The sequence below is a fragment of the Streptomyces oceani genome (assembly GCF_001751245.1).
In the GTDB taxonomy this organism is placed as follows: domain Bacteria; phylum Actinomycetota; class Actinomycetes; order Streptomycetales; family Streptomycetaceae; genus Streptomyces; species Streptomyces oceani.
The window spans coordinates 1-57671 of record NZ_LJGU01000152.1; the positions used below are offsets into that span (position 1 = coordinate 1).

Annotated in this window: 40 protein-coding genes, 1 tRNA gene and 1 pseudogene (1 of these 42 running past the window's edge); 21 read left to right on the top strand and 21 right to left on the bottom strand. The window is 70.7% G+C overall.

Annotated features, from left to right (window positions below):
* Window positions 1-401: pseudogene (locus AN216_RS23725) on the top strand (hypothetical protein); the annotation flags it as partial.
* A 175-nt stretch (window positions 402-576) separates the two neighbouring features.
* On the opposite strand, the gene AN216_RS23730 reads toward AN216_RS23725, so the two are convergent.
* The 3 genes from AN216_RS23730 to AN216_RS23740 all read right to left on the bottom strand — a co-directional run bounded on the left by AN216_RS23730 (window position 577) and on the right by AN216_RS23740 (window position 4675).
* Window positions 577-650, bottom strand: a tRNA-Met gene (locus AN216_RS23730).
* 117 nt (window positions 651-767) lie between these two features.
* Window positions 768-1775 (bottom strand): 2,3-diaminopropionate biosynthesis protein SbnB, encoded by a 1008-nt coding sequence (sbnB, locus tag AN216_RS23735; RefSeq protein WP_070198763.1) that lies wholly within the window; start codon window positions 1773-1775, stop codon window positions 768-770.
* 53 nt (window positions 1776-1828) lie between these two features.
* Window positions 1829-4675 carry an MMPL family transporter gene (locus AN216_RS23740; protein WP_079166922.1) on the bottom strand — a complete coding sequence of 949 codons (2847 nt, stop codon included), beginning with the start codon at window positions 4673-4675 and terminating at the stop codon, window positions 1829-1831.
* 313 nt (window positions 4676-4988) lie between these two features.
* Between AN216_RS23740 and AN216_RS23745 the strand changes: the two genes are divergently transcribed.
* A complete protein-coding gene (locus AN216_RS23745) occupies window positions 4989-5954 on the top strand; it encodes an ATP-binding cassette domain-containing protein (protein WP_070198764.1) in 966 nt (321 codons plus the stop codon).
* On the top strand, window positions 5951-6754 hold the full coding sequence (locus AN216_RS23750) for an ABC transporter permease (protein WP_070198765.1): 804 nt from the start codon (window positions 5951-5953) through the stop codon (window positions 6752-6754). The genes AN216_RS23745 and AN216_RS23750 overlap by 4 nt, the downstream gene beginning before the upstream one ends.
* 101 nt (window positions 6755-6855) lie before the next feature.
* Here AN216_RS23750 and AN216_RS23755 read toward each other — a convergent pair whose 3' ends face one another.
* Complete coding sequence (locus tag AN216_RS23755; RefSeq protein ID WP_244502629.1) at window positions 6856-7857, bottom strand: helix-turn-helix domain-containing protein; 1002 nt, start codon at window positions 7855-7857, stop codon at window positions 6856-6858.
* Window positions 7858-8007: 150 nt separating this feature from the next.
* On the opposite strand from AN216_RS23755, the gene AN216_RS23760 reads away from it, so the two are divergent.
* The 11 genes from AN216_RS23760 to AN216_RS23810 all read left to right on the top strand — a co-directional run bounded on the left by AN216_RS23760 (window position 8008) and on the right by AN216_RS23810 (window position 30833).
* Window positions 8008-8259 (top strand): hypothetical protein, encoded by a 252-nt coding sequence (locus AN216_RS23760; RefSeq protein ID WP_139140983.1) that lies wholly within the window; start codon window positions 8008-8010, stop codon window positions 8257-8259.
* A 493-nt stretch (window positions 8260-8752) separates the two neighbouring features.
* Complete coding sequence (gene sbnA, locus AN216_RS23765) at window positions 8753-9757, top strand: 2,3-diaminopropionate biosynthesis protein SbnA (RefSeq protein WP_070198767.1); 1005 nt, start codon at window positions 8753-8755, stop codon at window positions 9755-9757.
* Complete coding sequence (locus AN216_RS23770; RefSeq protein WP_070198768.1) at window positions 9754-17685, top strand: non-ribosomal peptide synthetase; 7932 nt, start codon at window positions 9754-9756, stop codon at window positions 17683-17685. The genes sbnA and AN216_RS23770 overlap by 4 nt, the downstream gene beginning before the upstream one ends.
* On the top strand, window positions 17682-24887 hold the full coding sequence (locus tag AN216_RS23775) for an amino acid adenylation domain-containing protein (protein ID WP_170843209.1): 7206 nt from the start codon (window positions 17682-17684) through the stop codon (window positions 24885-24887). The genes AN216_RS23770 and AN216_RS23775 overlap by 4 nt, the downstream gene beginning before the upstream one ends.
* A 96-nt stretch (window positions 24888-24983) precedes the next feature.
* The gene (locus tag AN216_RS23780) at window positions 24984-25190 is read left to right on the top strand and encodes an MbtH family protein (RefSeq protein WP_070198769.1); all 207 of its coding nucleotides are present in this window, start codon (window positions 24984-24986) and stop codon (window positions 25188-25190) included.
* Window positions 25191-25334: 144 nt separating this feature from the next.
* The gene (locus tag AN216_RS23785) at window positions 25335-25589 is read left to right on the top strand and encodes an acyl carrier protein (protein ID WP_070198770.1); all 255 of its coding nucleotides are present in this window, start codon (window positions 25335-25337) and stop codon (window positions 25587-25589) included.
* Entirely contained in the window at window positions 25586-26809 is a 1224-nt protein-coding gene (locus tag AN216_RS23790) for a beta-ketoacyl-[acyl-carrier-protein] synthase family protein (protein ID WP_070198771.1), read from the top strand. The genes AN216_RS23785 and AN216_RS23790 overlap by 4 nt, the downstream gene beginning before the upstream one ends.
* Window positions 26806-27972 (top strand): beta-ketoacyl synthase N-terminal-like domain-containing protein, encoded by a 1167-nt coding sequence (locus AN216_RS23795; RefSeq protein WP_070198772.1) that lies wholly within the window; start codon window positions 26806-26808, stop codon window positions 27970-27972. The genes AN216_RS23790 and AN216_RS23795 overlap by 4 nt, the downstream gene beginning before the upstream one ends.
* Window positions 27973-27975: 3 nt before the next feature.
* Window positions 27976-28725, top strand: a complete 750-nt coding sequence (fabG, locus tag AN216_RS23800; RefSeq protein ID WP_070198773.1) for a 3-oxoacyl-[acyl-carrier-protein] reductase — start codon at window positions 27976-27978, stop codon at window positions 28723-28725.
* 94 nt (window positions 28726-28819) lie between these two features.
* Window positions 28820-29929: a class I SAM-dependent methyltransferase gene (locus AN216_RS23805; RefSeq protein ID WP_070198774.1), complete on the top strand. Its 1110-nt coding sequence runs from the start codon at window positions 28820-28822 to the stop codon at window positions 29927-29929.
* Window positions 29930-29990: 61 nt separating this feature from the next.
* Complete coding sequence (locus AN216_RS23810) at window positions 29991-30833, top strand: 4'-phosphopantetheinyl transferase family protein (RefSeq protein WP_079166924.1); 843 nt, start codon at window positions 29991-29993, stop codon at window positions 30831-30833.
* Between the two features lie 65 nt (window positions 30834-30898).
* Here the strand turns inward: AN216_RS23810 and AN216_RS23815 are convergent, their stop codons facing one another.
* Entirely contained in the window at window positions 30899-32848 is a 1950-nt protein-coding gene (locus AN216_RS23815; protein ID WP_079166925.1) for a serine hydrolase domain-containing protein, read from the bottom strand.
* A 217-nt stretch (window positions 32849-33065) separates the two neighbouring features.
* On the opposite strand from AN216_RS23815, the gene AN216_RS23820 reads away from it, so the two are divergent.
* Together AN216_RS23820 and AN216_RS23825 are read left to right on the top strand one after the other, a co-directional pair.
* Complete coding sequence (locus AN216_RS23820; RefSeq protein WP_079166926.1) at window positions 33066-34385, top strand: sensor histidine kinase; 1320 nt, start codon at window positions 33066-33068, stop codon at window positions 34383-34385.
* Complete coding sequence (locus AN216_RS23825) at window positions 34349-35017, top strand: LuxR C-terminal-related transcriptional regulator (RefSeq protein ID WP_070198776.1); 669 nt, start codon at window positions 34349-34351, stop codon at window positions 35015-35017. Before AN216_RS23820 ends, AN216_RS23825 begins: the two co-directional genes overlap by 37 nt.
* Before the next feature lie 60 nt (window positions 35018-35077).
* Here AN216_RS23825 and AN216_RS23830 read toward each other — a convergent pair whose 3' ends face one another.
* Entirely contained in the window at window positions 35078-35650 is a 573-nt protein-coding gene (locus tag AN216_RS23830; RefSeq protein ID WP_070198777.1) for a PepSY domain-containing protein, read from the bottom strand.
* A gap of 161 nt (window positions 35651-35811) precedes the next feature.
* Window positions 35812-37284, bottom strand: coding sequence for an alpha-lytic protease prodomain-containing protein (locus AN216_RS23835; RefSeq protein WP_070198778.1), 1473 nt, complete (start codon window positions 37282-37284; stop codon window positions 35812-35814).
* A gap of 319 nt (window positions 37285-37603) precedes the next feature.
* Between AN216_RS23835 and AN216_RS23840 the strand changes: the two genes are divergently transcribed.
* Complete coding sequence (locus tag AN216_RS23840) at window positions 37604-38149, top strand: universal stress protein (protein ID WP_070198779.1); 546 nt, start codon at window positions 37604-37606, stop codon at window positions 38147-38149.
* A gap of 70 nt (window positions 38150-38219) precedes the next feature.
* On the opposite strand, the gene AN216_RS23845 is transcribed toward AN216_RS23840, so the two are convergent.
* The 6 genes from AN216_RS23845 to AN216_RS23870 all read right to left on the bottom strand — a co-directional run bounded on the left by AN216_RS23845 (window position 38220) and on the right by AN216_RS23870 (window position 44033).
* Window positions 38220-40163, bottom strand: a complete 1944-nt coding sequence (locus AN216_RS23845) for an ABC transporter permease (protein WP_070198825.1) — start codon at window positions 40161-40163, stop codon at window positions 38220-38222.
* 182 nt (window positions 40164-40345) lie between these two features.
* Window positions 40346-41164 carry a molybdate ABC transporter substrate-binding protein gene (gene modA, locus AN216_RS23850; RefSeq protein WP_070198780.1) on the bottom strand — a complete coding sequence of 273 codons (819 nt, stop codon included), beginning with the start codon at window positions 41162-41164 and terminating at the stop codon, window positions 40346-40348.
* Between the two features lie 3 nt (window positions 41165-41167).
* A complete protein-coding gene (locus AN216_RS23855) occupies window positions 41168-41563 on the bottom strand; it encodes a TOBE domain-containing protein (protein WP_070198781.1) in 396 nt (131 codons plus the stop codon).
* Window positions 41564-41737: 174 nt separating this feature from the next.
* The gene (locus AN216_RS23860) at window positions 41738-41968 is read right to left on the bottom strand and encodes a hypothetical protein (protein ID WP_070198782.1); all 231 of its coding nucleotides are present in this window, start codon (window positions 41966-41968) and stop codon (window positions 41738-41740) included.
* 400 nt (window positions 41969-42368) lie between these two features.
* Window positions 42369-42839 (bottom strand): SPW repeat protein, encoded by a 471-nt coding sequence (locus AN216_RS23865; protein WP_070198783.1) that lies wholly within the window; start codon window positions 42837-42839, stop codon window positions 42369-42371.
* A 273-nt stretch (window positions 42840-43112) separates the two neighbouring features.
* Window positions 43113-44033: a D-alanyl-D-alanine carboxypeptidase family protein gene (locus tag AN216_RS23870; protein ID WP_107402084.1), complete on the bottom strand. Its 921-nt coding sequence runs from the start codon at window positions 44031-44033 to the stop codon at window positions 43113-43115.
* 804 nt (window positions 44034-44837) lie between these two features.
* Between AN216_RS23870 and AN216_RS23875 the strand changes: the two genes are divergently transcribed.
* Together AN216_RS23875 and AN216_RS23880 are read left to right on the top strand one after the other, a co-directional pair.
* The gene (locus AN216_RS23875; protein ID WP_070198784.1) at window positions 44838-45311 is read left to right on the top strand and encodes a GNAT family N-acetyltransferase; all 474 of its coding nucleotides are present in this window, start codon (window positions 44838-44840) and stop codon (window positions 45309-45311) included.
* Between the two features lie 169 nt (window positions 45312-45480).
* Window positions 45481-46134 (top strand): phosphoribosyltransferase, encoded by a 654-nt coding sequence (locus AN216_RS23880; protein ID WP_070198785.1) that lies wholly within the window; start codon window positions 45481-45483, stop codon window positions 46132-46134.
* 37 nt (window positions 46135-46171) lie between these two features.
* On the opposite strand, the gene AN216_RS23885 is transcribed toward AN216_RS23880, so the two are convergent.
* From AN216_RS23885 to AN216_RS30485, 4 genes are all read right to left on the bottom strand, one after another.
* Window positions 46172-47026 carry a M48 family metallopeptidase gene (locus AN216_RS23885; protein ID WP_244502631.1) on the bottom strand — a complete coding sequence of 285 codons (855 nt, stop codon included), beginning with the start codon at window positions 47024-47026 and terminating at the stop codon, window positions 46172-46174.
* A gap of 4 nt (window positions 47027-47030) precedes the next feature.
* Window positions 47031-50570: a type I restriction endonuclease subunit R gene (locus tag AN216_RS23890; protein ID WP_079166928.1), complete on the bottom strand. Its 3540-nt coding sequence runs from the start codon at window positions 50568-50570 to the stop codon at window positions 47031-47033.
* A 126-nt stretch (window positions 50571-50696) separates the two neighbouring features.
* Window positions 50697-51101 (bottom strand): hypothetical protein, encoded by a 405-nt coding sequence (locus AN216_RS23895; protein ID WP_079166929.1) that lies wholly within the window; start codon window positions 51099-51101, stop codon window positions 50697-50699.
* Window positions 51101-51427, bottom strand: a complete 327-nt coding sequence (locus tag AN216_RS30485; protein WP_070198786.1) for a hypothetical protein — start codon at window positions 51425-51427, stop codon at window positions 51101-51103. Before AN216_RS30485 ends, AN216_RS23895 begins: the two co-directional genes overlap by 1 nt.
* A gap of 211 nt (window positions 51428-51638) precedes the next feature.
* Between AN216_RS30485 and AN216_RS23905 the strand changes: the two genes are divergently transcribed.
* Window positions 51639-52433 (top strand): helix-turn-helix domain-containing protein, encoded by a 795-nt coding sequence (locus tag AN216_RS23905; RefSeq protein WP_070198787.1) that lies wholly within the window; start codon window positions 51639-51641, stop codon window positions 52431-52433.
* A complete protein-coding gene (locus tag AN216_RS27695) occupies window positions 52426-52644 on the top strand; it encodes a DUF397 domain-containing protein (protein WP_079166930.1) in 219 nt (72 codons plus the stop codon). Before AN216_RS23905 ends, AN216_RS27695 begins: the two co-directional genes overlap by 8 nt.
* A gap of 34 nt (window positions 52645-52678) precedes the next feature.
* Here AN216_RS27695 and AN216_RS27700 read toward each other — a convergent pair whose 3' ends face one another.
* The 4 genes from AN216_RS27700 to AN216_RS23920 all read right to left on the bottom strand — a co-directional run.
* The gene (locus tag AN216_RS27700; protein WP_079166931.1) at window positions 52679-53884 is read right to left on the bottom strand and encodes a restriction endonuclease subunit S; all 1206 of its coding nucleotides are present in this window, start codon (window positions 53882-53884) and stop codon (window positions 52679-52681) included.
* Window positions 53877-56465 carry an N-6 DNA methylase gene (locus AN216_RS23910; protein WP_070198788.1) on the bottom strand — a complete coding sequence of 863 codons (2589 nt, stop codon included), beginning with the start codon at window positions 56463-56465 and terminating at the stop codon, window positions 53877-53879. Before AN216_RS23910 ends, AN216_RS27700 begins: the two co-directional genes overlap by 8 nt.
* A 102-nt stretch (window positions 56466-56567) precedes the next feature.
* The gene (locus AN216_RS23915; RefSeq protein ID WP_070198789.1) at window positions 56568-57230 is read right to left on the bottom strand and encodes an RloB family protein; all 663 of its coding nucleotides are present in this window, start codon (window positions 57228-57230) and stop codon (window positions 56568-56570) included.
* A protein-coding gene (locus AN216_RS23920) for an AAA family ATPase (RefSeq protein WP_070198790.1) crosses the window boundary here: on the bottom strand, window positions 57230-57671 show its end. The gene runs 839 nt beyond the window's last position; only the last 442 of its 1281 coding nucleotides appear in the window; its start codon lies off the right edge, out of view; the stop codon is at window positions 57230-57232. Before AN216_RS23920 ends, AN216_RS23915 begins: the two co-directional genes overlap by 1 nt.

Consider the following 57671-nt stretch of genomic DNA (forward strand, 5'->3'; position numbering starts at 1 on the left):
TGTGGCAACTGGAGCGGTGCGTGCCGCCCGCACCCGTCGCGGAAGCCACGCCCGCCATGCCCGTCTCGCCCGCCCCTGCCGCCGTGCCCGCCTCGGCCGCCTCCGGTGCCGGCACCGCCTCGACCGACCTGCGCCGCATGCGCCTCCACGCCGAACTGACCCGCGCGGGAGTCCCCCCGCGCCCGGGCGACCTACACGCCATCGGGCGGCTCGCGGAGCTGGACGAGGACACCGTGGAGAGCGTCGCGCGCTGGATCGGGCACGCCGCGCGCGTACGGGAGCAGGCCACCGTTCCGGAGCGCGCGACGGAACCGGCGCGGTGGGCGGCCGTGTCAGAACCAGCCGTGCCGGAACCGGTCCATCCGCGCACGCCGCCCGACCCGCGACTGACCGCCTGGTGAGCCGGCGTCAGCGATCCTGCGGCTCCCTCCCCATCCGAGAGCGCATCCGGGCAGACTGGGCCCTATCGTTCAACCCACTCACCAACTGTCCGACAGCATGACGTCCCGGCGCACGAGAAAGCTCCCGGACTCACTGGTGAGTCCGGGAGCTTTCGATGTCCGAGGACATCCGCAGTAGCGGGGACAGGATTTGAACCTGCGACCTCTGGGTTATGAGCCCAGCGAGCTACCGAGCTGCTCCACCCCGCGGCGATGTGCATGACTCTACGCCACCGGAGGCACGGATGGGAAATCGGCCGTGCCCCACACGCCACGGGCGGGGCGGTGCGGGGCACGAGCGGTCAACATCGGGCTACCGGCGGGGGCCTACCACCGGGTCGTCTCCCCGAAGAAGTCCCGGATCTCCACCGCGTCGCCGGTGGCGCGCGCCGCGGAGTACACGTGCGCGCCCACCGCGAGGTCCAGCACGCCCAGCCCGAACGGCGAGAAGATCACCGGCCTGTCCGAGTCCGTGCCCACCTCGCCGCGGATGTGCTGGGCGAGCGTGCCGGTCATGAAGTCCCGGTTGCCGTACTTCTGTTCCGCCAGGTGCGGCGAGGTGTTGGCCTTCAGGCAGTGCTCGACATCGTCCACGATGTTGTACGCCCCGTGCACGATCTCCGCGCCGATGTCCCGTAGCGAGACGTTGAGCACGACCTGCCCCGGGACGAACGCGTCACGCTCCACGACGTACGGCTCGCCTGCGGTGGTGGCGAAGAGCACCACGTCCGCGCCCGTGATCGCCTTGTCCCGGTCGGCCTCCACCGACGCGGACTCGCCCAGCGCCGTACGCGCGTGGTCGGCCAGCGCCTCGGCGTACTCGGCCGACTGATCGTGCACGACGAGTTCGCCGATCGACCACTCCTGCGCGTGGAAGAACTCCAGGATGTTGCGCGCGATGATGCCGGCCCCGACGACGGTCAGTCTGGCGGTCGTACGGCCGCCGGTCAGCTGCTCGGCGGCGAGTACCGCGGAGGCCGCCGTACGCGCCGCGCTGATCTGGGACGCCTCCAGCAGCGCGAACGGGTAGCCGGTGGCGTAGTCGTTCAGCAGCAGCGCCGCGGACGCCCGCGGGATGCCGTCCTGGATGTTCCCGGGGAAGCTGCTGATCCACTTGATACCCGCCACGTCGTGCTCGCCCCCGAGGTAGGCGGGCAGGGCGATGATCCGGGAGTCGGGCTTGTCCGGGAAACGCAGGAAGTAGCTGTCCGGATTGACGGAGTCGCCCGCGTCATGGGTGAGGTAGGTCTCCCGGACCGTACGGACGATGTCGGAGCGGCTGCCCGCGATGATCTCGCGGGCGGTCTTGCCGCCGATGACGCTGAACTCGAACACGGTGGTCGCTGTTCCTCTCTGGTGTGCGTGCCGCCCTGGCTCTGCCGGGCGCGTCAGCGGGTGAACAGATCGTCGTTCCGGCTGGGGTCGGCGATGGTCATGGTGGTGTCGTTGCCGGACGGGGCCGGTGGCCGCTGCTGGTCCGCGGACCGTTCACCGGACTCGTCCTGTTCGGCGGCCTGTTGTGGCTCCGGCTGCGGCTGCTGGCCGGCCGGCGGCTGGTGCTGGGGCTGCTGGGGCTGCTGGACGGACTGTTGCGGCCGCTGGTCGGCCTGCTGCCCCTGTCCCTGCAACTGCACCGTCGCGTGCGACGGCGGCGGCCCCGCGTACGGCTGCCCGGCGGGGGCCTGCCCCGTCGGCGCCTGCCCCGCGGGCTGCTGCCCCGGCGCGGGCAGCTGCATGGTGGCGTCCGCCGGCGGTACGGGGGCTGTCGGCCCCTGGCCCTGTCCCGATCCCTGGCCCTGCAACTGGACCGTGGCGTCCCCCTGTTTCGGTAGCGGAGCCGTCTGGTCCGGTCGGGGCGTCTCCGGGGGCAACTGCCCCGCGTGCATCGGGGGTGCCTGCCCCATGACACCCGGAGCCGGCTGGTACGCGTGGGTCCCGGATGCCGGCTGCGCTGGCGCCGGCTGACCGTACGCCGGCTGCTGGCCGTACGTCGCAGCATGCGCGTACGTCCCCGCCTGCGCGTACGCCCCAGGTTGCCCGTTGGCCGCCCGCGGATCGCCTGGTACGGCGGCCGGCGGCTCCTCGGCGGTGGCCTGGAACCGCCGGGGCTTCCAGTTCGCCTCGCCCAACAGCGCCATGACCGAGGGCAGCAGCACGGCCCGTACGACCGTGCAGTCCAGCAGGACCGCGACCGCGAGACCGACGCCCAGCTGCTTGAAGTCCTGCATGGCCAGCGTGCCGAACACGGCGAACACCGCGACCATGATCAAGCCCGCGCTGGTGACCACCCCGGCCGTGGACCGGATGCCGTGCTCGATGGCCTCCCGGGTGGCCGCGCCCTGGTCGCGCGCCTCCCGGATTCTCGACACCACGAAGACGTGGTAGTCCATCGACAGCCCGAAGAGCACCACGAAGACGAACAGCGGCATCCAGGACTCGACGGCTCCCGGCGCCTCCGTGGCCACCAGCGCGTCGCCCCAGCCGTGTTGGAACACGGCGGACATCACGCCGTACGCCGCTCCCACGGACATCAGGTTCAGCACGATCGTGGTCAGCGCGATCACCGGGGAGCGGAAGGTGAACAGCATCAGCAGGAAGGTGACGCTCATGACGAACGCGAAGACCGGCACGATGCTGTCGCTCAGCGCGTCGCTGTAGTCCTCGGAGAAGGCCAGCTCGCCACGCACGAGCACGGTGTCGCCGGTCTCGTCGAAGGCGCCCGGGATGATATCGCCGCGCAGTGCCTCCAGCGCGTCCTTGGACTTGTCGTCGCTGCCGCTGCCGACCAGTGGCACGCTGATCTCCGCGACGTCCTCCGCGGCGTGCACCTTGGTCTGGATCGGCTTCTTGGCGTGTCCGGAGGCGACGGCCTCCCGCTTGAAGTCCGCTATCGCCCGGGTGACCTCAGGGGACTTGATGTCGTCCGACTCGATGACCACTCCGGCCGGCGAGGGCGTGCCGGGGAACTTCTCGCTGATCTGCTCGGCCACCGAGACCATCGGGTCGTCCGGCGGCAGCAGTTCGTCCGTGCCGAGCTTCTCCGTCTTCATGCCGATGGCCGGCGCGGCGAGCGCGAGCAGCAGCACCGCGCCGGCCATCGCGAACAGGGCGGGGCGGGCGAGGACCGCGCGCAGCAGCTTGTTGCTCTGCTGGCGCGGGCCCGTCGCCTCGGCGGCCTCCCGGCGCCGGCTGACGAACGGTATGCGGCCCTTCTGCACCTTGTCGCCGAGCATCGCCATGGCGGCGGGCAGCACGGTCATGGAGCCGAGCACGGCGATCAGCACGACCTCGATGGTGGCCATGGCGAAGCCCTCGAAGACCGTCAGCCCGGAGAGGAACATGCCGGCCATCGCGACCACCACGGTGATACCGGAGACGAGTACCGAGTGGCCGGAGGTCGCCGCGGCGATCCGCAGCGCGGTCTCCTTGTCCCGGCCGGCCGTACGCTCCTCACGCTCGCGACGCAGGTAGAAGAGGCAGTAGTCGACCCCGACGGCGAGGCCCATCAGGAACATCACCGAGGTGGTCATGCCGTCCACGGGGACGAACTGGCTGCTGACCGCGAGCAGTCCCATCGCGGCGACACAGGCGGTGACCGCCAGCAGCAGCGGGAGCAACGCGGCCACCAGGGCACCGAAGACCACCAGCAGGATGCCGAGGGAGACCGGCAGTGCCGTCAACTCGGCCCGCAGCAGGTCCTCGCCGAGGCTCTCGTTGATGGCCTTGAGGCCGGTCGCCGCGCCGTACTGGCCGAGGGTCACGCCCTGGGCGGACTCCTCGGCCTCGGCGACGGCGTCCTCCACCGGCTGGATGCGCTCCGACGCGGTCTCCGGGTCCCCCTTGACCTCGTACTGGATCAGCGCGGAGCGCCCGTCCTCGGAGACCACTCCGGTGGTGTTCGGATTCTGCACTCCCTTGACCAGGTCGGTCTTCTTGATCGCGGCGACGGCCTCGTCTACGGTCGTGCGGAACTCCGGGTCGGTGGCCTTGTGTTCGTCGCTCTGCACGAGGATCAGTTCCTCGGCGGGCGGTGCGAGGCCGTGTTCCTGGAGGATGCGTTCCGCCTTGCCGGAGTCACCCGTGCCGTAGTCCGCCTCGGTCATGGTCTGCTGTCCGGCCGCCCCGCCGAGCACGGTGACCAACACGACCATGATCAGCCAACCGAAGACGGCCGTCTTGCGATGGCTGGCGCTCCAGTCACCGAGCGCGGCGGCGAAGTTGCGTTTGCTTGCCATTACCTCTCCTGCGGTCAACGGTGATGCCCCGTGGCGGGTCCCGCGCCCTGGAGTGGGATTCGGACCGTTCGGGTCGTAGTCCGCGGCGGCCGGTGGGGGGTCGCTTCCGACGCTAGAGGCCACCCCCCGTGCGCTCGGAGGAACAACGGGTGCAGCAACATGCCCCCGCATACTGCTGCCATCACATACCACGCATAGCGGGCATGACCCGCGGGGTTCCGCTGTTACATTCCGAAACATCGTCATACGAACTCCGGCTCTGCGTGCGGGGATCTGGAATTTCTCAGGCTCAGGAATCTAGGGAGGGGGAACCGTGGAGATCGCCATACAGGCGGAAGGGCTGGGAAAGCGGTACGGAGATCACCAGGCGCTGTCCGGTGTGAACCTCGAGGTCCGCAGCGGCACCGTGCTGGGCCTTCTCGGACCCAATGGCGCGGGCAAGACCACCACGGTCCGGATCCTCGCCACGTTGCTCGACCACGACCAGGGACACGCCCGGGTGGCGGGCTTCGACGTGGCGCGTGACCAGCTCGAGGTACGCCGTCGTATCGGTCTCGCGGGTCAGTACGCCGCCGTGGACGAGCTGTTGACCGGCCGTGAGAACCTCACCATGCTCGGCAAGCTGCTGAAGCTCGGCAAGCGCGGCGCCGTGGCGCGCACGGAGGAACTGCTCGCCGCCTTCGAGCTGGAGTCCGCCGCCGACCGTCCGGCCGGCACCTACTCCGGCGGTATGCGGCGCCGGTTGGACCTTGCCGCTTCGTTGATCTCCTCACCCACCGTGCTCTTCCTGGACGAGCCCACCACCGGCCTCGACCCGAGCAGTCGGATGGTGCTGTGGCAGATGGTGCGTCAGCAGGTGGCGCAGGGCGTGACGGTGCTGCTCACCACGCAGTATCTGGAGGAGGCCGACTTCCTGGCCAACCGTATCGTGGTGTTCGGCTCCGGGCAGGCCCTGGCCGAGGGCACCCCCGACGAGTTGAAGTACAAGGTCGGTGGCGAGTGGCTGGAGATCCTGCTCGCCAATCCGCAGGCCGTACCGCACGCGCTCTCCGCCCTGGCGCGGGTGGCCATGGCGGCTCCCGTCGTGGACGACACGGGCCGGCGCATCCACGTACAGCTGAACAACCGGATGAACGCCATCGCGGCGTCGGCCGCCGCCCTGGAGGCGATCGGCGTCGAGGTCGTCGAGTTCGCCATGCGCAGGCCGACCCTCGATGACGTGTTCTTCCAGCTGACCGGCGCGAAGACGGGCGGCTCGACCGCCGAGGAGGAGCGATGAGCGGCACCAGCCCGAACGCCGGGTCCCCGGGGCTCACGGACGTACTGACGCTGACCGGCCGGCACCTGCGCCACCTGCGGCGGACCCCGGAGAAGATCATCTCCACCGCGATGACGCCGGTGGCCATGGTGGTCATCCTCGGCTACATGTTCTCCAGCGTGATGACCATCGAGGGCGGGGTGGACTTCGAGGACTACGTGATGGCCGGGGTCTACGCCCAGGTCGGCCTCACCTGTGTGGGCATCACCGCGCTGGGCGTGGCCACGGACCTGAGCAAGGGCCTGATCGACCGGTTCCGTTCGCTGCCGATGGGACGCCCGGCCGTGCTGGTGAGCCACACCGCGGCGGACATGGTGCCGGCGATGATCAGCATGGGCGCGGTCACCGTCGTCGGGCTGCTGGTGGGCTGGCGTACGGACAGCGACCCGCTGTCCATCCTGCTCGGCTTCGTGCTGCTGCTCTCCTTCGCCTACGCGATGCTGTGGCTCGGCGCGCTGCTGGGCATGGTGCTGCGCAACATGGAGGCGATCAACGGCATATCGGCGCTCGTGATGGTGCTCTTCTCCTTCCTCTCCAGCTCCTTCATGCCGCTCAACGGGCTGCCCGACTGGCTGCGTACGATCGTCGAGTGGAACCCCGCCAGCTCGCTCTCCGCCGCTGTCCGGGACCTCTGGGGCAACGAACCGGCCATCGAGGAGAGTTTCGCCGTGCAGAACGCCCTGCCCATCGCGGCCGGTTCCATCGCACTGCTGATCCTGGTGCTGGTGCCGACCTGTCTGCGGATGTTCCGGACGCGATGACTGACGGCCCGTTGAGCACCGAGCAACGGACCAGGCGGCGGATGTACGTGCCAGGCGAGCGCCGCCAGAGCGATCCCCGCAGCCGATCCGACCGACGCGGCCTAGGTGCCGTGCAGCCAGCCGCGCTCACCGGCGATGACCCCGGCCTGGAAGCGGCTGCGGGCGCCCAGCGCGGTCATCAGCTCGGCGGTGATCCGGCGCGAGGTGCGCACCGAGATGCCCAGCTTCCGGGCCACCACCTCGTCCGTGTGTCCGCCCGCCAACAGGCTCAGGACCGCCCGCATCTGCGGGGTCAGACCGGTGCTGCTGTGCCGCTGCGGCGTGCTGCCGAAGGGCGACGCCTCCTGCCAGGTCTGCTCGAAAAGCGCGCACAGCGCGGTGACGAACGCGCCGCCGTGCAGCAACAGGGCACCGCTCGCGGTGTTCTCCGGGTCGGTCGGTATGATCGCCGCCTCACGATCGAAGACGATCATCCGCAGCGGCAGCGCGGGGGCGAGCCGTACGCACGCGCCCAGGTCGTTCAGCCACTCCAGATACGACACCGTCCGCGGGTGGTTGACCACACTTTCGAGGTAGACGGAACGCATGCTCACACCACGCTCGAGGAGCCTCTCGTCCAGCGGCCGACTGGCCTCTCGGTTGGCCTCCGACTGCCCGCCTCCGGTGATGAACTCCAACACCTCGGACGTGCAGTTGTGAGCGAGCTCCTCGAGCTTGACGCGCACGACGTCGACGCCGTCGAGCTGCTCCACGTCCAGCCGACGTCCGACCTGGACGGTGTCGCTGTACTCCGCGACCAGCTCTCGGATCGCGACCTTGCTGGAGGTGATCTCGTGCTGCCGCTGAGCCAGCTCGGACTGTCGCCGCGCGAGCAACTGCTCCAGGCCCACCTCCGGGTCGACGAGCAGCAGGCCGCTGGGCCGCTGGTCAGACCTGCGGGTCAGAGACAGTCGAGCTAACTCGTCAAGCGCGTCCCGGACCCTCTCCGGCGCCCAGTGAAGGTCGTCGGCGAGTTCCGCCACACCCCGATCCGGAGCACCCAACATGGCTCTATAGACGCTCTCCCCGTCCGCACTGACACCAAGAATCCCCAGCAATGCCATCCCCCCTCGATGAACACGTCGGTGCCTAACCCCCCGCGCTGGCCAAGCGCGCCACACCATACGACACCAACCGCAACCGACCATGGGGCTTGTGGATAACGCTGCTCACCCTGCGCACCGGGTCCCTCGTGTGAGGTAACGATGTACATCGTGGCGGGCCGCTTACTGCGCGGCCAGACCGTGGTGGATGCCACCCAGGTCCGTGAGTTCCTGCATGCCGCCGCGGGCCCGGAGGACGGGCTCGAACACGCCTACGCGGAAACGGACATGGACAGCGCCGAAACCGTGCTCTACCTGCGGGCTCGCACAGCCGAGCACGCGAAGGAGGCCGCCCGGCGCATCATGATCCGGATGCTGGCCCAGGAGGAACTGCTGGGCTGGCACTGGGAGGGCCATTCCTGAGACCTTTCCCTTTCTACTGACGGGTAGTCAATTCTTCGGCGACAGCGGTCACTCAGCGAGTTCTGGAGAAAGCCCTAGATTCCCAAACCGACGGGCACTGGCAATGTCTTGCCACCGCAGGACCCTGACAACGCGAACCCGTGACATCGAATCCGGGATCGGGTGAGTATTTGCCCCAGGGGGCGCAGGAAGCGTGCACGGCAACCGCCAGCTTCCTGCCAACACATGAGTAACTGGGGGTACATACTTATGCGTTCTACTCAATACCGCGCCGTTTCCCACGTGTCCCTGGGCTTCTGGGGGAAGCCTTCGGCCGCCGGCACCGCCCGCCGGGTCCACGCACCGACGACCACCGCCACGGAGGCGGCGGTCGGTTGGGAGTAGGGAAGAGCCGGCGTGCCGCCGTACGGCAGCACCGAAGGCCGCGGGCGCGCCGCCGCGAGCCTCGGCCCTGATCCAGCACGGACACAACACCGAGTGGGGGAATCGGCTCGTGCCTGTCATCACGACGCCGCAGGAGTTCAACGAGGAAGACCTCTTCGTCGACCTGCGGGAGCTGTACGGATATCCGCTCTACCTCAAGTGCGAGGGCTTCAACTTCGCCGGCTCGGTGAAGCTCAAGGCCGCCGCCTCCATGGTGGCGGCGGCCGAGCTGAGCGGGCAGTTGCGACCGGGCTCGACCATCGTCGAGTCGTCCTCCGGAAACCTCGGCATGGCGCTGGGCCTGATCGCCGCCAACAAGGGCTACCGCTTCGTGTGCGTGGTCGACTCGCGTACGAACCCGTCCACCCGGCAGGTGATCGAGTCCCTCGGCAGCGAGGTGCACGTCATCACCGAGCCCTCGCCGACCAGCGGCTTCCTGGGCGCCCGGCTGGACTACGTCCGTGCGCTGTGCGACGGCGACCCGAGCTACGTATGGCTCAACCAGCACGCCAATCCGGACAACTGGCGGGCGCACTACCGCACCACCGCACCCGCCATAGAGAAGCAGTTCCCGGCGCTCGAGTACCTCTTCGTCGGAGCCGGCACCACCGGGACTCTCATGGGTTGTGCCCGCTACTTCAAGGACCAGCCCGGCTCCGGGGTGACCGTGGTGGGCATCGACAGCGAGGGGTCGGTGACCTTCGGCTCCGAACCGGGCCCGCGGTCGATCCCGGGCCTCGGCGCCGGGGTGCGCCCCGCGCTGTTCGACGAGTCCTACCTGGACGATCTCGTGCTGGTCTCCGAGCCGGACACCATCCGCACCTGCCACGCCCTGGCCCGCGGGGGGTTCCTGTTCGGGGGCTCCACCGGCACCGTCGTACGGGGTGCGCTCGAGTGGTTGGACCGACACCGCCCCGGTGAGGACGTCACCGCCGTCGCGATCTCGCCCGACCTCGGGGACCGCTACCTGGACACTGTCTACCGACCCGAATGGGTGCGGGAGGTCTACGGGCTCGACGAGCCCGAGTTGGGCCTGCCACCGGACACTGTCACCTCTGGAGTGCGTGAACCATGAGTGAGACTTCCCCGATCGAGCTGCCGCTCTCGAGTGCCCAGCGGGAGATGTGGTTCGCGCAGCAACTCGACCCGGGAAACCCGGCCTTCACCATGGCCGACCACATCGACCTGACCGGGTCGGTGGACCAGGTCCGCCTCGAGTGGGCCTGGCACTGCGTGCTCGCGGAGACCCAGTGCCTGCGCGCGCGCTTCACGGAGCGCGCGGGAGAGCCCGTACAGACCATCCATCCCGGCACCGGACAGCGGCTTCGGGTGTGGGACTTCAGCGGCTACCAGGACCCGGCGGCGGCCTCCGCCGAGAGCATGCGTGCGGACCTGCGGCGTCCCTCCTCGCTGGACGAGGAGGCGTACGCCGCGGAACTGCACCTGCTCGACGCCACGCACGGCCGGTTGTTCATCCGGGCGAACCACATCCTGATGGACGGCTTCAGCCGCTCGCTCTTCTACTCCCGGCTGGCCGACCTGTACGCCGGCCGGGACAGCGAGCCGCTGCCCGAACTCCGCTCCCTGATCGAGGAGGAGGCGGAGTACGCCGCCTCCGACCGCTGCCGGAAGGACGCCCGCTTCTGGTCGGAACGCTTCCCGGAGACCCCGCAGCCGACCCGGCTGTCCCAGCGGCTCCCCGGACCCGCGCGGCACACCCTGCGGTTCAGCGCGCCGCTCGCGGCGGGCACGGCGGAGCGGCTGCGTGCCATGGCCTGGGAGGCGCGGGTCACCTGGCCGACGCTGCTGATCGCGGCCACCGCCGGCTGCCTCCGCCAACTGACCGGCGAGAGCGACGTGCTACTCACCATGCCCGTGCCGGCCCGGCGTACGGCCGCCGCCAAGAAGGTACCGGGCATGCGGGCGAACTTCCTGCCGATGCCGCTGCACCTACCGCCCGGCACCACCCGCGCCGAACTCCTGGGTCAGGCCGCCTCGGTGGTACGCGGCACCATGCGACACCAGGACTACCGGGGCGACCAGCTGCGTCGGGAACTCGGCTTCACCGGCGACGCCGGATCGTACGGCCCCACCGTCAACGTCCTGGAGTCCGGCGCGGACCTGGACTTCGGCACCTGCCAGGGCCAGTTGCACAACCTGTCCACCGGCCCGGTGCCGGACCTGCAGATCATCTATCTGGACGCGCCCGGCGAGGGCTGGACCATCCGGATCGACGCCCATCCGAGCCTCTACACCGAGCAGGAACTGGCCGAGCTGCACGGTCGACTGCTGAGCTACCTGGACGAGTTCGCCTCGTCGGCCGACGAGGCGCCCCTCGGCCGGCTCGACGCGCTACGCCCGGTGGAGCGGGACGCGGTGCTGGACATCGGCGCCGGCAGCACCAACGGCTACTTCTTCGACGACGTGGTCAGCCGGGTGCGCCAACTGGCCGGTCGGAACCCGGACGTCATCGCGGTCAACGACGGCGTGGAGCAGCTGACGTACGCCGCGCTGGTGGCGCGCTCGGGCATGCTGTCGCACCGGTTGGCCGCGGAGGGCGTCGGCGCCAACTCGCTGGTGGCGATCGCGGCGCTGCCCGGGGCCAGCTATGTCACCGCGGTGCTGGCGGTGTTGGGCGCGGGCGCCGCCTGGGTGCCGCTGGACGTACGCGCGCCGGTGGCGCGGGGTGCGGGGCTGCTCGCGGACAGCGGGGCCCGGGTCCTGCTCGTGGGGGACAGCGCGGAGGAGTACGCCCGGGGCGTGCTCGCCGAGGCCCCCGGCCGGCGGACGCTGATCGAGCTGGACGGGCCGCCCGGCTCCATATCCCACCGCCCGCCGCTGACGGAGGACTCCAGCCTCACCCTGTCCCTGCCGCACAACGCCACGCCGTCGCCGGCCGGCGGCACACCCGCCGCGGACGACGACCTGGCGTACGTCATCTTCACCTCCGGCTCCACCGGCAAGCCCAAGGGCGCGATGGTGCACCGGCGGGGCATGGTCAACCACCTGCTGTCCAAGGTGGAGGACCTGCGGCTGACCAAGCGGGACAGCGTCGTGCACAACGCGCCGGTGACCTTCGACATCTCGGTCTGGCAGATGCTCTCGGCGCTGGTGACCGGCGGCACCACCCGGGTCGTCTCCACGGAGCTGGCCGGCGACCCGCAGGGGCTGTTCGCCCTGGTGGACGCCGAGCGCATCACCATCCTGGAGGTCGTGCCGTCCCTGCTGCGCATCGCGCTGGACGAGTGGGAGGCCGGCGCGCCCCGGCCCGTACTACAGCCGCTACGCCGGCTGGTGGTCACCGGCGAGGCGCTGCCGGCCGACCTGTGCCACCGCTGGCTCGCGCTCTACCCGAGCATCCCGCTGGTCAACGCGTACGGCCCCACGGAGTGCTCGGACGACGTCACGCACGCCTACATCCGCACCGGCCAGGAGCTGACCTCCGCGCGCACCCCGGTGGGCGCCCCGGTGCGCAACACCAGACTGTACGTCCTGGGCGACGGCCTGCGCCCGGTGCCCAGCGGGATGCCGGGCGAGCTGTACGTCGGCGGGGTCGGGGTGGGCCGGGGCTACATCGGGGACGCGTGCAAGACCGCCTTCACCTTCCTGCCCGATCCGTTCACCGCGACTCCGGGCGCCCGGATGTACCGCACCGGCGACCGGGTGGTGCATCGGCCGGACGGGCAGCTGGAGTTCCTGGAGCGGGTCGATCACCAGATCAAGATCCGCGGGCATCGGATCGAGCTGGGCGAGGTCGAGGCGGCGCTGCGCTCCGTGCCGGGCGTGACCGACTCGGTGGTGAACGTCGCGAAGGACAAGCGTGGCACCTCCGTGCTGGTGGGCTATCTCGCGGGTGGCGCGCCGGTGCCCGAGGTGAAGGCCGCGCTGGCGGCCACGCTGCCGGACTACATGGTCCCGGCGGCCTTCGTCGTGCTCGACGCCCTGCCGCTGACCAGCAACGGCAAGGTGGATCGCAAGGCGCTGCCGGCACCCGACTTCGCCTCCGCCACCGGCGGCCGCCCGCCCCGCAATCCGCAGGAGCGGATGCTCTGCGAGCTGTTCGCCGAGGTGCTGGGCCTGGACGCCGTCTCGGCCGAGGACAACTTCTTCGACCTGGGCGGCCACTCGCTCCTGGCGACCAGGGTGATCAGCCGGCTGCGGGTGCTGCGCGGGGTGGAGCTGCCGGTCAAAACCCTCTTCGAGACCCCGACCGTGGCCGGCCTGGCCGCGCTGCTCGGCGACGCCGCGGAGGCCCGACCGGCGCTCACCCGGGCCGTACGCCCCGAGCGGCTGCCGCTGTCGAACGGTCAGCAGCGGCTCTGGGTGCTCAGTCACCTGGAGGAGGGCAGCGCCACCTATCACCTGCCGCGCGCCCTGCGGTTGAGCGGCCGGCTGGACCGGAGCGCGCTCGCGGAGGCGCTGGCGGACGTCGTTGGCCGGCACGAGGCGCTGCGTACGGTCTTCCCGGAGACGGACGGCCGTGCGGTGCAGCTGGTCCTGAGCCCCACCACGGCCCGGCCGGAGCTGCCGGTGAGCCCGGTGGCCAGCGAGGCCGAGCTGACCGAGGCGATGGCCGAGCGGGCCCGGCGGCCGTTCCGGCTGGCGGACGAGCTGCCGCTGCGGGCTGAACTGTTCGAACTGTCCGAGCAGGACCACGTGCTGCTGGTGGTGCTGCACCACATCGCGGGCGACGGCTGGTCGGTGCTGCCGCTGGCGCAGGACCTCAGTACCGCCTACGCCGCGCGGCTGCAGGGCACGGCCCCGGGCTGGGAACCGCTGCCGGTGCAGTACGCCGACTACACGCTGCACCAGCGGGAGCTGCTCGGCGACGACATCGAGGGCGGCAGCCCGCTGGCCGCCCAACAGGTCGACTTCTGGCGGCACGAACTCACCGGAATGCCTGAGGAGCTGGAGCTACCGACGGACTATCCGCGACCGGCCGTGAACTCGTACCAGGGCGGTCTGGTCTCCTTCGGCGTCGACGCGGGGCTGCACCGCGCCGTCAGCGAGCTGGCCACGGCGATGGGCGCGAGCCCGTTCATGGTGCTGCAGGCCGCGCTGGCCACCCTGCTGGGAAAGCTGAGCGACGCCACGGACATCCCGCTCGGCACCCCGGTCGCGGGACGTACGGACACCGCGCTGGAGGAGTTGGTCGGCTTCTTCGTGAACACCATGGTGCTGCGCAATGACCTGTCCGGGGACCCGACGTTCCGGGAGTTGCTGGGGCGGGCGCGGGACACCGACCTGTCGGCGTTCGCGAACCAGGACGTGCCGTTCGAGAGCGTCGTGGACGTGCTCAGCCCGAGCCGCTCGACCTCCCGCCAACCGCTCTTCCAGGTGATGCTGGCCTTCCAGAACAACGCCCCGGCGGACTTCGGGCTGCCCGGCCTGACCACCACCGTGCACGAGGTGCCCACCGGCACCGCCCGCTTCGACCTGGCCTTCGAACTCACCGAGCAGCGCGCGCCGGACGGCTCCCCGGCGGGCGTCCAGGGCAAGCTGGAGTACAGCGCGGACCTCTTCTCCGAGACCGGCGCGACCGCGCTCGCGAACCGGCTCGTCTGTCTGCTGGGCAAGCTCACCGCGCGGCCGGACAGTCGGCTCAGCGCCTTCGACGCGATGCTGCCCGGGGAGTACGAGCAACTGCTGTACGGCTGGGGCGAAGGCGGCCGGGCGGCGCCCCCGACCGTGCTCCCGGACCTGTTCGCCGCCCGGGTCGCTGCCGAACCACGCCGGCCGGCCCTGGAGTCCGCGGGTCACACGGTCTCCTTCGGCGCCCTGAACGAGCAGGCGAACCGGCTGGCGCACCTCCTGATGGCGCGCGGCGTCGGACCAGGCGACACCGTGGCGCTGGTGCTGCCACGCTCGGCGGCCACCGTGACCGCCGTACTGGCCGTGCTGAAGTCCGGGGCCGCCTACCTGCCCGTCGACCCCGGCTATCCGCGGGACCGGATCGCGCACATGCTGTCCGACTCCCGTCCCGCGGCGATCATCAGCGCCTCCGGCCAACTGACCGCGCTGCCCAACCCGAACGATCCCGGGTACGCCGACCTGCCCGCGCCGATCCTGCTGAACAGCCGGCGCACCCACCACGACCTGTCCGGCCGCTCCCGGCGCAACCCCACCGACCGCCAGCGCACCCGTCCGCTGCGGCCGATGGACGCGGCGTACGTCATCTACACCTCGGGGTCGTCCGGACTCCCCAAGGGCGTGGCCGTGCCGCACGCCTCGGTCTCGGTGCTGTGCGCGCAGCACGAGCTGTTCGGGGTGCACGAGAACAGCCGGGTGCTCCAGTTCGCCTCGCTCAGCTTCGACGCGGCGGCCTGGGAGATCATCTCCACGCTGCTGGCCGGCGCGGTGCTCGTACTCGCCAGCGACGAGCAGCGCTCGCCCGGCGAGCCGCTGGCGCGGTTGATCGCCGACTCCCGGATCGACGTGGTCTGTCTGCCGCCGACGGTGCTCTCCGCCTGGCCGGAGGACCGGGCGATGCCGGACGGACTCACCGTGATCACCGCGGGCGAGGCGTGCCCGCCGGAGCTCGTCGGCCGCTGGTCGCCGGGGCGTCGGATGCTGAACGCGTACGGACCGACCGAGACGACCGTGTGCGCCACCATCAGCGATCCGCTGCAAGGAGCGGTGAAGCCCCCGGTGGGCCGCCCGCTCGCCGGCACCCGGGTGCGGGTGCTGGACGACGCGCTGCGTCCGGTGCCGGTGGGGGTCACCGGCGAGCTGTACATCAGCGGCGCCGGCCTGGCCCTGGGCTATCTCAACCGCCCCGGGTTGACCGCGGGCCGGTTCACCGCCGACCCGTACGGCGAGCCGGGCGACCGGATGTACCGCACCGGAGACGTCGTGCGGTGGCGTCCGGACGGCCGTCTGGACTACGTCGCCCGGGCCGACGACCAGGTCAAACTGCGCGGCTTCCGGATCGAGTTGGGCGAGATCGAGACCGCGCTGCTGGCCGACCCGCTGATCGCGCAGGCCGCGGTCATCGTGCGGGAGGACCGGCCCGGTGACCGCCGGCTGGTGGGCTACGCGGTGCCGAACTCCGGCCCCGGGACGGCCGCTGGGCCAACCACCGGCCCCGAACCGGTGGGCGTACCGGAGCTGGACACCTCGGCCGTACGCGCCCGGCTGGCCGCCGCGCTGCCGGACTACATGGTCCCGGCGGCGCTCGTGCCGATGCCGGAGCTGCCGCTGACCGGCAACGGCAAGCTGGACCGCCGGGCTCTGCCGGAGCCGGAGTACGGCGCCTCCGCGAGCGGCCGGGCGCCGACCACCTCGCTGGAGGAGACGCTCTGCGCGGCCTTCGCCGAGGTGCTGGGCCTGGAGCAGGTCGGCGCCGACGACAGCTTCTTCGACCTGGGCGGCGATTCGATCATCTCCATCCAGCTGGTCAGCCGGGCCCGTAAGGCGGACCTGCTGCTCACCGCCCAGGACGTGTTCACGCACCGTACGCCCGCCGCGCTGGCCGCCGTGGCACAACCGGCCACCGAACAGGTGGTGCTCGGCACGGACGACGGCGTCGGCGAGCTGCCGCTCACGCCCATCGTGCACTGGCTGCGGCAGCTCGGCGGGCCGATGGAGGGCTTCCACCAGGCCGTGGTCGTGCACACCCCGGCCGGCGCCACCCAGCAACTGCTCGGTGCCGCGCTACAGGCCCTCATCGACCAGCACGACGCGCTGCGACTGCGGCTCGCCGACTCGGCCGACCAGTGGGCGCTGCGGGTGTCCGAGCCCGGCGGTGTGCAGGCGGCGCGGCTGCTGCGCCGTACGAACCTGGACACCTCCTCGGCGGAGGCGGTTACCGCCCAGGTCGTCGCGGAGGCGGACGTCGCGCGGCGGGAACTGGCGCCGCGCGAGGGCGTGATGCTGCGCGCGGTGTGGTTCGACGCGGGCCCGTCGGCGCCCGGCCGGCTGCTCCTGACGCTGCACCACCTCGCGGTGGACGGCGTGTCCTGGCGCATCCTGCTGCCGGACCTGAACGCCGCGTACGACGCCGTGCGCGCCGGTCAGCGCCCAGCGCTGGAGCCGGTCGGCACCTCGTTGCGGCACTGGGCCGGGCTGCTCGTCGAGGAGGCCCGGTCGGTGCAGCGCACGGCGGAGATCCCGCTGTGGCACGAGGTCTTGGACACCCCGGACAGCCTGCTGGGCAGCCGCCGGCTGGACCCGGCACGGGACCGTACGCACACCGCCGGCTCGCTGCGGCTGGAGCTGGGCGCGGACACCACCAGGGCGGTGCTGACCGAGGTGCCGTCCGTCTTCCACGCCGAGGTCAACGACGTGCTGCTCACCGGCCTCGCGCTGGCCGTCGCCGACTGGCGCAACCGGCGCGGGGACGACGGCAGCGCGCTGCTGCTGGACCTGGAGGGCCACGGGCGCGAGGAGTTCGCCGAGGGCGTCGACCTCAGCCGTACGGTCGGCTGGTTCACGACGGTCTGCCCGATCCGGCTGGACATCGGCAGCCTGGACTGGGACGAGGTCTGGGCCGGCGGCCAGGCGGTGGGGCGGCTGCTGAAGTCCGTGAAGGAGCAGCTGCGTTCGCTGCCCGACCACGGCCTCGGCTACGGCCTGCTGCGCTACCTCGCGCCGGACTCCGCCGGGCTGTCGCCCGCCGCCGCGCCCCAGCTCGGCTTCAACTATCTGGGCCGGCTGCCGGCCGCCCAGCACGACGCCTGGACGCCCGCGCCGGAGTCCGCCGGGGTCGCGGCCGGGGCGGACGCCGAGATGCCGCTGCCGCACGTACTGGACGTCAACGCGCTCGCCGAGGAACGCCCCGAGGGCACCCGGCTGGTGGCGACCTGGTCCTGGGCCGGTCAGCTGCTGACCGAGACGGACGCCCGGGCGATCGCGGACAACTGGTTCCGCGCCCTGGAGGTGCTGGTCGCGCACGCGCGGAACCCGGACGCGGGCGGCTACACGCCCTCGGACGTGGAGCTGTTGACGCTGAGCCAAGAGGAACTCGACGAGTTCGAAACCTGGACGGATGAGTGGTCCCTGTGAACGCGCCGCTGAACACCGCCGCACCCGCCGCCCCCGGTGCCTCGGCCGCACCAGCGACACCAGCGACGGCGGCCTCGACGAGCGCTGCCAAGGCCAAGCGGTCCAACCTCAGTGACGTGCTGCCGCTCACCCCGCTCCAGGAGGGGCTGCTCTTCCACGCCACCTACACCGAGCAGGAGTTGGATGTCTACTCCATCCAGCTGGTGCTCGACCTGGAGGGCCCGCTGGACGCCGCGGCGCTGGAGGCCGCGGCGGACGCGCTGCTGCGCCGCCACCCGAACCTGCGCGCGGCCTTCCGTTACCGCTCCAACGGCGACCCGGTGCAGTTGGTCCCGCACGCCATCGAAGTGCCCTGGAAGCGGGAGGACCTGCGGGCGCTGACGCCGGCCGAGCGGGACCGGGAGGCCGCCCGGATCACCGACGAGGAGCGGGTGCGGGCCTTCGACGTGGCCCGCCCGCCGCTGCTGCGCTTCGCGCTGCTGCGTACGGGCGAGGACAGCCACCGGATGCTTCTGACAGCGCACCAGATGCTGTTCGACGGCTGGTCGATGCCGATCATCGTGCAGGAGCTGTTCCTGCTCTACGGCGGGCGGGGCGACCAACTTCCGCGGGTGACGCCGTACAAGAACTACCTCACGCATCTCGCGGGCCGTGACGCCAGGAGCGCCGAGGAGAGCTGGCGGCGCGCGCTGGACGGGCTGGACGGCCCGACGCTGGTGCCCGGCGGCGGGCAGGACGGCGCGGCGGAGCTGCCGGAGCGGCACGTCGCGCAGCTGACCGAGGACTTCACCACCCGGCTGGGCGACTTCGCGCGGGAGCGCGGGCTGACCCTCAACACGCTCGTGCAGGGCGCCTGGGCCCGGGTGCTGGCGAACCTCACCGGCCAGCGCGACGTCGTCTTCGGCGGTACGGTCTCCGGCCGGCCGCCGGAGCTGCCGGGCGTGGAGACGATGGTGGGGCTGTTCATCAACACCCTGCCCGTACGCGTCGACCTGGACCCCGGCAAGTCGTTCGGGCAGATCCTCACCGAGCTGCAGGATCAGCAGACGGAACTGCTGCCGCATCAGCACATGAGCCTGAACGAGATCCAGCGGATCGCGCAGTCCGGCGAACTCTTCAACACGGTGCTGGTGTTCGAGAACTACCCGCTGGACCCGGACGCCATGGCCGACCCGGCCCCGGGCCTGCGGGTCACCGGGGTACAGGCCAAAGACGCCACGCACTATCCGCTGAGCCTGATGGCGCTGCCCGGCGAACGGCTGCGGCTGGACGTGCACTACGCCCCCAGCGGCTACTCCGCCCAGCAGGCGGCCTCGGTGGCGGACCGGCTCGTGCACACCCTGCACAAGATCGTCGCCGAGCCGGACCGCCCGTTCGCCCAGCTGGACTCGCTGCTGCCGGGCGAACAGCGGAAAGTGCTCGCGCTGCCGTCCGGGCCGAACTTCCCGGACGAGCTGACCGACGTCGTCCAGCGAGTACGCGACCTGGCCCGGCGGATGCCGGACGCGCAGGCCGTATGGGACGGGGAGACGGAGCTGAGCTACGCCGAGCTGGCGGGCCGTGCCGGCGCGTTGTCCCGTTCGCTGGCCGAGCGAGGCATCGGTCCCGGCGCGCTGGTCGGCGTCCTGGCCGCGCCCGGCGCCCCCTTCGTCACCGCGGTGCTGGGCGTGCTGGGTTCCGGCGCCGGCTACGTCCCGCTGGACGCGCACGCCCCGGAGGCCCGGATCACCGGGCTGGCCGAGGACGCGCGGCTGGTCCTGCTACTGGCCGACGAGGCGCACGCCGAACTGGGCGCTCGCTGCGCGCGGGAGGTGACGGGCACGGCGCCGCCGGTGGTCACCCTGGACGACCGGCGGGAGGAGCTGGACTCGCTGCCGCCGCCGCGCGGCGCGGACGACGACCTGGCGTACGTCATCTTCACCTCCGGCTCCACCGGCAAGCCCAAGGGCGCCATGGTGCACCGCCGAGGCATGATCAACCACCTGCTGGCCAAGGTGGAGGACCTGAACCTGACGGCGGCCGACGGGCTGGTGCACAACGCCCCGGTGACCTTCGACATCTCGGTGTGGCAGATGATCTGCCCGCTGGTGAGCGGCGGCCGGCTGCGGGTGGTGACCCCGCAGATCGCGGCCGACCCGGCCGAGCTCTTCGGCCTGGTCGACCCGGAGCGGATCACCGTGCTCGAGGTGGTGCCCTCGCTGCTGCGGGCGGCGCTGGACAGCTGGGACGAGGGCGCGCGCGTACCGGAGCTGACCGGGCTGCGCCGGCTGGTGGTCACCGGCGAGTCGCTGCCCTCCGAGCTGTGCCAGCGCTGGTTCGGCTACTTCCCCGACATCCCGCTGGTGAACGCGTACGGACCGACGGAGTGCTCGGACGACGTCACGCACGCCCTGATCCGTACGGCCCGCGAGCTGGTGTCCGTGCGCGCGCCGATCGGCACGTCCGTACGCAACACCGGCCTGTACGTCCTGGGCGACGGGCTGCAGCCAGTGCCCGCCGGCGTGCCGGGCGAGCTGTACGTCGGCGGCACCGGCGTGGGCCGCGGCTACCTGGGCGACCCGCGGCGCACCTCGCACGTCTTCATCGCCGACCCGTTCTCGCTGGAGCCGGGCGCCCGGATGTACCGGACGGGCGACCGGGTGGTGCAACACCCGGACGGGCGCCTGGAGTTCCTGGAGCGCCGGGACCACCAGGTGAAGATCCGGGGGCACCGGATCGAGCTGGGCGAGATCGAGGCGGCGCTGCGCGGCACCCCCGGGGTCACCGACGCCGCCGTGGACGTCACCAAGGACGGCCGCGGCGAGGGGCGACTGGTCGGCTACCTGGTGGGCGACGCCGAGCAGGAGGCCGCCTCGGCCACGGTGTCCGCCCTGCTGCCGGAGTACATGGTGCCGACGGCGTACGTATGGCTGGACGCGCTGCCGCTGACGGCGAACGGCAAGGTGGACCGCAAGGCCCTGCCCGCGCCCGAGTTGGCGCTCGCCGGCAGCGGCCGGGCGCCGCGGGACACCCGGGAGCGGCTGCTGTGCCGGGCGTTCGCCGAGGTGCTGGAGCTGGACGAGGTGTCCATCGACGAGGACTTCTTCGCGCTCGGCGGCCAGTCGCTGCTCGCCACCCGGCTGGTCAGCCGCATCCGTTCGCTGCTGGACACCGAGGTGCCGCTGCGTACGATCTTCGAGTCGCCCACCCCGGAGGGTCTGGCCGGTCAGCTCACTCGGACGGCACCAGCCCGTCCGGCCCTCGCGCCGGCCGAGCGGCCGGAGTTGGTGCCGCTCTCGCACGCCCAGCAGCGGATGTGGTTCCTCAACCGGCTCGAGGGCCCGGCCGACACCTACAACCTGCCGTGGGTGCTGCGGCTCAACGGCACCCTGGACCGGGCGGCGCTGGGCGCGGCACTGGGCGACGTGGTCGCGCGGCACGAGACGCTGCGCACGGTCTTCCCGGAGACTGACGGCACGCCGTACCAGCGCATCCTGGAGAGCCCGGCGATCCAGCTGCCGGTGCGGGAGGTCACGCCCGAGGAGGTCACCGGCGCGGTCACCGACTTCGCCCGGCAGGGCTTCGACCTCGCGGTGGAGCTCCCGCTCCGGGCCCGGCTGTTCGCGCTGTCCGAGACGGAACACGTGCTGGTCACGGTGATCCACCACATCGCCGCCGACGGCTGGTCGAACGCGCCGATGGCCCGAGACCTGAGTCGCGCCTACACCGCGCGGCTGGCCGGCTCGCCGCCGGTGCTCGAGCCACTGCCGGTCCAGTACGCCGACTACACCCTCTGGCAGCGGCAACTGCTCGGCCGGGAGGAGGACCCGGGCAGCGCCGCCAGCCGGCAGTTGGACTACTGGCGGCAGGCACTGGCGAACATGCCGGAGGAGTTGCAGCTGCCGACGGACTTCCCCCGCCCTCCGATGCCGTCCTACCGCGGCGGCACGGTCGAGTTCAGCGTCGACCCGGCAGGTCACGCGCGCGCGGTCGAGCTGGCACAGGAGTGCGGGGCCAGCCTCTTCATGGTCGTCCAGGCGGCGCTCAGCGCGCTGTTGGCGAAGCTCGGCGGGCAGGACGACATCCCGCTGGGCACGCCGATCGCGGGGCGTACGGACGAGGCGCTGAACGACCTGGTCGGGCTGTTTGTCAACACCCTGGTGCTACGGGCCGACGTCAGCGGCGACCCCACCTTCCGGGAGCTGGTGGACCGGGTGCGCACGGTCGACCTGGCCGGCTTCGAGCACCAGGACGTGCCGTTCGAGCGGCTAGTGGACGTGCTCGCGCCGAGCCGCTCGATGGCCCGGAACCCGCTCTTCCAGGTGATGTTCGCGCTGCAGAACAACGACGCGGCGACCTTCGAACTGGCCGGGCTGCGGGCCTGGGCCGACTCGGCCCGCACCGGCAGCGCCCGCTTCGACCTCGCGTTCGAGCTGGCCGAGCGGGAGCCGGTGGACGGCGCGCCGGGCGGCCTCACCGGACGACTGGAGTACAGCGCCGACCTGTTCACCCAGGAGAGCGCCCAGCGGCTGGTCGACCGGCTCTGCCAGCTGCTCGACACGCTCACCCGGGCGCCGGACCGGCGGTTGGGCGCCCTGACGCCGATGCTGCCGGGCGAGTACGAGCGGCTGCTCGGCGCCTGGAACGGCGCGCCCGCGCATCCCGCCGCCGAGCCGCTGCCGGCGCGGATCGAGGCGCGTACCGCCGCCGCGCCCTCGCACATCGCGCTGATCAGCGACGACGGCGTGCTGACGTACCGCGCGCTGGGCGAGCGCAGCAACCGACTGGCACACACGCTCATCGCGCGCGGCGCGGGTCCGGGCACGTTGGTCGCGATCGCGCTGCCGCGCTCGGCGTCGATGGTGGTCGCGGCGCTGGCCGTGCTCAAGTCCGGTGCCGCCTACCTGCCGATCGACCCGACCTACCCGCCGGACCGGATCGGCTACATGCTGGACGACGCCGGCCCGGTGCTTGTCCTCACCGAGACCGGGGTGGCGCGCGAGCTGCCGCAGATGGCCTCGCACCCGCAGCTGTGCCTGGACGAGCCGGAGGTACGCCGCTCGCTGGAGCGGATGCCGAGCACGGACCTCACCGCCGCCGACCGCCCGGGGGGCACGCCGGGCGCGGACCACCCCGCGTACGTCATCTACACCTCGGGCTCGACGGGCCGTCCGAAGGGCGTGGTGGTGCCGTTGGGCTCCTTCACCAACTTCCTCACCGAGGTCGGCCGGATGCTGGAGCTGGACGCGGACGACCGCTTCGTGTCCGTGACGACCTTCGGCTTCGACATCGCGAACCTGGAGCTGTTCGCTCCCCTGCTGGCCGGCTCCACGCTGGTGCTGGCCGGCCACCAGACCGTACGCGACCCGCTCGCCCTGGCCGAACTGCTGCTCAGCATCGGGGCGACGGTGCTCCAGGCGACGCCGACGCTCTGGCACACGCTGGTCGACGAGCACCCGGAGGCGCTGTACGGCGTGCACGCGCTCACCGGCGGCGAGGCGATTCCGCCCGCGCTGGCCGCGGCCGTGCAGGGCGTGACCGGCCGGCTGACGAACCTGTACGGCCCCACCGAGACCACCATCTGGTCCACCGCGGCGGACATCGACAGCTCCGGCACCCCGCTGATCGGCCGGCCGCTGGCGGGCAACCGGGTGTACGTCCTGGACGAGTGGCTGCGCCCGGTGCCGCCCGGGGTCACCGGCGAGCTGTACATCGGCGGCGCCGCCGTGACCCTCGGCTACCACAACCGCCTGACGTTGACCGCCGAGCGCTTCGTCGCCGACCCGTTCACCTCGGAGTCCGGCGCCCGGATGTACCGCACCGGCGACCTGGTGCGCTGGACCTCCGAGGGGCAGCTGGACTACCTCGGGCGGGGCGACAACCAGGTGAAGGTCAGCGGCTTCCGTATCGAGCTGGGCGAGATCGAGGCCGCGCTGCTCAGCCACCCGCAGGTCGGCCGCGCGGTGGTGACGGTGCGTACGGACGGCTCCGGCACGCCGACGCTGGCGGCGTACGTGGTGCCGCGTGGCGAGGCCCGGATCGACGTCCGGGACCTGCGCTCCCACCTGGCGCTGGGTCTGCCCGCGCACATGATCCCGGCGACCTTCACCGAGTTGCCGGAGTTCCCGCTCACGCCGAACGCCAAGGTGGACCGCAAGGCGCTGCCGGCACCCGAACCAGTGTCCGCGACCGGCGGGCGCGGCCCGCGCACCCCGCTGGAGGAGAGCCTGTGCGCGGTGTTCGCGGACGTGCTCGGGGTCGAACAGGTCAGCGCGGAGGCCGACTTCTTCGAGCTGGGCGGCGACTCCATCCGCTCCATCCGGCTGGTCGGCCGGGCACGGGAGCGGGGCGTGGGAGTGACCCCGGCGGACGTGTTCGTGCACCGTACGGCGGCCGGCCTGGCCGCCGTGGCCAGCAGCCAGCAGGGCGCCGCGCCGGACGCGGACGCGTTCGCCCGGGTGCTGCCGATCCGGCCGCGCGGCAGCCGGCCGCCGCTGTTCTGCGTGCACGGAGGCGGCGGACTCGGCTGGCCGTTCATGGAGCTGGCGGGCGCCCTGGAGGACAGCGTGCCGGTGCACGCCTTCCAGGCCGGCGGCATCCTGGAGGCCGGGGGGCAGCCGGGCTCCGTACCGGAGATGGCGGCGGAGTACGTCGCCGAGATGCTGCGCATCCAGCCCAGCGGCCCGTATCACCTGCTGGGGTGGTCCTTCGGGGCGCTGGTCGCGCATGAGATGGCGCGCCAACTGCAGGAGGCGGGCGAGCAGGTGGCGCTGCTGGCGAACCTCGACGGTTTCCCGGCCGCCGCGACCGGCGCGGAGCCCGTACGCGGCGACGCCGAGGTGTACGCGGAGATCCTGCGGCGGTGCGGGCTGGACCCGACCGGGATGCCGGAGCTGACGGCCGAGAGCGTACTGAGCCTGCTCACCCGGAGCGCGAACCCGCTGGCCGAGCTGAGCGCCCAGCAGCTGGCCAACCTGGTGGCGGTCATCCGGCGGTTGAGCGGTCTTGGCGAGGCACACCGGCCCGGGCGCTACCGCGGCGAGATGTTGTTCTTCGCGGCCACGCGGGGCGTCGGCGCCGACGCCCCGGACGAGACCGCCTGGAAGGAGCACGTGGAGGGCGGCGTGATGCGGCACGAAGTGGACGCGGACCACGACGGGATGCTCAACCCGGACGCGGTGCCACGGATCGCCTCGGTGCTGATGGCGGCGCTGGATCGCTGACCGGCTGACGACGCTCGGATACGTACGTACCAGCCTCCCTCCCGCACGAAGACCTCGCGGCACCGACCGCGTCCGGACAGAAGAGGTGAACACCACATGAGCAACCCGTTCGACGACGAGGACGGCACCTTCCACGTGCTGGTCAACCACGAGGGCCAGCACAGCCTGTGGCCGGTCTTCGCGGAGGTGCCGGCCGGCTGGACGACCGTGCTCGCCAACACCGACCGGGCGAGCGCGCTGGCCTACATCGAGCAGAACTGGACGGACCTGCGCCCAGCCAGCCTGATCAACGCCGGGCACTGACCCGCGACATCGAGCGGCGGCCCGAGCTGGTCCAGGCCGCGGGTGAGCAGCCCACGAACCACATCCGGAACACCGCGGAAGTCCCGCGGAAGCGCACCACGGACCGACCGCGGCGCGCCAGTCACCAACCGAAGGAAGCCAGACATGCCTGTCACCATCGACGACGCCACCGAGGCCAAGGTCCGCGAGATCCTCGTGGAGTCCCTGGAGCTGGAGGACGAGGAGCTGACCCGGACGGGCCGGTTCATCGAGGACTACGACGCGGACTCGCTGGGCGCCATCGAGGTGCTCTCCGCGCTGGAGAAGACCTTCGGCGTGACCATCGAGCAGGACGAACTCAGCAACATGGTCAACCTCGAGGCCGTCCTGGAGGTCCTGTCCCGGGCCGAGGCCCGATGAGCGCCCAGCGTGTGGTGCTGACCGGCATCGGCGTCCTGACCAGCATCGGGAACGGCGTCGACGAGTTCACCACGGCGCTCCGCGAGGGGCGCTGTGGCGCCGGCCCCATCACGCTGTTCGACCCGACCGACTTCCGGCAGCAGATCGCCTGCGAGGTCACCGACTTCGAGCCGGAGCGCTGGGTGCGGCACACGCCGCTGGAGGAACTGGGCCGGGCCAGCCAGTTCTCCATCGCCGCCGCCCGGATGGCGATGGCGGACGCCGGCCTGGAACCCGCCCAGCTGCGGGACCGTCCGGGCCTGGTCACCGTCGGCACCACCGACGGCGAGGCCCGGGAGCTGGACCAGCTCGTCGAGTCCGAGATCGCGGACGGTCCCGAGCGGCTGGACCCCACCGCCGTACGCCGGCTGCCCGCGCACCGGCTGGCGCTGTCGGTCGTACGCGAGCTGGGCCTGGCGCGCGCGGTGCCCTCCGTACTGGGCACCGCCTGCGCGGCGGGCAACTACGCGATCGGCGACGGGCTGGACGCCGTCAGCTCGGGCGAGGTCGACTACGCGCTGGTGGGCGGTTCGGACGCGCTGGCCCGTCGCACCTTCGCCGGCTTCTCCCGACTCGGGCTGGTCGCCTCGGACCGGTGCCGGCCGTTCGACGCCGAACGGGAGGGCCTGCTCACCGCGGAGGGAGCGGGCGTACTGCTGTTGGAGACGCTGGACTCGGCGCTCGCCCGGGGCGCCACCATCCACGCGGAACTCCTCGGCTACGGCCTGAACTGCGACGCGCACCACCCCACGGCACCGGACCAGGAGAGCGTCACCCGGTGTATGGCGCTCGCCCTGGCGGACGCCGGGGTCAAGCCGGCGGACGTGGACCTGGTGTCGGCGCACGGTACCGGCACCCGGACGAACGACATCACCGAGAGCCGCGCCATCCGCGCGCTGTTCGAGGACGGGCCGCCGCCGACGGTGGCCCTGAAGTCGATGCTCGGGCACTCCATGGGCGCGGCCAGCGCGCTGGGGGCCGCGGCCTCCGCCATCGCGCTGTCCCGCGGCTTCATCCCGCCCACCGTCAACCACCGTACGACCGACCCGGAATGCGGCATCGACTGCGTGCCCAACGAAGCCGTCGAGGCGCCGCTGCGGGTGGTCATGAACAACGGCCTGGCCTTCGGGGGCAACAACGCCTCCGTCGTACTCGGCCGGTACGAGGAGGCAAGCCGATGAGTACCGCCCCAGCCGCTCAGCGGGCGCGGGGACCGGTCATCACCGCCTGGTCCGCCGTGTCGCCGTACGGCATCGGCCGCGCCGCGTTCACCGGCGGCGTCCGGGCCGGCGAGCGCACCGACGCCCCGGTGGACCCGGAGACCTGGCGGAGCCCGGACGAACGGGCCTGCCTGGTGCCGGACTTCGACGTACGCGCGGTGCTGGGCAAGTCCGGCACCCGCGGCATGGACCGGGTGACGGGGCTGGCCATCACGACGGTCCGGGAGCTGTTCGCGGAGGCGGAGGCCGCGCGGTGTCCGGTGCCGGCCGGTGAGGGCACCGCGCTGGTGTTGGGCACGACGCTCGGCAGCGCGCAGTCCCAGCACGACTTCGTGCGCGCGTCGTACGAGGGGGAGAAGCCGTACGACGTGCCGACCCGCCAGATGCCGTACACGCTGATGAACTGCCCGGCGGCGGCCACCGCCATCCGGTTCGACCTGAAGGGGCCGAACTCCACGGTGGCCGGCGGGCGGATGTCCGGGATCCTGGCGTTGGGTTACGCGCGCCGGCTGCTCGCGACGGGACGCACCGAACGTGCCCTCGTGGGCGCGGTGGAGGAGTACTCCCGCAGCCGTGCCTGGATCGACCGGCACAGCCGGCGCACGGCCGAGGGCCAGCCGGACCCCCGGCTCGGCGAGGGCTGCGCGGTGCTGCTGCTGGAGCCGGCCACCGGGGAACCGGACGCCGATGTGCCGGACGCCAGCGCGGATCCGGCCCGTACGCCACTCGCCGAACTGCTCGCCATCGACATCCGGGCGGACGTGCGCGGCGACCCGACGAGCACCCTGCGGGAGAGCGTCAGCCAGGCGCTCGGAGACGCCGAGGTGTCGCCCGAGCAGGTGTGGGCGGCCACGTCCGGGGAACTGCCCGGGCCGCTCGGGGCGGACGAACGCCGGCTGCTCGCCGAACTCTTCGGCGAGCCGGCTACCGCGCGCGGGCGCGGGCACGAACTGCTGGGGGACACCGCCGCCGTCTCCGGGGTCTTCCAGCTCACCACGCTGCTCGCCCGGGCGGCGGAGGACACGGAGGCCGCGGACCGGTTCGCGGTGCTCACCTCCGTGGACGAGGACGGCATGATCGCCAGCGCCGTGCTACGGCTGCTGGCCCAGGACGGGGGGAGTTAACCAGTGAGCACACCGGAGAACGGCGGCGTCGCGCTCGTCAGCGGCGGCTCCCGGGGCATCGGGCGGGCCGCGGCGCTGCGGCTCGCCCGGGACGGGTATCGGATCAGCTTCTGCTACCGCTCCGACGCGGACGCCGCCGAGCAGCTGCGCAAGGAGCTGTCCGAGGTCGGCGTGGACAGCCTCGCGGAGCGGGTCGACGTCAGCGACGCCGAGGCCGTACGCGACTGGGTGGCCCGTACGGAGAGGGAACTCGGCCCCATCGCGGTGGCCGTCACCAGCGCGGGCGTCACCCGGGACAAGCCGCTGCTGATGATGTCCGACGAGGACTGGCACCAGGTCGTCGACACGAACCTGGACGGCGTCGCGCACGTCTGCCGGGCCGTGCTGTTCCAGATGGTCAAGCGGAAGGCCGGCTCGATCATCACCCTCTCCTCGGTCTCCGGCGTGTACGGCAATCCGGGGCAGGGCAACTACTCCGCCTCCAAGGGCGGCATCATCGCGCTCACCCGTGCCCTGGCCAAGGAGGCGGGACGGTACGGCGTCCGGGCGAACGCTGTCGCGCCCGGCATGATCGAGACCGCGATGACCGACGCGCTCGGCGACACCCAGCGGGAACGCTCGGTCAAGGCGATCCCGCTCGGGCGCTTCGGCCGGGCCGAGGAGGTCGCCGAGACGGTGTCCTTCCTGGCCTCCGAGCGGGCCTCGTACGTCACCGGCTCCGTGCTGCAGGTGGACGGCGGCATCGTCCTGTGACCGGCGACCAGCCGCCCGCCCGACGACATGGCGGTGCGGCGGACAGCCGCAGTCCCTCCCACCCGCGTACCGAGTCCGACAAGGAGTTCAGACCTTGAATACCTCAGCCACCACCGCATCCGCCAACCACACGCCGCTCGTGGACACCGCGCTGTTCCCCGAGGGGGGCGACGGCGAAGTACGGGCCGCGCACCGACTGTACGAGCACCTCGTCGGCATCTGGGCGCCCGGAGTCGTCGAAGCCGCCCAGGACCTGGGCGCGTTCGCCGCGCTCACCGAGGGCCCGGCCACCGCCGCGCAGCTCTCCGAGCGGCTGGGCACCGACCTGCGCGCCACCCGGGTGCTGCTGGACGGCCTGCACGCGTACGACGTCCTGGGCCGGGCCCGGGGCGAGGACGGGCAGCCGGTCTACAGCCTCCCGCCGGAGATGCACGGGGTGTTCGCGCCCGGGGGCCTCTACAGCCTCGCCGGCAAGATCACGCACGACCGCAACGTCGCCTGGGACGCCTGGCGCAACCTGGCCGAGAACGTGCGCTCCGGCGCGCGCACCTCGGGCGGCGCGCAGCAGCTCAACCAGATATCCGAGGAGGACTACACCGCGCTGGTCCGCGGCATCAACTTCTGGGCGCCACCCATCACCCAGGTGCTCGCCGAGGGCCTGCGCGCGCACGGCTGGACCTCCGGAGCCGACCGCCGCATGATCGACGTCGGCTGTGGCACGGGCATCTACAGCCAGCTGCTGCTGAACGAGTTCCCCGAACTCCGCGCGCGCGGCCTCGACGTGGAGCGGATCGTCCCGATCGCCCAGGAGCAGGCGAAACGGTTGGGCGTCGCGGACCGCTTCCGTACGGAGATCTGCGACTTCTGGAACGACGACTGGGGCAACGACAGCAGCCTGGCGCTGTTCGTCAACATCTTCCACCTGCAGACCCCGGAGTCCGCGCACGAGTTGCTGCTCAAGACCTCCAAGAGCCTGGCGGAGGACGGTGTGATCGCGATCGCCGACCACATCGTCGACGAGGACGAGGACGGTTCGACGCAGAACAAGTTCTCCCGGCTGTTCGCCGCGTCCATGCTCGCCACCGGCGGCGGTGACGCGTTCACCGTGCAGGACTACGACCAGTGGCTGGCGGACGCGGGACTGCGCCGGATCGCCCTGCTGGACGCTCCCATGCACCGCGTGCTGCTGGCCGGCCACGCCTGAGCCGGCGGCCTTGACGCGGTGGGAGCGGGCGGCGGCGTCAACGCGGTGGGAGCAGCCGCTGGTGCCGCCGCTGGCCACGGGCGAGTGCCAGGTCTGGTGGGCCGACGCGGGCGTGTCCGGCGTTGGTGCCACTGGCGCTAATGGCCCGGCCGTCGAACTGCTGGACGCGCGCGAGCGTGCGCGCTGGCAGCGGCTGCGTACCCCGGCCAGCCGTGCGCTGTACCTCACGGCACACGCGCTGGCCCGGCTGGTGCTGGGCGCGCAACTCCGCCTGTCGCCAGCCGAGCTGGCCTTCCGTACGGACTGCGCGCGCTGCGGGGACCCGCGGCACGGCAAGCCCCGGCTGGCCGGAGCCGCGGAACCCGCGGAACCGGCCGGGGCCGAGGAACCGGCCGGGGCCGAGGAACCGGAGCGCCCGGAGCGCGCCCTCGACTGGGAGTTCTCGCTCTCCCACACGCCGCACCGGGTCGCGGTGGCGGTGGCGCGTCGGTCCCCGTTGGGAGTGGACGTGGAACGGGTCCGTGAGCGGGCCCCGGCGACCGTCGCCAGGACGCTCACCCCGGCCGAGCACGCCGCCCTCACCGCCCGCCCGGCACACCTGAGGGCGGGCGACTTCACCCGTTACTGGGCGCGCAAGGAGGCCGTGTTGAAGGCCACCGGGGACGGCCTGGCGGTGTCGCCGGACCGGCTCGCAGTCAGCGCCCCGGACGCCCCGGCCGCGCTGCTGCACTGGTCCGGTCCCCGCTCCCCCAGGCGCGCCGTGCGTCTGGTCGACCTCGCTCCCGGTACGGGCTACCGGGCCTGCCTCGGCGTGCTGGGACCGCTCGGCGGGGAACCGGTCGCCCCGCCCCGAGTGACGGAGCACGACGCCGAGGCGCTGCTGCGTTCGGGCCTGCCGGCATGAGCCGGCCGAGCACCGCCCGGGACGGGCCGCCGCCGGCCGCGGCTCCGGCTGCCGCGGCCACGCCGTCAGCCCCACAGCGCGTAGTTCCCCGCGAGCATCAGGACGATCAGCGCCGCGAACCCGGTCAGGGCGTAGTGCAGTCGCGAGGCCCAGCCCCACCAGCGGCCGAAGTAGGCCAGCACCGCGCAGCACAGCATCGCCGCGGTGGCCACCCCGGAGGCGGCCAGCAGCGTCGGCACGGCGGTCAGCAGCGGCGAGTCGCCCAGGAACACCGTCTGGTTCATCACGTTCGAGTCCGCGACAAGCATCGCGAAGCAGACCGCGACCCCGCCCAGCAGCAGGCTGTTGACCCAGGCCAGCAGCCGGGCCGCGCGCGGCCCGGCGCGGGTGTCCCGGGAGCGCCGCACCAGCGCGATGATCGGCCAGCAGAGCATGGTCAGCGAGATCAGGCTGAGCCCGCCGATGAGCAACTGCATGTGCAGCGCCGGCGACTCGTACCAGGAGACCTCGTTGTAGGCGACCGTGGGATCGGTGCTCACCGTGAGTTGACCGTCCCGGAAGGCGATCCGGGTGGCGCCTTCGACCTCCTGGAAGACGCCCGGCTCCACCTGCCGCCACTTCTGCTCGGTCACCTCCGGGTCGGCGCTGAGCGGGCCACTGGTGGTCAGGACGCCGTCGTCACCAGCCGAGACCTCGATCGAGCCGGTCAGCGCGGAGGCGCGGGTGAAGTCGGACTGACTGGTGCGGTTGGCGCGGTAACTGCCCTCGTACTGGCCGATGTCCTGCTGGACGGTCGGCTTCGACGTGCCCTCCGCCTTGCCGCCGTAGACGTGCTCGGCCGCCAACCGCACGACCTCGTCGGCGGCCAGGGCGGCCTTGCCGGTGTCGCCGTCGCCGTTGTAGCTGACGTACAGGCCGAGGTCCTTGTCCGGGAAGAGCGCCATGTTGGTGTGGAAGCCGGGTATGTCGCCGTCCTTGACCAGGTAGCGCTGCCCGTCGTGCAGCCGCTCCTCCAGGATGTACGCGATTCCGGGAAGCCGCTTGTCGTTGCCGTAGTGCCGCTTCCGCAGGAGTTCCGCGGACTTCTCGCTGAGCACTCGCTCGTTCGCCAACCGGCCGTCGTTCAGCAGCCCGCGAACCAGCCTGCCCATGTCGGCGGCGGTGGAGAGGGCGCCGGCGCCGGTCGGGGTCCACGCGCCGTACTGTCCCTTCGCGGTCTCCTGGCCGCCGTCCGCCGGCCGGTGGCCGCGCGCCCGGGTGTCCCGCAGCTTCTTCGGGTGCGGCTGCTCGAAGGTCGTACGGGACATGCCGAGCGGCTGGAGTATCCGCTGCTCGACGTACTCCGCGAAGGGTTGCCCGGAGACCTGCTCGACGACGTAGCCGGCGAGCGCCACGCCGTAGTTGTCGTAGCTCGCGGCCTCGCCGGGCGGACGCACCCGCTCCGGCTGGTTCTCCTCCAGGCTCTCGCCCAACTCCCCGGTGTCCCGCGGGTCGTCGCTGGCCGTGCCGACCATGCTGAAGTCGAAGCCGGCGGTGTGGGTGAGCAGGTTGAAGGGCGTGACCGGCCGGTCCGGGTAGGTGTCCTCGATCTGGAAGCTCTTCAGGTACTCGTTGACGTCCGTACGCAGGTCGAGCTTGCCGTCCTCGACCAGTTGCAGCACCGCGACCGCGGTGAAGGCCTTGGCGACCGATCCCATGAAGAAGCCCGTACGCTCCGGGTCCACACGTTGCTCGGGCTGCCGCGTGTCCGGCGTGCCGTAGCCCCGCGCCATCAGCTGCTCGTCGCCGGACACCACGGACACGGCGGCGCCCGGGATGTCGTACTCCTTCAGCTGTCGCTTCACGAGCTTGTCCAGCTTCGCGCCCAACTCGTCCGGGTCCGCGGCGGCGTTCGGCCCCCGCTGCGGCGACGCCTGGGGTGCGGGCGTCGCGAGGGCGGGGGTCACCCCGCCCAGCAGCGCCAGGACGATACCGAGGACCAGGGTCATCGGGGCAAGGACCCGTCGGGCTGTCATCTGTTGGCTCCTTCGGCCGCACGCTGGGATATCCGAAGATCTGATGACAGCAAGTCAACTATGCGCGGACCGTACGTGCCATGGTCTTTGGTGGTCTCAGGAGGGTACTTAACTGCACCCTGGGAGACGCCACGGAGGTCCAATGAGATTCGTCGCTCCGATCCGGAGACTGGGATACACACAGCGGCACGCGGCCGCCTGATGAGGGGAACACGGGATGAGCATCGTCAGCACCGATCAGCGCAGCGGACCGGAGGGCGGCCGGAAGGCCGACCTGCGGCCCGCCAACGCCTTCCGCGCGATGGGCCGTACGCTGGCGCTCCTCGCACTGGCACCGGTCGAGGTACTCCTCTTCGGGCTCCTGGTGACCGCCATCTCGCTGCTGAGCATCGGCCTCGGCGTCTTCCTGGTGCCGGCGGTCGTGATCGCCGTACGCGGACTGTTGAACATCCAGCGCCGCTGCGCCCGGAACTGGTCCGGCGTCGAGATCGGCGACCCGTACCTCCCCGCCCGGGAGACCGACACCGGCGGGAAGGGCTGGCTACAGCGCACCATGGGCCTGCTGAGCGACCCGGCCACCTGGCGTGACCTGCTGTGGATGCTGGTGAACCCGGTGGTGGGCGTGGTGCTGCTGGTGCTGCCGCTGTCCGTCTTCGCCTACGGCCTCTTCGGCGTCAGCATGCCCTTCCTGTGGGAGCCGATCGTGGACGCGGGCGGCAACGACTGGTACGTCCTGGTGCACGTCACCAACAGCGGCACCGCGCTCACCGCCGCCGTCCTCGGCGCCCCCTTCATGCTGCTGGGCTACCTGATGGGTCCGGCCCTGCTGCGGGTGCACGCGCGGTTCGCGCACGGTCTGCTCGGCCCCACCGAGATGGCGCGCAAGGTGCACCACCTCACCGCCACCCGTAGTGACGCCGTGAACACCAGCGCCGCCGAACTGCGCCGGATCGAGCGGGACCTGCACGACGGCGCGCAGGCCCGGCTGGTCGCGATGGGCATGAACCTGGGCGTCGCCGAGCGGCTGCTCAGCAAGGACCCGGAGGCCGCTCGTACGATCCTGGCCGATACCCGTACCGCCTCCGCGAAGGCACTGAACGAGCTGCGCGACCTGGTCCGCGGCATCCACCCGCCGGTGCTGGCCGACCGCGGCCTGGCGGACGCCGTACGCGCCCTCGGGATGGACAGCCCGCTCCAGGTGGAGGTGAACGCGGAGCTGCCGGGCCGGCCGGAGGCGCCCGTGGAGTCCGCGATGTACTTCGCCGTGTCCGAGTCGCTGACGAACGCCGCCAAGCACGGTTCCGCCCGCAGCGTCACGGTGGACCTCTGGTACGCCGAGGGCATGCTGCGCGCCCAGGTGATGGACGACGGCGCCGGCGGCGCGAACCCGGCGAACGGCACCGGGCTGCGCGGCATGGAGCGGCGGCTTGCTACCTTCGACGGCGTCCTGGCCCTCACCAGCCCGGTCGGCGGTCCGACCACACTCACCATGGAGCTGCCGTGCGCGCTGTCCTCGCCGAAGACCAGTTTCTCCTGAGGGACGGCCTGATCCGGATGCTGCAGGCGTACGACTTCGAGATCGCCGCGGCGGTGGACAACGGTCCGGACCTGCTCCGCGCCCTCGTCGACGAGCGGCCCGACGTGGCGGTAGTGGACGTACGCCTCCCTCCGACGTTCACCGACGAGGGTCTGCAGGCCGCCCTGCGGGCCCGCCGGGAGCTGTCCGGGCTGCCGGTGCTGGTGCTGTCGCAGTACGTCGAGCAGTTGTACGCCAAGGAGCTGCTGGCCGACGGGAACGGCGGCATCGGCTACCTGCTCAAGGACCGGGTGTTCGACCCGGACGAGTTCGTCGAGGCCGTGCACCGGGTCGCGCGGGGTGGCACCGCGATGGACCCGGAGGTGGTCGCGCGGCTGTTCAGCGGCAGCAGTACGGCTCGGGAGAGCAGCCTGAGCCGGCTGACCGCCCGGGAGTTGGAGGTGCTGGAGGTGATGGCCGAGGGCCGATCCAACGCCGCGATCGCGGAACGGTTGGTGATCACCGAGCGGGCGGTCATCAAGCACACCTCGAACATCTTCACCAAGCTCGACCTGCCCACCTCGGACGACGACAACCGCCGGGTGCGGGCCGTGCTGACGTATCTCAAGGACTCCGTGGGCGCGGCGGAGTAACGCTCGCCCGGGGGCACCGCGCCAGCGCGCGCAGGCGCGAGTGCCCGGGACGCCGGGCGGTCAGTCGTGCCGCGGCGACGCCGACCTGAGGTCCAGCACCTTGCCGGTCCTCGCGTCGACGTCGTACGCCCGCACGTGGTCGTCCTTGATCGTCGTCACGTCGACCGTCCAGACGACCCTGTGGTCACGACGTCGCAGTTCGATGGCCGTCACCTTGCCGAAGTCCGGCTCCGTCACCTCACGGGCGGCCTCCTCCGGCAGGATCTTCGCCCGCTCCCGCGGGGACGCGCCCGCGCCGTCCCGCTCGAGGGTCTCGGTGCCGTGGACGCGGACGCGTGAGGCGTCGACACGTACCAGGTGCCGCGTACCGTCCTCCGCCAGCACCTCGGCGTGCCAGACGGGCTCGCCGTCCTGGTCCTCACCCAGGCCGAGGCTGACCAGGTGGCTGTTCGGGACCTCGGCCAGCGACTGGCGGATCGCCGTCGAGTAGGGCACCTCCACCATGGGGAGGACCTCCTCGTGCTCCTCCGTCTCGTCGCGGCAGCCCGAGAGGGTGAGGATGGACACCGACAGCACGCCGACCAGGCCGGCGCGCAGCAGACGTCGCCGCCGGACCGTTCTCTTCAGACCCATGCCGCGATGCGTACCCGAGCACCCGGACGGGTTCCCGTCCCGAGTGCGGTGCCACCCGTACGGCGTGGACGGGTGACAGGTGTCGGCCCCGGTGCCGGGACGCCCGAGTGGGGTCCGGTACCGGGGCCGGGGGGAGCGGCGGCCCGTGTGGGTGCTCCTGACTACTGACCCGGCTCGGGGATCCGCTGCCAGAGCCGCGAGTTGTCGGACGGGGCGCCGACGGGCTGCGCCTGGTGGCTCTGGAGGCACCGGTAGTCCACGCCGTCGTAGCTGACCACGTCGCCGGCCTCGTACACCGTGGAGGCCGCCCAACCGCCCTCCTCGGCATCGGGGTTCGTCGGGGCACGTTCGCCCGCGGAGGTGGTGGCGAGGGAGACCTGGTAGGTGTCCAGTGCCTCGTTCACCGGCTGGAAGTACGTCGTACCGCCGTCGGTGCAGTTCCCCGACCCGCCGGAGGTCATGCCCTGCGCCTGGTCCCCGGAGACGAAGGAGCCGCCGGAGTCACCCGGCTCGGCGCAGACGTCCGTACGGGTCACCCCGGTGACCGTGCCCTGTGGATAGCGGACGCTGGTGTCGAGCTGCTCGACGGAACCGCAGTGCCAGCCGGTGGTGGAACCGGAGCGGCAGACGGACGCGCCGACCATCGCCTCGGTGGAGCCGGCGATCGCCTGGTCCTTGGTGTCGTAGCCGTTCACGGTGGCGGAGGCGGTCCAGTCGCTGTTCGCCCCCACGTACGAGTGGTCGTCGCCCGGGAAGTTGGAGCCGCGGAAGGTGCCCAGCGACTTCCCGTCGGGGTCGGTCACCGTGTCACCGGTGTCACCGCAGTGCCCGGCGCTCACGAAGCCGGACATCCGCCCCTTGGTCACCGGGAAGCCGATGGAGCAGCGCGACTCGCCGCCCACGACGTACGGATCGCCCCCGCGCAGCTCGGCGAAGGTGCGTGGCTCCACTGCGGACTTCCGCACCGTGACGTGCGCGGTCCGTACGCCCGCCGACTCGGCGAAGCGCTCCGCCTCCGCGGGCTTCGAGCTGAGCAGCACCAGCTTGTTGCTGCGTACGTCCACGTACCAGACCGGCGTGGCGGCCGGGGCGTGCCGCTTGGCCGCGGCGTCCAGGGCCTCCTTCGCGGCGGTCAGCTCGGCGAGGCTGTGCTCGACCACCTCGGCCCGGGCACCACGGGCGGTGATCGCCTCGGCGTCCGCGCGGTCCGTGGTGGCGACCGTGAGCCCGGCCTTCTCCCCCAGTCGTGCCCGCTCCTGCCCCTGTGCCGGCTGCCCGGCGCGCAGCCAGGCGCCGGCGAAGTCCCCGCCCAGCTGGGCGCGCAGCCGGCCAGCCGTCGCCCCGGCCGTACGCTCCTGGACCAGCCGTTGCCGCGCCTGCTCGGCGTTCAGCCCGAAGTCCCGCTGCATCGCCCGAAGCTGGCCCGAGGAGATCTTTGGGGCGTACGAACTGGCGGCGGGCTCCGTGACGTTCGGCGCCGAGCTGTCCGTCGTCGCGCGGTCCGTCGCCGAGGTGTCCGCCACCGGGGCGACCCCGGTGGCAGCGACGGCGGTGCCCGGCAGCGCGGCGCCCAGGGCGAGCGCGCCGGCCGTCGCGAGGGCCGAGCACACGGCCATGACGCGTCTGTGGAGCATGTGCGTCTCCTGTTTCTGTGGGGGTGGCGAAACCGTATCCACCGCCCGCGGCGCACCGACGGCGATCGGGGCGCGCGCTGCCTCCGTACGCGTCAACGTGAGTCGAACGGCGGACCCGGAGCCGCACGTCCGGAGCAACGCACCCGGCGCCCCGCGGTGGCGCTACCGCGCTGACACCCGGTGGCTCCGCCGACGGCTGGTACGGAGGCGGAAACCTGGACACTCGGCACGCTGAGGTGTATTCACCACACATCAGGTGGAAGGACACCCCCGGACGCTCCGAATCCACGGCAACCGCCACCGACCTTGGAGACACACCATGGCTGAGACACCCGGCACCCGCCACGAGGGACTGATCGTGGTCGGCGCCGACGGCTCCGACCACGCCCGCCGGGCGCTGCGCTTCGGTATGGAGGAGGCGCGCCTGCGCGGACTCCCGGTGCGGGCCGTGTGCGCGTACGAGTACACGCCCGACCGGTACGCCGCCTACGGCTGGCTCACCGCCCCCGACCCGGACGGCGCGCTGTACCGGCAGGTCTACGACAACGCGCTGCACGACGTCACCGAGACCGTGCGGGAGGTCCTGGCGGAGCTGGGCAATCCGGATGTGCGGGTCGAGCCGGTCGCCGAGCCGGGCCGCCCGGCGAAGGTCCTGCTGGAGGCCAGCCGGGACGCCACCATGCTGGTGGTCGGCTCCCGCGGCTCCGGCATGTGGGGGCGGCTGACGCTGGGCTCGACCAGCACCGAGGTGGTGCACAACGCACACCTGCCGGTGGTGGTGCTGCCGCCCAGGGACCCGGAGGGGGACGCGGACGGGAGCGAGCACGAGCGGACCGCCCTGACCGGGGGACGCGGCACGGCGTGAACCGGTCGCTCGGTCCTCCGGGCCGTACGCTCCGGGCGGACCCGGGCCGTACGTACGAGCCGGCCCGCCGTCAGAGGCGTACGAGCGTGGTCTCGGTCGCCTTGACACTCGCCCAGACCGCCGCGCCCTCCCGCAGACCCAGCTCCGCGACCGCGGCCGGGGTGACCTCCGCGACCAGGTCCGGCGCCTGGGTGAGGGCGACCTGCACCCGCAGCCGACTGCCCACGCCGGCGATCTCCCGCACCACCCCGGACCAGACGTTCCGCGGACTACCGGTGGGCCGCTCCCGGTGCAGCGCGACCGCCTCCGGGGCGATGATCGCCATGCCCTCCTCGCCCACGGCCAGCGGGTCCGCCACGGCCAGCCGGCCGCCGCCGGGTAGCGCGAGCCCCGCCTCCGTGGTGGTGCCCGGCCAGGCGTTCCGGCCGAGCATCCGGGCCACCCAGGAGGAGCGCGGGCCACGGGTGACCTCCGCCGGGGAGGCGTCCTGCACCGCGCGGCCCTCCTCCAGGACGAGTACCCGGTCGGCCAACGACACCGCCTCGACGGGATCGTGGGTGACCAGCAGGCAGACGCCGCCGAAGCCGGCGAGGTGATCGCGCAGCGTGTGCCGTACGTACGTGCGGGTGGTCTGGTCCAGCGCGGCCAACGGCTCGTCCAGCAGCAGCAGTCGGGGACGGGCCGCGAGGGCGCGGGCGAGCGCGACCCGCTGGGCCTGGCCGCCGGACAGCTGCGCCGGCCTGCGGTGCGCGAGAGAGCCGACGCCCAGCCGGTCGAGCCAGCGCCGCGCCTCGCGCCGGGCCGTACGCCGGGGCACGCCGTGCGCCCGGAGGCCGTACGCGGTGTTGGCCAGCGCGGTGAGGTGCGGGAACAGCGCGCCGTCCTGGGGCACCCAGGCGACTCCCCGACGGTGGGTGGGCTGTGCGGCGACCTCGTCCGCGCCGAGCCGCAGTGCGGCGTGGGCGCGCGGGGTGAGGCCGAGAAGGGCACGGAGCAGGGTGGTCTTGCCCGCGCCGTTGGGTCCCACGACGGCGATGGTGCTGCCGGGTTCGGCGTCCAAGGTGAGGCGGAGGAAGCCGGTCAGTTCGGCGTGCAGCGGCCAGCGCTCCTCGGTCACGGCGGGCTCCGCCGGTTCGGCTGGCCCGGCTGGCTCCCCCGGCTCCGCCGCGTCGGCCGTACGCGCCCCACCGTCCCGGGCCCCACCGTCCCGCGCCGTGCCGTCCCGCGTCCCGCCGTCCCGCGCCGTGCCCGTCGAGCCGCCGGCCCAGCGCCCCCGGAGGGCGGTCAGTACGGCCATGGCGATCACCAGCAGCAGCAACGAGACGGAGGTCGCCGCCTCCGGCCGGTTCTGCAGCAGCAGATAGACCTGGAGTGGCAGGGTCTGGGTCGTGCCCGGCAGGTTGCCGGCGAAGGTGATGGTGGCGCCGAACTCGCCCAGGGCCCGCGCCCAGGTCAGAGCCGCGCCGGCGGCCAGCCCCGGAGCGACCATGGGCAGCGTGACGGTGCCGAACACCCGTAGCGGCGAGGCACCCAGGGACGCGGCGGTCTCCTCGTACCGCGGACGCAACCCGGCCAGGGTGCCCTCCAGGCTGATCACCAGGAACGGCATCGCGACGAAGGTGGCGGCGATGACCGCGCCCGAGGTGTGGAACGGCAGGGTGACCCCGAAGGTGTCCGCCAGCCACGGCCCGAGCAGTCCGCGGCGGCCGAAGGCCAGCAGCAGCGCCACGCCGCCGACCGTGGGCGGCAGCACCATCGGCAGCAGGACCAGGGTGCGCACCAGCGCCTTGCCCCGGAACGGCACCCGGGCCAGCAACCAGGCCAGCGGCACCCCGAGAAGCAGCGCCAGGGCCAGCGCCCAGAGCGAGACGAGGAGCGACAGCCCGACGGCCTCACTGACCTCGGGCGAGGTCAGGTGCTCCCGCAGGTCACTCCACGGCGTGCGGGCCAGGATGCCGAGCAGCGGCAGCAGCAGGAAGCCGATCGCCAGCAGCGCGGGGAGGGCCAGTACCAGCGAGGCGCGTGCCGCGGGCGCCGTACGGGCGGCGCGGGACGTACCAGCGCCAGGGGACGTACGGGTGCCACCGGACGTACGGGCGGCGCGCTCCCCACCCGGCCTCGGGAAGCGGCGGGGAGGCCGCGAGCCCGGCCCCCCGGGGTCGGAACTCCCGTCTCGTGCGCTGCGGTCGGCGGGCCTCAAGGTCGCTGAAAGCCCTCGGCGCGCAGAACCTCCTGGGCGTCCGGCGTACGCAGCCACCGCACGAAGTCGGCCGCCCGCTCCGGCGATTCGGACGCCGCCAGGCTGGCGGCCGGATAACTGGCGATCGCGTTGTCCTCGTCCGGGATGGCGACCGTGTCGACCTTGTTGGGCGCCGTGGCCGCGTCGGTCGCGTAGACGATGCCGGCGTCGGCCTCGCCCAACTCCACCTTGCTCAGCACGGCACGCACGTTCGCCTCCTCGGAGACCGGGCGCACCGCGACGCCCTGCTCGTCCAGCACCTGAGCGCTGTAGTCGCCCACGGGCACCTCGGGGGCCGCGAGCACCACCTTGAGCCGATCGTCGGCCAGGTCCCGCAGCGAGTCGACGCCCTTCGGGTTGCCCTCGCCGGTGACGATCACCAGCCGGTTCCTGGCGATGACGGTGCGGTTCTCGGTCTCGTCCCCGACGTCCCGCATGGTCTCGGCGTTCGCGGTGACCAGCACGTCCGCCGGCGCGCCCTGGCGAACCTGGGAGGCCAGCTGCTGGGATCCGGCGAAGGAGAACTTCAGGTTGGTGTCGTCACGCTCCTTCTCGTAGGTCTCGCCCAGCTTCTCGAAGGCGTCCGTGAGCGAGGAGGCGGCCAGCACGGTCAGTTCGGCCCGCCCGTCTCCCCCGGCCCCGCCCTCGTCCGCGCCGCCGCAGCCGGCGAGTGGCACCAGCAGCGCGGCGGTCAGCAAGGCCGCCGGGCCCCGCCGCCGAACCGTCGAACCGCGCCAGCGGACCGCCGTACGCGCACCCTGCTCGTCACCCCGCATCCGTCAACTCCGGTCGATGTGCACGCTGGTGGACTTGACCCGGGCGGTCGCCCGCACCCCGACCTCGAAGCCCAGTTCCTCGACCGCTTCCCGGGTCAGCATCGAGACCAGGCGATGCGGGCCGGCCTGGATCTCGACCTGCGCGGCCACGTCCCCGAGCCGGACGGCGGTGACGATGCCCGGGAAGGCGTTTCGCGCGGAGGTGTAGGAGGGCTCGTCGTTCTCGTTGCCGTCCTGGCCCAGCTCGATGGAGAACGCCGCGAGGTCCCGCCCGTCGACGAGTCGGCGCCCCGCCTCGTCGCGGCGGGTGGCGATCCGACCGGCGTCCGCCCAGCGCCGCGCCGTATCGGGACTCACGCCGAGCAGCTGGGCGGCCTGGCCGATGGTGTACGACTGCATGTGCGCAACAATACGAGCGCTTGCCATGCATCCACAAACCCGTAACTCACACAGTCCTCGCATCTGCGCCGCACAGTCGGCCGGTACGCGACGCTCGCGCACGGGCGGCGTGGCGGCTCCGAGAACACGTCACGCCGGGCACGGGGCCCGGCGTGACACGTGAGTTGGCGCGAATCAGGCGTCCTGGAGCTTGACGCTGTCGCTCACGAAGAGATGCACGTATCCGCACGACCAGCAGACCAAGCCGGACGCCGTCTGGTCGACGAACGCGATGCCCAACAGTTCCTTCGCCCCGGTGTTGAGCTTCACGTCCCGCTGCCAGAACACGTCGTGCTTGCAGACGACGCAGCTCAGCGGGTTGCCCGCAACGGTGGCGCGCTGCGGCTTGGGGTCCTTCTTGCCCATGGCGTTCCCTTCGTTCGTCACCGGCCCGGGGACAGCCGCGGATCGGTGGGCGTGCACATGACGCCGAGCCTAGACGAGTGGCCTCAAGTCGCTTCGCCCGCCCGCCTCCAGACCGCCGACGCGGGCGTTCACGGGCGCGGGCCGAGGCGGCTCAGCCAACCTCGACCCGTCCCCGCACGTTCTCCGTGGACCGCGAACTTGTCGCGGGACCACGGTGGATACGGCCCGGGCGGTCAAGCGGGAAGCACATCGGCGTGCCGCCGTGTCCCCACCAGTCACCCGCCCGTGCTCGTCGCTCCTACTCGTCCCATCCCATACTCACCGCGCTTTCGCCACCCTCTCCTGTCAGCTCGTTTCGCTTCGTCACGGCGCCTGCGCCGGGTGCTCGCGGCGTACCGGATCAGCGCTGGGTCTCAGCCCTGCCCCGTCCGCCGCCGTCACCCTTGCTCTTCCCGGTGACGCTCAGCCCCATCATGGCGAGGCCACACAGGGCGGCGACACCACCGGCGATGACGTTCGTCAGGACGACGGAGGTCGAGGTCGGCGCTCCCGCGATCACCCACTGCGAGATGATCACCCAGGCTCCGAGTAGCGGCGCGGTCCAGGCGAGCGGATGCGTCCGCCCGTACGCGGAACTCAGCCCGAAGGCCAGAACGGCGAACGCCAGACCAACGACCAGGTTACTGACGGCCAGCGGCGTCGACACGTCGTTGAAGCCCACCACCCAGGGCGAGATCGCGATGTAGATACCGGCCAGGAAGGTCAAGCCCTCCAGGACCTGTGCGCTGGGAGCAGCCGCCGCACGGTCGTAGCGATCCCGCATCTCGACCAGATCGGGGTGCTGCTCGATGCGCGAAGCCGGTGCTGTCATGATCTTCTGCCTCCCATCGGGGCGTTATGTCGGATACCTCCCAAAATCCGAGTCCCCGTGGGCACAGCACCAAACGCCATGATTTGCGATGTGCGTCAGATTTCCCGCAGCGCTCCGCCCCCCGGCTCCGGCGCCCCGGCACTCCGGACGCACGCCGGGGCCGGTGCGCTGTCGCACCGGCCCCGGGTGTGGCTTCCGCCCCTTCGGCCGTACGGCCGCTCCGCTACGTCCGCGGCCCGCTCGACCAGCGGACAGCGGCAGGCAGCGGCTCGATCAGTCGCGCTCAGCGCCCTCGGGCAGCTCACGCAGGTTCATCGTGCTCTTCGTGTCGAAGGTCCAGTCGAGCATCTTCTTCGCGTCCGCGTACCGCTTCTTCGTGCTGTCACTGCCCAGCACGACGCCGACCACGGTGCGCCCGTCCCGCTCCACCGCGAACACCAGGCAGGACCCGGCACGGGTACCGGTGCCCGTCTTGATGCCGATCGCCCCGTCGTACGAGCCGAGCAGCTGGTTCGTGTTGTGCCAGGTGTACGTACGCCCGTTGGTCGCCTCCTCCACGCTCTTGGTGCTCTTCACGACGGAGGAGAAGCGCTCCTTCTCCATGGCGTGCTGGGCCAGCTTCGCCAGGTCCTTGGGCGTGCTGTAGTTCTCGCCGCCCTGCGAGATGCCGTCGAAGGAGTCGAACTTGGTGTCGCCCAGCTCCAGCTGCTTGGCGGTCCGGTTCATCTTGCCGATGAAGGAGGCCGTACGCTCCTTGATCGTGTCGCCCTTGCCGAGCGTGTCCGCGATGGCGTACGCGGCGTCGCAGCCGGAGGGCAGCATCAGCGCCGGCAGCAACTGCTCGACGGTCAGCACGTCCCCCGTCCGCAGGTCCGCGGTGCTGCCGCCCTCGCGCTCGACGTAGTCCCGGTACTCCTGCTTGATCTTGACCTTCTCGTCCAGGGCGCCCTTCGTCTCCAGCGCCACCGTGGCGGTCATGATCTTCGTCGTGCTGGCCATCTCCCGTCGCGTGTCGGTGCCCTTGCCCCACAGCTCCTCGCCGTCCCCCTCCATGAGGTAGGCGCCCTTGGCGTTGACCTCCTCCGGGCCGGCGGCCTGCGCGGGCGTGACCGCCACCAGCACCGCCCCCGTGGCCGCCACCGCGCCCAGGCTTATCCCCCAACGGCGCATGAGCTTCTTCTTCTTGTGCTGCATTACGTGCTCCCGGTCGTGCTGCGCTCTCACGGTCTGTCGGTTTCGCCACCTCAACCGGACCGTGTGGTCGGCTGGTCAGGCCACGGTGCGGCGAAGCGACGAGCTGGGCCTGATCCTGGAACACGCGCGGGTGAGGGCGACCGCATCCACACGACACGCGAGGTGTCGACCGTTGGTCGAGTTGACGACACATCCACCGTCGCCGTTCGTAACCCCCTCGCCAGAAGCACCCGTTGACGGCAGTCCGACTTCGGAGCGCGCACCCCCGGGCACCGTGTACAGGCCCGTTTTGCACCCTACCCGAGGCGGTGCCGGCTTGTACGCCGGCCCGGCGGCCTCCCCTTCCCTGCTTCGCGGTGACTGTCCCGACGGCCGCTCACCGAACCGGGACGTGGAGGTCACGGAACTCAACTCGGTGGCCTACCGAACCACTCCTTCGACGTGCTGGCCCTAGCGGCGACCGTGCTCCATCTGCTCGGCACGGAGCCCGTGGCCGGATTCGTCCTCCTCTGCCCGGCGTTGGTGCTCACCTGAGGCGCCGGGTCGTGACCGCGCTCGGCCCGCGTCACGGAGGTCGAACGCCGTCGCCGGTCGCCGAGGAGTCCCGTGTGCGGCCGAACCCGCCTGGATCGCCGGCGAGTTGCACGACGCCGTGACCCACTACGTGACCGCCGTGATCGTGCGGGCCGAGGCGGCGCGCTACGACCCGCGTCACCCGCTCGGTGTGCTCAACCCCGACCACACCGCCGAACCACGCCGGTAGGTTCGACGAAGCGAACGAGGCGAGCGGGGAGGGCTGACCCGATGAGGATCACGCTACGTGAGGTGGCGGACAGCGATGTGGACGTCTTCTGGACCCACATGAGCGAGCCGGCGGCACAGTGGATGGCCGCGGTCACCCGCGAGTACCACTACGACCGGGGACGGTTCGACGCGCACTGGGCGACGGTGCGCTCCGACCCGGCGGTCACCGTGCGGACCGTCCTGGTGGACGAGGCGGTGGCCGGGCACGCGGCCGCGTTCGGGCCACCTGACGAACGGGAGGTCACCTACTGGATCGCGTCCGCCTACTGGGGGCGCGGGGTCGCCGGTGCGGCGCTGCGCGGACTCGTCGCCTTGGAGCGGACGCGGCCCCTGCACGCACACGTGGCGGCGGACAACGCCGGGTCCCTACGGGTGTTGGAGAAGTGCGGCTTCACCGTCACCGGACGCGGTCAGCGGATCTTCGCCCGGGCACGCGGCGAGAAGATCGAGGAGTTGTCGCTCACCCTGGAGTGAGTCCCGCCCGGCCGGCCCGCCGCCTCCCGGCCCGCCACCGTACGTGAGGCGGGCGCCACGGCCGTACGCCCGACCGTCGTACGGCTCGGCGTTTCCCCGCGTACGCGACGGGCACCCGGGCGGCGAGGCGCCCGTACGGGCTCCAGCGCGGCCGGAGGGAGGACCGCCCATGCGCTTCCGGGACCGCCGGGACGCCGGACGCGCCCTGGTGGAGCGGCTCACCAGCGGGCACACGGCCGAGCGGCTCACCGACCCGTATGTCCTCGCGCTGCCCCGGGGCGGCCTACCGGTCGGCAGCGAGGTGGCCGCCGGTCTGCACGCGCCCCTGGACGTGCTGGTAGCCCGCAAGATCGGCGCGCCAGCCAACCCCGAACTGGCGGTGGGCGCCCTGGCGGGCGACGCGCCGCCGCTCTACGACCAGCGCACGCTCGACCTGCTCGGGCTCACCGCCGACGGCCTCAAGCCCCGGGCGGCACACGAGCGGGACGAGCTGCGTCGGCGCGAGGAGCTGTACCGCGACGGCCGGCCGGCGCCCGAGCTGGGCGGTCGTACGGTGATCGTGGTCGACGACGGACTGGCCACCGGGCTCACCGCACGCGCCGCGCTGCGGACCGTACGCGCTCAGGAGCCGTCGCGGCTCCTACTCGCCGTCCCAGTGGGCTCGCCGCAGGCCGTGGCGGCGCTGGAGCCGGAAGTCGACGAGCTGGTGTGCCCACACCAACCGGCGGCGTTCCAGGCGGTGGGGCAGTGGTACGACGCTTTCGAACAGCTCGGGGACGACGAGGTCATCGAGATACTCCAGTCGTCCCACACGGCCTGGTAGCCGCCGGGCGCGGATGGGCTACGACCACTCAACGAGATCAGCGGACGGGCGCCACCCCGCTGCTCTCATGCTCGATGCCTCCCATCCACATGTGTCGCCCCAGCTCGTCCAACTCCGCTCGCCGTTGCGCATACTCCGGCAAGGCAAGTCCAAGCAGCCGCCAGAAGTCCGCACCGTGGCCGGCCACCCTCACATGCGCCAACTCGTGCGCGATGACGTAGTCGACGAGGTGCATCGGAAGCTGGAAGAGTGACCAGCCCAGGCTCATCCGGCCCGCACCGAGCTGCTCCGGTCCGTAGGCGCCAGGCGTACGGACCCGCTCGCCCGGCACGTACCGTCCCCAGCGAGTCCCGACGTCCCGCACATCCAGTCGAGGTTCGGGCACGCCCATGCGGGCCGCCCAGGGTTGAAGTCTGCCCGCCGCCCAGGCCGTGCCCGTCCGGCAGTACCAGTCCACCAGAGCCGCCCGACCACGCTTCGGGTCCTCGGCACGAGTACGGTCCAGCACCAACCGCCCCGCGACCAACCGCACTCGGTGGTCTCGCACCGCTTCGTCCAGCACCGTCAGCCGATACGTCCGACCGAGATAGCGGAAGACCTCCCCCTCGATGAGGCGCTTCGTCGGGTGCAGCGGGCGCGTCCGCTCCCGCAAGGCGAGTTTGCCGAGCACCCAAGCGTGGTGCGCGTGCACGAAAGCCTCGGCATCGCCGGCGGAGCGACCCACGGGCGCGTGCAGCGTGAGACGGGCGTCCTGCTCCACGGTCAACGCGAAGCGCCTACGTCGGGCACTGACCCGAACGCTCAGGGTGAGTCCACTGACGGCCAACTGGTCCCCCTCGGCTAGCGGAGCGGTGGAGGCCGAGGTGGTGCGAGCGTCGGCGGATGCGGTCACACCGCTATTCTCCCTGCGCTCGCCGTAGGAAGTCGCTCCGGTTATGCACCGCGTACGCCGCGAGCTCTTGTGCGACGTTGCGCACCGGCGCCCAATCCACCCCGGTGGCGGGCCGCACATGGTTCCTGACCAACCTGAGCTGGAGACCGTGTGCCAGCTCGTTGATGTCCTGGCTCTGGCCCTGGAAGCTCGTCTTGGCCAACGCCTGGGCGGTGGTGTCGCATACTTCCATGGTGAGTGGCCGCATATCCTCCAAGGTGCAGGCCACGTCCGGGTTCTGGATCACCAGTCGGTCCAGCAACCGATACGTGCGCTGCTCCAACGGGCTGAGTCTGGCAAGGTGCGGGTCCACCGTCTCCTGCTGCCGGGCCTCCTCGATCAACGGCCCGAACTCCCGTCTCTGCGCCTCGAAACGTTCGGGCATGTCCCGCAGGATCTCCTCCAGACGTTCGGAGAGCCGGGCGTACTTCTCCGGGTCCTGCCGCTTGACCCGCTCCTCCAGATGGAACCTCAGCGCGTGCCGCATCTCCGCCGCCGCCTCTTTGGCGGGCAGGTCGCGCACCGTTTCGTCGAAGGCCGGCGAGGCGAGCGAGACGGGTGCGATGACGGCTTCGATCTCGGGCCCCTCCAGGTGCTCGGCGATCATGGCCCGCACCTTGCGCCCGTAGGTGCGCATGGTGAACGTACCGCCCGGTCCGTCCCGGTACAGCCGTCGTACCCGCTTCTGGAGCGCACCCCACCGGCGGGCTTCCGCTAGGTACCTGAGACCCTCCTCGTGCGGCAGCACCCCCTCGAGCACCCCGAGGAAATGGTTCAACGCCTCGTCGAATCCAAAGCGGGCCGTCTCGTCCTCGAAGAGGTGCGCGGCAGCGCCGAGCCGGGCGGGGCCCTCTAGGTCGGCGTCCGTAAGCTCGTACCGGCGCAAGTGATCGCGCACTGCTTGGGCGGCTGGTTTCAGCTGACCGACCTCCTCGGAGAGGTCACGCATCGTGTCGTCGACGTCTGCCTGCTCGTAGTCCGCCAGGGCGTCGGTGAGGTGCTCGAAGACGCCGTAGTAGTCGACGACATAACCGACTTCCTTGCCCTTCTCGGGCCGGTTGACGCGAGCCACGGCCTGCAGGAGTTCGGCGTCCCGGATCGGCCGGTCCAGATACAGCGCCTGCTCAAGAGGCGCGTCAAAACCCGTGAGCAGCATGGATTTCACGATGAGGAACGCAACCGGGCTCTCCGGATGCACTGGATCGTCATCCTCCGCGATCCTCGCTGCGGCAACCGCATTCCCGTCCTCGGACCAAGGGTTGGCCGCTGGTGTCCCCGGGCCGGAGTCCTGCGGGACGACACCGAACGGTAGGGCGACCTCCCACGCCTCGTCCGGCGGGTAGTGGGGGAACGGCCGATGGAACCGCTCGATGTACGCGTCCTGGTGATTGGTGTCCGTCCAGTGCAGCCACTGACGGTGCTTCCTCTCCGCTCCGGCGGATATCACTGGCACGAAGTCCATCCGCCGCAACAGGGCGGAGTACTGGTGCGCCTGGTACAGGTAGCGTTCCCGGCGCGGCAGCTCCTCCAGCGGCGTTCCGGTCACCGACTCCGGGTCGAAGCCGGCGAGTTCGACGAGCAGCGCGTCCCGGGCCTCCCGCAACGCGCGGCGGTATTCCACGGCCGCCTTCCGGCTGACCGCCGCGACCTGCGCCTTGAATCCGCCACTCGCCAGCACGGTGGTGACCCAGTGCTCCAGCATGTCCTCGGCCTTGGCCCGGATCATCGGGCTGGACTCGGCCACGTCCCGCTCCGTCGGCCAGCGCTTCAGCAGCGCCTTCCGCTCCTCGTCGGTACGCTCCCGCACCAGGTCCTCGAATTGACGGTCCAGGCCGTCCTTGTCGAAGACCTCACCCTGACCGGTACGGCCCTCGTAACGGATGCGGACGACCACACCGTCGCGTTCGGCGTCCGCCATCCGGTATGTGTCCAGGAAACCCTGATCAGGGCCGCCGTTGAAGATCCGCCGAGTGTCCGCCGCCTTGCCCGTCATGATCGGAGTACCGGTGAAACCGATCTTCGCGGCGTTCGGCACGGCCTTACGCAGGGCCGCGTGCAGCACGCTGGTGTGCGAGCGATGCGCCTCGTCGACCAGCACGAGAATGTTCGTGGAGGTGTTGCACTCGGGGAAGTTCGGTTCGGGCGGCTCGGTCGAGCTGTCGTCGCCGGATCGGCGCTTCCGCGTCCGCTCGGCCTCTGCGTACACCTGGGTGACGTCCCGGTCGTCGCCCGCAGGCTCGTGGGCCGGTCGGAAACCGGCGGCGCCGTACTTCTGGATCATCGCGAAGATCACGCGTGACCCGCCGTCCCGCAGCAGGCCCGCCAGCTGAGTCGCGGTGGCAGCCGTCTCGTGCTCGGATTCGCTCAGTTTCAGGGTATCCGCCAGTTGTGTCTGCAACTGCGTGCGGTCGGTGACGACCACCACGGTGAACTCGCTGAGCTGGTGGTGCAGGTGCATGCGGCGCGCCAGGAAGGTCATCGTCAGGCTCTTGCCGGAGCCCTGCGTGTGCCAGATGAGGCCGCCACGCTCGTCCTCCCGTACATGCCCACCACGCGCCTTGCCTGTCAACAGCTTGTGGACGGCGCGCTCCGTCGCCCGGTACTGCTGGTGCCGGGCCACTGCCTTTACCGTACGCGTACCACCGGACGCCGTCTCGACTGGAAGCGGGATGACGTAGTGCCGCACGAGATTCAGCAGCGCGGCGGGCCGTAGGACGACACCGACAAGTTTGTGCCGCTCCGAGAGGGTGTGGACGCCCTTTGGTAGTTCGGCCCGGAGGGTTGCCTCGCGCTGAGGGGCGATGCTGCGCCACGGATGGAAGTGTTCCGGATCTGAGGTGACCGTGCCGAGATACGCGGTCTCCGCGGTGGCGGCGACGAGCAACTGCACCGTGCGGAACAGCTCCGGCACGCCGGCGGGCTCGGGTCGGCCGCCGCCGTCCTCATCCAGCGGATCACCCGTGTAGTGCCGCAGGTCGCGCACCGCGTCGTACAACGGATCGGCGAGTTCGGGGCTCTTGCACTCGACGGCGGCGAGGGGGATGCCGTTCACGAACAGGGCGAGGTCGAGGACCGACTCCTGACCGGAACGGTTCCGCACGCGCAACTGGTCGACGACGGTGAACTCGTTGCGTTCCCGCCGCTCCTCGTGCCAGTCGACGTACTGCACAGTGGCGGAGGCACCACCGTGCGCCGCCGATGGGCCGGTGAGCACACAGCCGTTGTGCAGCAGGTCCGTTGTGGCCAGGTTGGCCGCGACGAGGTCCTTGCCCAGCGGCACGGCGGTTAGTTCGGCGATGGAGCGGCGCACGTCGGATTCGTCCATCCACGGCTGGCCGTCCTGCGCGCGGACGTTGATCCGGGCGAGCGCCGCCTCCAGTTGCTCGGTGAGCAGTGGCGAGCCGGCGTCGAGTGTGCCGACCTCCGGGCCGGGCAGGTGGGTCCAGCCCATCGCCGTAAGCTGCGCGATGATCGGTCGCTCGACCTCGTCCCGCTCCACCTGCACCCCACCGCTCCCGGTTCTCTCGCCCAGTCGTCACCGTGCCGCTTCGGTGATCCATTCTGCGCGCGGAGTAGGGGCGTTGGGGAGAGTTTCGGCCCCGCCGAGGTCAGCGAGGCCGTGCGGGTGGGGCTACGGGGTGGTGAGCGGACTTCTCGGGTCGGCGCGTTCCTCGGCGCCTTCCACATCGGCTTGGCCATACGCGTCGTAGTCGTCGTCCCGCACGGGCGTCGGGAGCCGCGCGCCCCTGCTGCGGGCGATGCGATGCACGGCGCACAGCGACTCGGTCAAGCGGGCGATGACGTAACGGAGTTGTTCCGGGGTGGCACGGTCCTCCGTGGGCAGATCGGCGACGTGCCCGAGAAGGTCGATTGCCATGCCGAGCTGCACGCTTTCGTAGTTGTCCGCGACCTCGGAGAGGAAACCCGTACCGTCAGCGACGAGGTAGCAGGGCTTGCCCTCGGGAGTGGGCCACGGAAGCAGCCGGGCGTGCTCGCCGCCGAGTGGGACGGTGGTGGTCTGGTCCGTCGTACTCATCAGGCGGCCACCTCCACACCGTGGATGAAGCGCGGTCCGATGTCGACGCCGTGCACGGCCAGCCAGAGCGCGAGCCGGCGCTCCTCCTGTCGCTGGGCTTCCTCCCGGCGCTCGTGCGCGACGAGGTACGGGCGTACGAGCGCGGTGTCCTCACCGCGTACGACGGGTTCGTGGTGCCACGAGCGGTGCGCGGGCAACGACCGGCGAGGGGGCGTCGGGGCGTGGGCACGGGTCTGCCGGGGAGTCTCGGCGGCCCGATGCCGGCCCGAGGCATGCCGTTTGGGCCACTGCAACGAGGCGATGGCCCGGACGATACGGTGCAACATGTCGTCAACTTCCTTTGATGTGTGGGTTGATGGCCACGCCCCCGGGCCGTCCGTAGCGGTCGCGGGGGTCCATGCGTGCGTGGCGTGGCCACCGGCCATGAGAGCGGCCGGCTTCATCGCTGAGTAGCGATTCACTCACACACTGAGGCGGTTCGAGCTACGCTCACAGGGGTTTGGATGTGACAAAGCATTCGTCACATGGGAGCTGACGATGAGTAATACCTATGGGGAATGGCTGAAGGCCCAGCGGGACTCGGCCGGGCTCACACAGCAGGAGTTGGCGGAGATGGCTGTGATGACGCGTTCGCACATCGCGCACATCGAAGCCGGGCGACGTATCCCGTCCAAGGAGGATGCCCGCCGTCTGGACAGGGCGCTGAACACCGGCGATGTGCTGAGCAGCTTCCTGCCAGAGCAGGATGTGGTGGTGGCAGACCGGTTCGAGTCGGCCCGCCAACTCGAACAACAGGCATCGCGAATCCAGGAGTTCGCTCTCACGCTCGTACCTGGAATCCTGCAAACCGAGAGGTACATGCGTGCGGTCCTGAGCACAGCACTACCTCCCTGGAGTGAAGAGGAATGTGACAGGATCGTCGTCACACGGCTTGAACGCGCAGAGGTCCTCGCAGACCCGGTGACGCCCGTAGTGTGGGTACTGCTTGACGAAGCCGTCCTACGACGCGAGGTCGGCGGGCGCCATGTCATGGGGGAACAAGTCGCGCACATCGCGAGCTTGGTCGAGAGTGGACGGGTCCGTGTCCACGTCCTGCCGACCAACTTGGGGGCTCACCCACTCCAGCAAAGCATGGTGACACTGATGTGGTTCGAGGACCAGCCACCAGTCGCCTACTCAGAGGCGCTGTACATGGCCAAGTTGCACGACGAACCAGCCATTGTCGAGCGCATCCGCACTGCCTACGATCTTGCCTTGGGCGACGCGATGCCGCTCAACGAGTCACTGACCCTCATGAAAGCGATAGCGAAGGAATACGGACACGATGTCTGAGCAGGCTATCCCCGATGCCACCACGCTGATTGGTTGGCGCAAGTCGTCACACAGCGGGAACGATGCGGACAGCTGCCTCGAGGTCCTAGACGGCTACCCGTCGGGCGTTCCTGTCCGCGACTCCAAGACAGCCGATGGTCCGGCACTGGTGATTCCATCCGCTGGCTGGAGTTCCTTCATTGACACCATCAAGAATGGACAGACCTCTTAGCGGAGCGCTGCCACCGATCGGAGCCCCGCGAAAATCAACCTACGCACCTTCCACCGCCGAGCAACGCATCAATCAATCCCAATTTGAATTTTCTCATCTTTTCCAACTGATTTCGACCGTTTGCAATATCTTGTCGTACAGCATGATCCACATCAACAATTCGCTCTTGCTCTTCACGGCTGGGTACCCCAATTTCAAATTGCAGTACGTCTGATTTCGTAATATTCGGATCTTTCCGAGTACTCGCCGCAAACTGACGCCACTTATAGCGGTTGCACTGCAAGGCAAGCAGCAAATATTCGGGGTAAATATCAGTGCATGCTTCAAGTACAGAAATTGCTTGATTTACAGCTGCTGGCACATCAAGAATTGCCGTTCGGCCAATTTGTTGCCACCCGCCATACATGGCAACTAGCACCGATTGCGGTGCATACCGGCGAATACCAAGGTCAGACATTGCGACTTCAGTGAGCGCCTCTTCGGTCGTAGAAACCCAACCCTCATTAAGGTCTAGGGTCTTAACCCATGGAGTCCCCGCCTGGGCAAAATATCGAGATTCGGATGACCTGCTAGGGGTAATTCCCGAACTTACGCGACACAATTCTCCAATTGACCTGAGCTCCCACTCAGTGGATTCGCTTGCCCCTGTTTCAATTATTTTCTCGCCGTCCCGAAAAGCACGCGCAACGAGTCCATATCTCATTCTTTCCAGCTTCAAGATTTCTACGTTGATGGACCGCTCCTGCTCCGACACAGCGTCGATCACATCGGCGATCCGTTGCTGCTCATCCAGAGACAAGCCGGCAACCATAAACTTCCCAAAGAAGGACGAGGGGACTCTCCGCTGTCCGGCGGAACCGGTCATCATCGCTTCCGCTTTGAGTCGAAACTCACGCGAACGGGTCCAGTGGTAGATGAACCTAGGCGCTACTCCCGGTTTCGCCCGGAGCACATGAAACTCTGTACTCCCTATCCCCACGCCTTCCTTCAGACCTTCAACAAATGCTCCCTTTCCATTTTCCATGCAGGGCGTAATTTTTGCAAACAATGTGTCTTTGTTTCGAAAACGCGGGTTCCCTGAAATAGTTTCATCTACCAGGCGGTACTGTACCTGACTGAGATATCCATAGTTCGTGACATCTCCCATGGAAATGTAGGGAGCCAGCCCCGAAACAAAATCGCCCGATGGGTTTACTTCAACCAAGTCAGAGAACGGAATGAAGCGCCCATCGTCACTCATAGCCAAGTTCCTTCAACCGAGACTTCATCTGCTTTTCCGCGAATTCAACGTTCCTCTTGATCTCGCGAAGCGACACGGCGTACTTGTCCGTCCACATCCCATACGCGTCGACCAACTCACGCCGGCGGCGCACCACATGCCCTTCCAGTTTCGCCGCGAGGTCTTGGCGCAACAGGTCCAGCACCACCCGTCGCTCGCCCTCCTCGTCCAGCTCCTGGCGGGCGCGGAAGAGACGCGGCTCCTCCTCGCCCAACTGCGGCTGATCGGTCAGCTGTCGCTGGAACCAGAAGTCGTTCTCCAGACGCTTGACCGCCGCGTTCGCCTTCGTACGGGATTTCTTCAGCGACTCCAGCTCCATCAACTCATCAACGGTCAGACCAGTTTGCTCGTCCGCCGACTCCTCACCGCTCTCGTCATCGTCCGCGGGCTCCGACTTCGCGTTGAGTTCCTTCCAGCGGGCGTCCAGCTTCGCCTTCCGCGTGTCCGCCGCCTCGAGTTCCTCCAGGAAGTCCGGCGCGATCGCGGCGACCACCTTGTGGTCGTACGCCCGCCGCCGTTCCGCCGTGCTCCGTTTCCGTTCCTTCCGGGTCTTCGGGTCCTGTTCCGGCGCCAGCATCGTCTCGACGTTGTCGACCCAGCCGTCCAGCACCGCGCCGAAACCGTTCTCGGACAGCGCGAGCAGGTCGTACTTTGCCTCGTACCACCAGCCGGCCACCGCCCCGGAGAGCGCGTGCCGGTCCAACAGCCCCACTTCACCGAGCCGCTGCACGAACGACCCCATCAGCGAGCCCCGTACGGCCATCAACCCGGCCTTCCGCTCCGAGGGCAGCAGGTCCGCCAGCCGCTCCGGAGTCGCCGCCACGGCTTCCAGGTGCCGGGCCTCCTCCTCCCACCACTTGGTGAACGCGCCTTGCAGCTCCTCCTCGCGTGGGTGCGCCAGCTCGGCCAACCGGGCCGCGTCCGGACGGCGCTCGGCCGACGGGAAGTCCACGTAGTCCGAATCCACCGGCTCCCGCTCGGTGAAGAGATCCGCCAACTTCACGCCGTACGCGTCGAGCAGTCCCCGCTTAGCCTCGATCTCCGCGCGCGGCATGCCGCCCGTCAGGTGTGCGCGTACGTCCTGCGGCTCCGGGGGCGGCGCGTTGTCGACGTACCGGCGGATGTTGAGGTTATCGCCGTTCTCCCGCAGCTTCTCGCGGCTCACCAGCCGGGCGAAGCCCGGAATCTCGGGGTTCTCCGCGTGGAAGGCTGAAACGATCTTCTCAGCGTGCTCCGGCAGCAGGACGTTCTGTGCCCGCTCCGCGTGATACTCCTGATCGGCGTTGATGAACAGCACCCGCTCCTGTCGCTTCGAGACCTTCGTCCCGGGCGGGCGCAGCACCAGGATGCACGCGGGGATGCCGGTGCCGTAGAAGAGGTTCGGGGCGAGGCCGATCACCGCCTCAAGGACGTCCTCCTCCAGCAGCTTCGTACGGATTTCCTGCTCGCCACCACCCCGGAACAACACCCCGTGCGGCATGACCGTGATGACCATGCCGGGGTTTTTCTCCCGCTTGGTCTCCCACAGCATGTGCTGGAGGAACATCAGATCGGCCTTGCCGCGCTCGCCGGTGACGCCGTACTCCGCGCGCTGTGCTCTGTGGTCCAGATCGGCCAGCGAATAGTCCATGGAGAACGGCGGATTGCTCAGCACACCGTGAAAGCGGTCCTCGTCCGAGCGCGGTACGTGCGCCGGGTCGGTCAAGGTGTCCCCGGTCGTCAGACTGAAGCTCCGCACCCCGTGCAGCACCATGTTCATCGTGGACATGATCCAAGAACCGCTGTTCGCGTCCTGACCGGCGAAGAACATGTCCGAGGTGTCGCCGCCACGCTCCTCCACGTACTCCTTGGCGTGGATCAGCATGCCGCCGGAGCCCACGCACGGATCGTAGATGCGGCTGCCCTGCTGCGGATCGAGGAGTTCCACCATCATGCGTACGACCGCGCGCGGGGTGTAGAACTCCCCGCCCTTGCGGCCCGCGTCATCCGCGAACTCCTTGATGAGGTACTCGTAAGCCGCGCCCATCAGGTCTGGGAACTCGAAGTCGTCCGTGCGCAGCCGAATCCGGCCGAAGTGATCAATCAGCGCCCGCAAGCGCTGGTTGGCCAGCTTCGCCGTGCTCGCCGAGGCTCCGGAGCCGCCGATCCTGTTGAAGTCCAAGTGATCGAAGAGTCCCTTGAGCTTGGGATTCTGGATCTCCAAGGCTTGGAGCGCGGGGCGCAGCCGTTCCTCGTTGAGGTTCTGGGTCCCCGACGAGACGAGCTTCCAGCGTGCGCTCTTCGGGACGAACAGCACGCCGGTCTCGCTGTACGCCGAGGGCTCCTCGAGGTGCTGCTCCAGCAGGTCGCCCGCCAGGCCAAGCTCCGTCCGCGCCTCCTCCAGGACCTTCTCCCGCGCGGCTTCGAACTCGTCGTTCGCCCGCTTCAGGAACAGCAAGCCGAAGATGTATTCCTTGTACTCGGAGGCGTCCATGGTGCCGCGGAGGATGTCCGCCGCGGCCCACAGGTGCCGCTCCAACTGCGCGAGCGTGAGCTTGGCCACGTACCCGACTCCCTACGGTCCGTACCGGATGCGAACGGAGAAACCCTACGGCGACGGACCAGCGCGGCGGAAACGCCGTACCCTCGAACCGGTCTCGGCGCCTCAGTACGCGATGATGCCGAGCCCCTCCTCGACGAAGGTGAAGACGTCGGTGTACGGGTCCCGCTGGGAGTACGGCACATGGTCTTCGTGCTCCGCGTTCATCTTCAGCGCCCACTTCTTGGCTTGCCCGAAGCTCTGCTTCGGGATCTGCTCCGGCAGGACCTGCTTGACGTCCGTGACCTGCTTGGCGAACGGCAGACGGTCCGCCGCCAGGTCACAGACACCACCGAAGGTGCCGACGACCGGTTTGTGGTGAAGCAGGCGCCACACCTCGAAACAAGGGTGTGAGAACGCCACCCGGACGCCGGCCTCCCGCGCCTGCTTGAACGCGCTTTCGACACCCTCATGCTGGTCGCGGTCGAAGAGGCACCAAACCATCGGCCAGAGCTTCTTCGGCAGTCCGCTGCGCTTCGCCTCCCGCTTCTCGTCCCGCATCAGCCGCACCGCCGCATCGACCAACTTCAGCGGCTCACGCCTCGAGCCACGGTCAGACGCGTTCGCGATCCGGACCTCGATGCCCGACACGGGAGACCGCTCCCGGACGATGTGGATGTACTCCGGCTCGGTGACCTTCCCTTCGGTGAACACGTGCACGACCTTGTTGCGCTGCCGCCCACCCTTCTGTGCCGGGACCAGCGACTCCTTCCCCTTCGTACGCGCCATCAGCTCCGCTCCGTGTCAGCATCCTGGCCCCGGCGGCCCTCGGGCCCTTCCGGATCGTTCGTGGTCAGCAGCCGCCGCGCGATCTGCCCCTCCAGGAGAGACGGAACCGCACCGAACGCACCCGCCAGATAGGACTTCGTCAAGTCCTCCTCAGCGGTCGGAGAAACCGCCGTCAACGGATACAGCTCCGTCGCACCGTCCGCGTCTTTCTCCGTCAGCCAGACCTGGCCAGGCTCCAGCAAGCGTCCGCCGCTGGGGGTGGCGAGTAGCGACGGATCGTGCGAGGTGAAGACGAGCTGCGCGCCCTCCGTGTTGGCCTGTGGATCGTGGAAGAGGCGTACGACCTCCGCGGCGAAGCGCGGGTGCAGGCTCGCGTCTAGTTCGTCCACCAGCAGCACAGCGCCCTCGTCGAGCGCCAGTAGCAGCGGACCGAGCAGCGCG

Bases quoted from the DNA above. Each gene is read 5' to 3' on its own strand.
- AN216_RS23895 (WP_079166929.1), bottom strand. From the start codon at position 51,101: ATGAGTACGACGGACCAGACCACCACCGTCCCACTCGGCGGCGAGCAC.
- AN216_RS23875 (WP_070198784.1), top strand. From the start codon at position 44,838: ATGAGGATCACGCTACGTGAGGTGGCGGACAGCGATGTGGACGTCTTC.
- AN216_RS23820 (WP_079166926.1), top strand. From the start codon at position 33,066: ATGAGCATCGTCAGCACCGATCAGCGCAGCGGACCGGAGGGCGGCCGG.
- AN216_RS23755 (WP_244502629.1), bottom strand. From the start codon at position 7,857: ATGGCATTGCTGGGGATTCTTGGTGTCAGTGCGGACGGGGAGAGCGTC.
- AN216_RS23815 (WP_079166925.1), bottom strand. From the start codon at position 32,848: ATGACAGCCCGACGGGTCCTTGCCCCGATGACCCTGGTCCTCGGTATC.
- AN216_RS23790 (WP_070198771.1), top strand. From the start codon at position 25,586: ATGAGCGCCCAGCGTGTGGTGCTGACCGGCATCGGCGTCCTGACCAGC.
- AN216_RS23785 (WP_070198770.1), top strand. From the start codon at position 25,335: ATGCCTGTCACCATCGACGACGCCACCGAGGCCAAGGTCCGCGAGATC.
- AN216_RS23855 (WP_070198781.1), bottom strand. From the start codon at position 41,563: ATGCAGTCGTACACCATCGGCCAGGCCGCCCAGCTGCTCGGCGTGAGT.
- AN216_RS23865 (WP_070198783.1), bottom strand. From the start codon at position 42,839: ATGACAGCACCGGCTTCGCGCATCGAGCAGCACCCCGATCTGGTCGAG.
- AN216_RS23770 (WP_070198768.1), top strand. From the start codon at position 9,754: ATGAGTGAGACTTCCCCGATCGAGCTGCCGCTCTCGAGTGCCCAGCGG.
- AN216_RS23750 (WP_070198765.1), top strand. From the start codon at position 5,951: ATGAGCGGCACCAGCCCGAACGCCGGGTCCCCGGGGCTCACGGACGTA.
- AN216_RS27700 (WP_079166931.1), bottom strand. From the start codon at position 53,884: ATGAGTGACGATGGGCGCTTCATTCCGTTCTCTGACTTGGTTGAAGTA.
- AN216_RS23830 (WP_070198777.1), bottom strand. From the start codon at position 35,650: ATGGGTCTGAAGAGAACGGTCCGGCGGCGACGTCTGCTGCGCGCCGGC.
- AN216_RS23860 (WP_070198782.1), bottom strand. From the start codon at position 41,968: ATGGGCAAGAAGGACCCCAAGCCGCAGCGCGCCACCGTTGCGGGCAAC.
- modA (WP_070198780.1), bottom strand. From the start codon at position 41,164: ATGCGGGGTGACGAGCAGGGTGCGCGTACGGCGGTCCGCTGGCGCGGT.
- AN216_RS23840 (WP_070198779.1), top strand. From the start codon at position 37,604: ATGGCTGAGACACCCGGCACCCGCCACGAGGGACTGATCGTGGTCGGC.
- AN216_RS23880 (WP_070198785.1), top strand. From the start codon at position 45,481: ATGCGCTTCCGGGACCGCCGGGACGCCGGACGCGCCCTGGTGGAGCGG.
- AN216_RS23740 (WP_079166922.1), bottom strand. From the start codon at position 4,675: ATGGCAAGCAAACGCAACTTCGCCGCCGCGCTCGGTGACTGGAGCGCC.
- AN216_RS23795 (WP_070198772.1), top strand. From the start codon at position 26,806: ATGAGTACCGCCCCAGCCGCTCAGCGGGCGCGGGGACCGGTCATCACC.
- AN216_RS23870 (WP_107402084.1), bottom strand. From the start codon at position 44,033: ATGCAGCACAAGAAGAAGAAGCTCATGCGCCGTTGGGGGATAAGCCTG.
- AN216_RS23835 (WP_070198778.1), bottom strand. From the start codon at position 37,284: ATGCTCCACAGACGCGTCATGGCCGTGTGCTCGGCCCTCGCGACGGCC.
- AN216_RS23915 (WP_070198789.1), bottom strand. From the start codon at position 57,230: ATGGCGCGTACGAAGGGGAAGGAGTCGCTGGTCCCGGCACAGAAGGGT.
- AN216_RS27695 (WP_079166930.1), top strand. From the start codon at position 52,426: ATGTCTGAGCAGGCTATCCCCGATGCCACCACGCTGATTGGTTGGCGC.
- AN216_RS23780 (WP_070198769.1), top strand. From the start codon at position 24,984: ATGAGCAACCCGTTCGACGACGAGGACGGCACCTTCCACGTGCTGGTC.
- AN216_RS30485 (WP_070198786.1), bottom strand. From the start codon at position 51,427: ATGTTGCACCGTATCGTCCGGGCCATCGCCTCGTTGCAGTGGCCCAAA.
- AN216_RS23905 (WP_070198787.1), top strand. From the start codon at position 51,639: ATGAGTAATACCTATGGGGAATGGCTGAAGGCCCAGCGGGACTCGGCC.